This is a genomic window from Leucobacter massiliensis (assembly GCF_002982315.1).
Classification (GTDB): Bacteria; Actinomycetota; Actinomycetes; order Actinomycetales; family Microbacteriaceae; genus Leucobacter; species Leucobacter massiliensis.
Map to the genome: position 1 here is coordinate 1 of NZ_MWZD01000020.1, position 49,369 is coordinate 49,369.

Below are 49,369 nucleotides of genomic sequence, written 5' to 3' on the forward strand. Positions count from 1 at the left end.
AAAAAAAAAAAAAAAAAAAAAAAAAAAAAAAAAAAAAAAAGAAAAAAAAAAAAAAAAGAAAAAAAAAAAAAAAAAAAAAGAAGTGAGGCACAGCAAGCCATAGAAGGTAAAATGGCGGCAGAGCCGCAGGGTCGCCGTCGAGGACGCCGCCGCCGACGAGGAGTTCGCCGCCAACCCCTTCGTCGCCGGCGACCCGCACCTGCGCTTCTACGCCGCGATCCTGATCCCCGCGATCTCCGCCCGCGCGACCTCGGGCAGCCGCGCCCGCAGCCCCGCACCGTCGTTGTTGCCGTACACCCCGATGAGGCGGCGGGATCGGGCCTCCAGCGCGTCGAGCGTCGCCTCGTCCACCCAGTCCCCGGCGTGGATCACGACGTCGGCGGCGTCCACCGCGCGCCACAGGGGCTCGGGCAGCTGCTTCGCCCGCTTCGGCAGGTGGGTGTCGGCGATGAGGACGAGGGAGATCGGCATGCCTCCATTGAAGCCGATCGGGGGCCGGAGCGACACGGCGCTGGAGGCCGGAGCGACACGGGCCGGGGCTGCAGCGCGAAGCGGCCGGGACCGGCCGGCCGCGGATCCGGGCGGTCGAGGCGCGGCAGGCCCCGGATCGGGGCGGCAGGATCCCGCACCCGCCGCCTATATCGCGCTTCCGGCGGGCGCGCAAGGGATTGCGGCCGGAGCGGCGGGCTTGGGATGGTGGAGGCCCACAGTCGCTGGAACAGAGGAGGACCATATGGGACTGTCTGACAAGATCTCAGCCGAGGCCGACAAGGCCAAGGGCAAGCTGAAGGAAGCGGCGGGCAAGGTCACGGGCGACGACTCCAAGGTCGCCGAGGGCAAGGCCGAGCAGGCGAAGGGCGAGCTGAAGGGCTCGGTCGAGAACGTCAAGGACAAGGCCAAGGACGCCATCGACTGACTCCGGCTCGCGACGCCGGGCATCCGACCCGCGCCGCGACCGAACGACGGACCACCGCAGGGGCCCCGCAGCAGCGGGGCCTCTGCGTCTGTCCGGGAACACCCGCGCCCCGGGCCGCAGACGCAGGGGGCAGCGCGGGTGGCTCGGGGCTGGGGGCCGGGAGTGCGCAGACTGAGTCCGCGCACTTAGGATGAGGGAAACTGCGCGGGGGCGCAGCCGGGGGAGGGACGCATGGTCGACGAGGAGCAGCGGCTCGCCGCGCTGACCCAGCTCGGGGTGCTCGACACCCCGCCCGACGAGCGCGTGGACCGGGTCACGCGGCTCGCGAAGGAGATGTTCGGCGTCCCTATGGTGAGCGTCACCCTCGTGGACCGCGACCGGCAGTGGCGCAAGTCGCAGATCGGGCTCGGCGGCATCGAGGCTCCCCGCGAGGACGCCTTCTGCGACTACACCGTGCGGCAGAGCCGCATGGTCGTCGTCGAGGACGCCGCCGCCGACGAGGAGTTCGCCGCCAACCCCTTCGTCGCCGGCGACCCGCACCTGCGCTTCTACGCCGGCCACCCGCTCTACGCCCCCGGCGGCGAGCCCGTCGGCACGCTCTGCGTCATCGACACCGTGCCCCGCCGCTTCACGCCCAGCCAGGGCGAACTGCTGCGCGACCTCGCCTCCTGGGTGCAGGCCGAGCTGAGCCGCGACGAGGAGCTGGACCACGCCGAGATCATCCAGCGCGCCCTGCAACCCCACCGGCTGCCCCGCATCCCGGGCTACGAGATCGCGGCGGGCGCGGCCGCCCGCGGGCGGCTCTCCGGCGACTTCTACGACCTGGTGCCGCGCGACGGCGCGCTGCGCGTCACCCTCGCCGATGCGATGGGCAAGGGCGCCGGGCCCGCGATCGTCGCCGCCGGGGTGCGGGCCTCGCTGCGCACCGCCCCCGGACGCACGCTCGCCGAGGCGGTTGCGGGCGCCGACCGGCTCGTCGAGGAGGACCTCGGCGACACCGGCATGTTCGTGACCGCCGTGCACGCCGACATCGACACCCGCAGCGGCGGGATCGAGCTCGTCGACGCCGGGCACGGCCTCGCGATCATCGTCCGCGCCGACGGCGGCTGGGAGCACCTGCGCTCCGCCGGCCTGCCGCTCGGCATGGGGACGGGCGAGGCCGCCGAGCGGGAGCCGGTGAGCGCCGCCCTCAGGCCCGGCGACTGCTTCGCCTGCAGCAGCGACGGCCTCCTCGACGTCCTCGACCCCGCCGACCCCTTCGCGGACTTCGCCCGGCTGGTGCGCGAGCACGGCCCCGACGGCGCCGTGCGCTCCGCGATCGCGCTCATGCGCGACACGCGGGCGGCCGACGACATCACCGTCGTCGTGGTGAGGAGGGAGGCATGACCGCGCGCTTCGCGGCGATCCGCGTCCTCGCCGTGCTCTCCGTGCTGCTCGGCACCAACTACGTCGTGTGGCGGTGGCTCGACTCCATCAACTGGGAGGCGTGGTGGATCGCGGTGCCGCTCGTCCTCGCCGAGAGCTACAGCCTCATCGACACCTGGTTCTTCTGCCTGACGATGTGGCGCGCCCGCGAGCGCCCCGCCCCCGTCTCACCGCCGCAGGGCACCGTCGACGTGCTCATCACCACCTACAACGAGCCCATCGAGCTCGTCATGGAGACCGCCGTAGCGGCCCGCAGGATCGCCTACCCGCACGAGACCTGGATCCTCGACGACGGCTCGCGGCCGGAACTCGCACAGGCCGCGCGCGAGGCGGGGATCGGCTACCTCACCCGCTCCGAGGACTGGACGGGCAAGCCCCGCCACGCGAAGGCCGGCAACCTCAACAGCGCGCTCTTCCAAACCGAAGGCGAGTTCCTGCTGATCCTCGACGCGGACCAGATCCCGGACCCGCTGATCCTGCACCGCACCCTCGGCTACTTCGCCGACGACCCCGAGCTCGCGCTCGTGCAGACCCCGCAGTGGTTCTCCAACGTCGACGAGGCGGACCCCCTCGGCAGCCAGGCGCCGCTGTTCTACGGGCCGATCCAGCAGGGCAAAGACGGCTGGAACGCCGCCTTCTTCTGCGGCTCGAACGCCCTGCTGCGCCGCGAGGCGCTCATGCAGCTCGGGATCGTGGGCTACGTCAAGGACGTCACCAGCTCCACGAAGAAGGCGCTGCGCGTCGCGGAAACCCTGATCGCGCGCGAGGCGCGCCAGGCGGCCGACCCCGAGCTCACCGCGAGCCTCACCCAGCTGCAGGAGACGATCCGTGCCGCGCGCGCCGAGATCACCGCCGGAGCGCCCCTCGCCGACGCCACCTTCGCGGTGCGCAGCGCCATCGACCGGGCCGCGCAGGAGCTCACCTCCCGGGACCTGGACACGATGCGCGAAGACCTGGAGGTGATCGCCCGGTTGCCGCTGGAGCGGGACGCCGAACTCGGCGAGGTGGTCGTCGACGAGGTGCGCCTCGAGCGGCTCGCGACCACGGAGATGTCGCCGCTCGGCGCCGTCGAGGCCGTCGCCGCGCTGCTCGACGCGCTGCGCATCGACCGGGGCGGGGAGGCGCAGCCGCTGCAGCCGCTCGCCACGATCTCCGTCACCGAGGACATGGCGACGGCCATGCAGCTGCACGCCCTCGGCTGGCGCAGCGCCTACCACCACGAGGTGCTCGCCCGCGGCCTCGCCCCCGAGGACCTGCGCACCATGCTCACCCAGCGGCTCCGCTGGGCGCAGGGCACCCTGCAGGTGATGCTGCGCGACAACCCCCTCGTGAAGCGCGGCCTCTCGGCGGGGCAGCGCATCATGTACTTCGCGACCATGTGGAGCTACCTCTCCGGCTTCACCGCCGTCGTCTACCTGGCGGCGCCCGTCATCTACCTCGTGTTCGGGGTTATGCCGGTGACGGCGTGGAGCGTCGACTTCTTCGCGCGCTTCCTGCCGTATTTCCTCGTCAACCAGCTGCTCTTCCTGCTCGTGGCGCGCGGCATGCGCACCTGGCGCGGCCAGCAGTACTCGCTCGCGCTGTTCCCCGTGTGGATCCGGGCCTGCTGGACCGCCTTCGCGAACGTGTGCTTCGGCCGCTCCCTGAGCTTCGCCGTGACCCGCAAGGACGGGCGGGATCCGCGCGGCGTGCCGTGGCGGGAGATCTGGCCGCAGCTCACCGCGATGGCGGTGCTCGCCGTCGCCCTCGTCATCGGCCTCGTCCGGCTCGCCCTCGGCACCGCCGACGGGACGGGCACGCTCGTCAACACGGCCTGGGTGCTCTACGACCTCGTGGTGCTCAGCGTCATCATCCAGGCCGCCCGCTACCGCGGACCCGCGGCCCACCCCGCCGAAGCGACCCCCGAAGGAGCGGCATGAACCTCGACAGCACCGACCACGGCGACTTCACCGTCATCTCGATCGACGGGCGCCTCACCGCCTCCGGCGCCCCGCTGCTGCGCAACGCCGTGAGCGACCTCATCGACGCGGGCACGACGCGGATCGTCGTCGACCTCGGGCAGGCCGAGTTCGTCGACTCCTCCGGGCTCGGCGCGCTCATCGGCAGCCTGAAGCGGGCCCGCATCGCGGGCGGGGACCTGCGGATCGCCGCCGTGCCCGAGGCGGTGCACGCCGTGCTGCGGCTCACCAACCTCGACCAGGTGCTCAGTCTCCACCCGACGCCGGAGACGGCGTTCGATGGGCGCTGAGCGCACGGAACCTCGGGTGCTGCGCCTGCGGGGCGCAGCCGAGCTGAGCTTCGTGGACCGCGCCCTCGACGCCCTCGACGGGCTCTGGGCGGCGTCCCCCGAGCTGCCGGCGCGCGAGCGGACGCTGTTCGCGCTCGCCGTCGCGGAGACCCTCACGAACATCGTGGAGCACGGAAGCGGGGGCGGCGCTGCCCGGGCGGGATCCGGCGAGCCGGAGGTCGAGATCCGGCTCAGCGTGGAGCTCGACCTCGGCGCCGTGCCGCGCGAGCTGCGCGCCACGATCCGCGACTCGGCGGCCCCGGCGGCCATCGACTGGGGCTCCGTGGCGATGCCCGGCGGCGAGGCCGAGTCGGGCCGGGGGCTCGCGCTCGCGCGCTCGGTGCTCGACGAGTTCCGGCACGAGCCGGCCGCGGCGAGCGCCCCCGGTGCGGAGGCCCCGCGCGGGAACACCTGGGTGCTGGGGAAGCGCCTCGGCCCGGAGCCTGATAGCGCGGGGGATCCCGGATCCTGAGCGGCTCGCGGCTCCCGCGCCTCAGCTCATCTCGGCGAGCAGCGCGAGCGTCGCCTGCTCGGCGACGTCGAAGTGGCGGCGCGGGCGCATCCGCTCCCGCGACTCGCGCACGCGCCGCAGCACCCGGGGCCGCTCGGCCGCGGCGAGCACCCGCGGATCGACGTAGGAGGCCTTGGTCACCGCCACCGTGTTGCCGAGGCGCTCCGCCGCGGCCTCCAGCGCGCCGCGCACCGCCCGGCTGCGCGCCGTCTTCGTGCGGAGCTGCCCGGGCTCCAGATCGAGCAGCGCGTTCGCCGCGACCACCGTGCCGCCCCAGGTGCGGAAGTCCTTCGCGGTGAACTCCTCGCCCATGTGGCGGCGCACGTAGCCGTTGACGTGGCCGCTGCGCAGCGGGTGGGCGACGCCGTCCTCGTCGATGAAGCGGAAGAGCTCCGGGCCGGGCAGCTCCTCCTGCACGCGCGCCAGGAGGCGGGCCACCCGCTCGTCCGAGACGCGGCGGCGGTGCCGCTTGCCGCTCTTGCCGGTGAAGTCGAAGGTGACGCCGCCCGAGCTCACGGTCACGTGCTCGCGCCGCAGCGTGGTGATCCCGAAGCTGCGGTGCCGCTTCGCGTACTGGACGTTGCCGACCCGGAAGAACTGCAGGTCGATGAGCCGGACCACGCAGGCCGTGACGCGGTCGGGGCCGAGCAGCCGGCGCCGCAGATCGCGGTCCACCCGCGCCCGGATCCGCGGCAGGGCGCGGCCGAAGCGTTCGAGCCGCGCGAACTTGATCCGGTCCTGCCGCTTGCGGAAGGAGGGGTGGTAGATGGCCTGCGTGCGCCCGGCCGCGTCCACGCCCCGCGCCAGCACCTTCGCCGTCGGCGACTTCGCGATCTCGACCTCGGTCCAGGCGGGCGGGATCGCAAGCGCCTCGATGCGCGCGATCTCCGCGCGCCGCGTGATCTTCCGGCCGCGCAGCCGGTAGACGAAGGCCTCGCCCTCGAGCTCCCGGCTGATCGGCAGCCGCCGGCGGCGACGACGGGGCGCCGTGCCGCTCGCGCCGCTCATGCCCGACCCGCCGGCGCCGCAGCGTCCGCCACCGCGCCGCGGCGTTCCCTGGTCTCCGTCACCCGGCCCCCTCTCCGCGAACCACTCTGGCACGGATCGGCCGTGCGCGGCGAGGGCTTGCGCACGGGGCGGGGACGGCTCAGCCGACGAGGGGGCCGCCGTGTTTCCAGTACCCCAGCGAGGCGATGCGCTCCTTCGGCAGCCCCCACTCCGCGCTCATGACCCTGCGGATGCGCATCGTCGCCCCCGCCTCTCCCGCCAGCCAGGCGTACGCCCCGGGATCCGCCGCGAATTCCGCCCCGTGCTCCTCGCCCCACTCCCGCACCGCCAGCTCCAGGGCGTCCGGATCGCGGCCGGCGCGCGGCACCACCCGCAGCGCGTGCGCCGTGCCCGCCACCCCGTTCTCCCCGCCCCGCGGCAGCGGCAGCGACAGCAGCTCGTCCGCGGGATCCCCCAGCTCCAGCAGCACCTCGCTCGCTCCCGACGGAGCGGCGGCGAGCAGGTTCCCGATCGCGGGCAGCGCCGATTCGTCGCCCACGAGCAGCAGCCGGCTCGGCGGGGACGGCGGCATGAAGTGGATGCCGTAGCCGGTGAAGCCGACGCGCGCGTCCGGGCCCGTGAGCACCAGCTCGTCGCCCGGCGCGCAGGCCAGCGCCCACGAGGACGCCGGGCCCGCCGGCTCGTGGATGAAGAGCTCCACGTCGATCTCGCCGAGCGCGGGCCGGATCGCGGCAGGGGTGTAGGTGCGCAGCGGGTTGCGGCGGTCCTCGGGCAGCGCCTTCCACCGGGCGTACCACTCTTTCGGGTGCGGCGTCGGCCGGTCGAGCAGCCCGAAGTCGGGACGGCTGCCGTCCGCCATCGGCAGCACCAGCTTGATGCGCTGGTCGAGCCCCCACGGCGCGAAGTGGCGCAGCTCCTCGCCCGCGAGGGTCACCCGCACGAAGCCGGGTGAAAGGCGCTGCGTGCGGGCCACGGCGACGCGGAACGCGCTGTACTCCCAGGGGTGCGCGGCCGCGGCTGCCGGGGCCGCCGGGGCAGCCGGGGTCGAGGGGCGGCTCACGCGGTCGCCTCCGAGCCCTCACGGGCCTCGGGATCCGGGATCGGCATGCCGAGCGGCACGACGAGCGGACCGCCGGAGACCGGATCCGCGATGACCACATTGGGGAGGCCGTAGATGCGCTCGACGCGCTCGCTCGTCACGACCTGCTCCGGCGTCCCCGAGGCCACGATCTCGCCGTCGCGCATGGCGATGATGTGGTCGGCGTAGCGCGCCGCGTGGTTCAGATCGTGCAGCACGGCGACCACGGTGCGGCCGCGGCGGTTCAGGTGGGCGAAGAGCTCCATCAGCTCGACCTGGTGGGCGATGTCGAGGAAGGTGGTCGGCTCGTCGAGCAGCAGCAGATCGGTCTGCTGCGCGAGCACCATCGCCACCCACACGCGCTGGCGCTGCCCGCCCGACAGCTCGTCGACGCGGCGGGCCGAAAGTTCCCGGGTGCCGGTAGCCGCCAGCGCCTCCTGCACCGCGGCCTCGTCCTCCTCCGACCACTGCCGCAGGAAGCCCTGGTGCGGGTAGCGGCCCCGCGATACCAGATCGGCCACCGTGATCCCGTCCGGCGCGATCGCCGACTGCGGCAGCAGCCCGAGGCGGCGCGCCACCTCCTTCGCGGGGAACTCGGCGATGGCCTTGCCGTCGAGCACGACTCGGCCCGCGCGCGGCGCGAGCAGCCGTGAGAGCCCCCGCAGCAGCGTGGACTTGCCGCAGGCGTTGGGGCCGATGATGACGGTGAAGGAGCCGTCGGGGATCGCGGCGCTGAGCCCGCTGATGATGGGCTCGGCGTCGTAACCGAGGGTGACGGCCTCGGCGCGCAGGCGGGGCGCGGCGAGGCCGTCACCCTCGGTTACGAATGGGGGCGGGGACGTAACCGAGGGGGCCGGCCTCGGCGCGCAGGCGGGGCGCGGCGGCGGGGCCGGCGGCGGGTGCGGTGGCGGGTGCGGTGGCGGGTTCAGGCACGACGGCGGATCTCCTGGATCAGAGTGACAACGAGGTAGACGCCTCCCACGGAGACGGTGACGACCCCGACGGGCAGGGTGACGGGCAGCAGATGCTGGGCGATGACGTCGGAGGCCAGCAGCAGCAGCGCTCCGAGGAGCGCCGACAGGGTCAGCGACAGCGAGGGGGCGCGGGCGATGCGCCGCGCTATCTGCGGCGCGGCGAGCGCGATGAAGGCGACGGGCCCGATCACCGCGGTGGCGATCGAGGCGAGCACCACCGCGAGCAGCAGTGCCAGGCTCCGCGTCGCCGCCGGGCGGGCGCCGCTCGCCGCGGCGACGTCGTCCCCGAGCTCCAGCTGGCGCAGCCGCGGGCCGAGCGCCGCGAGCAGGAGGAGCAGCGGTGCCGCGCAGGCGAGCGCGCCCGCAAGCGGGGCCGCGGTGACCCCGTTCAGCGATCCCGCTCCCCACGCCGAGGCGAACATGGCGGTGTCGAGCTCCACCTCCAGCAGCATCCAGGTGTTCGCGGAGGCGAGGATCGCGGCCACGCCGATCCCGACCACGATGAGGCGGAAGCCCTGCACGCCGCCGCGCGCCGCGAGCGCCCAGATCGCGGCGGCCGTGAGCAGGCCTCCGGCGACGGCGCCGGCGCTGAGCAGCGGCCAGCTCGCCGAGAACAGCACGGTGGTGAGCAGCATGCCCGTGAAGGCGCCGTTCGAGAGGCCGAGGATGTCGGGGCTCGCCAGCGGGTTGCGGGTGACGGTCTGGAAGACCGCGCCCGAGACGGCGAGCAGGCCGCCCAGCAGCACCGCGGCGAGCACCCGCGCCAGCCGCCACTCGACGACGACGGTGCGGTCGAGCGGATCGCCCCCGCCGAGCAGTGCGCGCAGCACCTCGGCGGGGGTGAGCGGGTAGTCGCCGAGGCCGAGGGCGACCACGCCGAGCACCAGGACGGCGAGCAGCAGCGCGAGGCCGCTGACGACGCTGCGCGGGCGGATCCTTCCGATGACGGAGCGGCCTCGGGACGCCACCGGGCGGGATCCCGAGCCGGGTCCCGACCCAGATCGGGATCCCGAGGTCCCCGATCCCGGCACCGATCCAGGATCCGCTGCGGGCCCCGATCCCGCTCCCATGCTCGACGCCCTCATGACAGCGTGCTCGCCTTGCGTCGCCGCGCGAGCGCGATGAGCACCGGTGCGCCCACGAAGGCGGTGACGACGCCCACGGGGATCTCGGCCGGGGCGATGAGCACCCGCCCGAGCACGTCCGAGAGCAGCAGCACCACCGGGGCGAGCAGCGCCGACACCGCGATGATGGCGCGCTGATCCACGCCGATCACCCAGCGGGCCACGTGCGGCACCATCAGCCCGACGAAGGCGATGGGCCCGGCCAGCGCGGTCGCCGCGCCCGCGAGCAGCGTGACGGCGGCGACCACGCCGAGCCGGATCCCCGCGACGCCCGCGCCCTGCGAGCGGGCCACGTCGTCGCCGAGGGCCAGCGCATTGAGGCCCGGGGCCAGCCAGGCGGCGGCCAGCAGTCCGAGCGCGATGAAGGGGAGCACGGGCAGCAGCACCTCGAAGCCGCGGCCGAGCAGCGAGCCGGCGTTCCACGAGCGCATCCGGTCGAAGGCGTCGGGATCGCTGAGGGTCATGCCGGTCGTCAGCCCGGAGAACACGGCGCCCAGTGCGACGCCGGCGAGGGTGAGCCGGATCGGATCGGCGGCGCCGCGGCCCGAGGAGCCGATGAGGTACACCGCGACCGTCACCGCGAGGGCCCCGGCGAAGGCGAGCCAGAGCAGGGCCGAGACCTCGCGCATCCCCAGGAACGCGACGCCCGCCGCGACCGCGAAGGCCGCTCCGGCGTTGACGCCGAGGATGCCCGGATCGGCGAGCGGATTGCGCGTGAACGCCTGGATGAGCGCGCCCGCGACGCCGAGCGCCGCCCCCGCGGCGAGCCCCGCCGCGGTGCGCGGGATCCGCAGCTCGTTCACCACGTAGGCGGCCTCCGGGGACCCTCCGCCGCGCAGCACCTCGAGCACCGCGCCCAGCGGCAGCGAGTTGGAGCCCACCGCGAGCGACAGTGCGAGCGCGAGCGCGAGCAGCACGGCCAGGGCGGCGACGCCGAGGAGGATGCGGGGGCGGCGGGGGAGCGTCACTGCTGGGCTGCGAGGAACCGCTCGAGGTCGTCGAGGACCAGCTCGCCGCCCTTCGGGCCGACGCCCGACACCCAGTAGCTTGTGTCGACGAGCGTGAGCGAGGGGAAGTCTGCTGCGTTCCGGGTGATCGCGGCGGGGACCGTCGAGGGGTCGTCGACGTCGGCGGTGGTGACGAAGACGTAGTCGGCCTTCGCGTCGAGGATGTTCTCGGGGGAGAGATCCGCCTGCAGGCCGTCCTCCCACTGCTGCTCGGGGATGGTGAGGCCGACGCACTCGAGCGCCCCGCCGCCGAAGGAGACCGGGCCGTAGAGGCTCAGCGTGGTCTCGTCGCGGGGGCGGATCAGATTGGCGGTCTTGCCGCTCACCTCGAACTCGCCCGCGATCTTCTCGCAGCGCTCGGCGAAGCCGTCGACGAGGCGCTGCGCCTCCTCGGGCTGGCCGAGGGCCTCGCCGATCAGGAGCACGTTCTCCTGCCAGGGATCCGCCTGCGTCGCCATGAAGACGGTGGGGGCGATGGCGCCGAGCTGCTCGTAGAGCTTGGAGTGCCGCGATTCGGTGCCGAGGATCAGGTCGGGCTTCAGGGCCGCGATCGCCTCGAGGTCGGGCTCGGGCACGGTGCCGACCGGCTCGACGCCCGCGACGCCGAGGTACTCGGGGATCCCCGCCACATTGCTCGCGACCGCCGCGCCGACGGGGGTGACGCCGAGCGACACGGCGGTGTCGAGTTCGACGGGTTCGAGCACGACGACGCGCTGGGGCGCGTCCGGCACCTCGGTGGTGCCGCGGGCGTGCTCGACGGGGTGCGTGCCGGCGCTCGACGGGTCATCCGGGGCCTGCCCGGCGTCGGCGGGGGCGGCGGAGCATCCCGCGAGCAGCAGGCCGGCGACGGCCACGGTCGAGGCGAGGGCGAGACCCCTCCGGCGCAGGGACGAGCGCATGTGCGGGCAACCTTTCGGGTTCGGGATCGGGCACTCGCGGAATCGCACCCGCGCACGTGCGCGCCACCGCGATTCTCGAACCCCCGGCCTGCGCCACAGCAGGCAACCGTCACCTTACTAAAGTCTGATGAATGCGGGCAAGCATCCCGGCCGCGCGCCCGCGGCGCCCCCGGACGCCGCCGGCACCGCACCGCACGGCGCCGTGCGGACGCCTCAGCGCCGCACCGGATCCTCCGCGCCGAGGAAGGCGCGCAGCTCCTCGCGGCCCGGAGCGCCCTCCCAATCGCCGGGGTGCAGGCAGGCGAGCGCGCCGCACGCGTTCCCGCGCTCCAGGGCCGCCTCCGGCCCTGCGCCGTCCAGCCGGGCCGAGAGGTATCCGGCCACGAAGGCGTCGCCCGCCCCGACCGTGTCGACGGGGGTGATCCGCTCCGCCGCTCTCGCGGCCACGCCGCCGGGGTGCCGGGCGAGCGCCCCCTCCGCGCCCCGCTTCTCCACGACCTCGCTCGGTCCGCACGCGGCGAGCGCGCCGAGCAGGGCCGCGCCGTTCCCGGCGCTCCCGCGAGCATCGGCGCCCCCGCGAGCATCGGTGCCGTCCGGTGCGAGCAGGCGCAGCTCCTCGGGCCCGCCGAACAGCACGGTCACGTGGGGCAGCAGCGGCAGCAGAGCGGCCCGCGCCTCGCGCTCCGTCCAGAGCGAGGACCGGTAGTTGACGTCGAGGCTCACCGGCACCCCGGAGGCGTGGGCCCAGGTGGCCGCGGCCACGGTCAGCTCCCGGGCCGAGGCCGACAGCGCCGGGGTGATCCCGCTCAGGTGCAGCTGCCCCACCCCCGCCGTCGCTCCCGCGAGGTCCTCCGGCCCCAGCGCCGTGGCCGCGCTGCCCGCCCGCCGGTAGCTCACGCTGCTCGCCCCCGGCCGCGGCGAGTGCTTGAGCATCAATCCGCTCGGGCGGCGCGGATCGCGCGCCACCGCGCACTCGACGCCCTCGCCGCGCAGGCCCGCGAGGATCGCCTCGCCGATCGCGTCCTCGCCGAGCCGGCTGAGCCACCGCACCGGGTGCCCGAGCCGGGCGAGGCCGATCGCCACATTCGACTCGGCGCCCCCGAAGGAGAGGCGCATCGGCGCGCCGGCGCGGAGCCGCCCGGACTCGGCCGAGGTGATGAGTCCCATCGTCTCGCCGAGGGTGAGCACCCGCGTCGGGGAGCGCTTCACGACCGCTCCTGGAGCGCTGCGCGCAGCTCGGCGAGTCGCTCCCGCAGCGCGGGCAGCGGTCCGCCGTCGAGCGCGTCGCCGATGAGCGGGCCGCCGATGGAGAGGCCGGCGGCTCCGGCGCGCAGCCAGGCGGTGGCGCCAGCGGCGTTGACGCCGCCCGAGGGGACGAAGCGCAGCTGGGGCAGCGGCCCGGCGAGCGCCCGCAGGTATCCGGGTCCCACCGCCGAGGCGGGGAAGATCTTGATCTCGTCGGCCCCGCACGCGGCGGCCCGCATCACCTCGCTCGGGCTGAGCGCCCCCATCATCAGCGGGATGCCCTGGGCGGATGCGATCTCCGCGACCTCGGGGGCGACGCCCGGAGTGACGAGGAACTCGGCGCCGGACTCGACCGCTGCCGCGGCCGTGCCGCGGTCGAGCACGGTGCCCACGCCCACGAGGGCGCGCCCGGCCGCCGCGGCGCGCGCGGTGCGCACGGCGCCGAGCGTGCCCGGCGTGGTGAGGGTGAGCTCGATCCGCCCGATCCCCGCCTCCGCGAGCGCCTCGGACACCGCGGCGACGCGTGCGCTGTCGCGCCCGCGCAGCACCGCGGTGACGATCGACAGGGTCGCGGGGGCGCTCATGCCTCGGCGTCCGCGAAGCCGGGCCGGGTGCCGTAGGCCTCGAGGGCCTCGCGCCGGAGCGAGATCCCGAGCCCGGGACGGCTCGGGATCGGCAGGGTGCCGTCGGCGTCGAGCCGCCACCCGCCCTCGGTGAGCTCGTCGACGTACGCCGAGCCGGTCTTGTACTCGACGAGCTCGGTTCTGGAGAGGGCGGAGGCGAGCTGCAGATCGGCGGCGAGCCCGACCGCGGTGTTCCAGCCGTGCGGGATGAGCGTGATCCCGGCGTCCTCCGCCGCCCAGCCGATGCGGCGCGACTCGCTGAGCCCGCCCCCCTTCGTGGTGTCGGGCTGCACGATGTCGAAGGCGCGGCGTGCGATGTACGGCGCGAAGCTCTGCCGGCGGGTGAGCACTTCGCCCCCGCTGATGGGGATCGGCGAGTCGGCGCGCAGTTCGGCGAAGCCGTCGAGGTCGTCGGGGGCGAGCGCCTCCTCGAACCAGGCCACCTCGAAGTCGGCGAGCATGCGTGCGGTGCGCTTCGCCCAGGCGAGCGAGCCCGGGAAGAAGCCCTCGGAGCCGCCGGCGTCGACGGCGAGGAGCCGGTCGCCGACCGCCTCGCGGGCGGCGGCGACGGTGCGCTCGTCCGTGCGCGCGTCGACGCGGCCGAACTTCCACCAGCCGATCTTGAAGGCGGTGAAGCCCTGCTCGACGAGCGCTTCGAGGTTCTCGGTCATCGGGCCGGGCTCGTCCATGAGCACCGAGGCGTAGGGGCGCACTCGCTCGCGGTGGCGCCCGCCGAGGAGGCGGCCCGCGGGCTGCCCGTGCGCCTGGCCGGCGATGTCCCAGAGGGCGATGTCGATGGCGCTCGTGGCGTGGGTGAGCGCACCGCCGCGGCCCATCCAGAACGCGGTCTGGTGCAGGGTCTCGGTGAGGCGCTCGACCTCGCGCGGGTCGTGCCCGATGAGGTGGGCCGAGAGCAGCTCGATGGCCCCCCGCACGAGGTGCTCGCTGGTGAAGGCGCTGCCGATCCCGACGTGGCCCGTGTCGGTGTGCACGGCGACGAGCGTGTGGACGACGTCCTCGGGCCGGAGTTCGTGCGTCCACCCGCCCTCGGGAGTGGCCCCGCGGAGCCCGCACGTCTCGATTCGGGTGATCTTCATGGCTGCCTTTCGCTGGGCGGTGCGGCGGCCGGGCGACCGCCGATACCGATCGACACTAGTCGATTGTCGACAATAGTCCAAGATGTGATTAGGATGGCTCTGGCGCGGATGCCGATATCCGCTCCGGTGGCGCGATCCGCTCGGGAAGCGATCGCCGCCCCCGCCACCACAGAAGGGCAGCACGATGAAGTTCACCCGTTTCCTGGCAGCCGGCGCCGCCGCGCTCCTCGCCGCGGCCGGCCTGGCCGCCTGCACCTCCGACGGCGCGGCCCCGCAGGCCGCCGCAGGCCAGAGCACGCTCAACAAGGTGCTCTCCGAGAAGAAGCTCGTCGTCGGCGTCTTCGCCGACGCCCCGCCCTACGGCGTGCTCACCAGCTCCGGGGAGTACGAGGGCTTCGACATCGACGCCGCGAACGCACTCGCCGACTCGCTCGGCGCCGAGATCGAGTTCGTGTCGACGACGAACGCCAACCGCATCCCGCTGCTCGAGACCGGCAAGGTGGACGTGGTCATCGCCGCCCTCACCAACCTCGACGAACGCGCCCAGGTCGTCGCGATGACCCGCCCCTACGCCGCGGAGGGACAGGTCGTGCTCGTGCCCCAGGGCAGCGACATCGACTCCTACGAGGACCTCAGCGGACGCACCGTCGCCGCCACCCGGGGCAGCGTGCCCGCCACGATCCTCGAACGCCGCTTCCCCGAGGCGAACGCCAGCCTCTTCGAAGCGGTCGCCGACTCCGTGCAGGCGCTGCGCAGCGGCAAGGTCGACGCCCTCATGGAGAGCAACTCCGTCGCGGCGGGCATCCTGCAGGACTCCGACGACTTCGTCATCGTCGACGCGCCCCAGCTCAGCCCCTCCGTCGTCTCCTTCGGCGTGAAGATGGGCGACCAGCTGTGGCTGAACTACCTCGACAACTTCCTCCTGAACTACAACATCAGCGACGCCGCCAACGACTCGTACAACACCTGGCTCGGCAGCGACGTCCCCGACCTCATCAAGTGACAGCCACCGGGCGGGGCTCCGGCCCCGCCCGGTGCGGAGGAAACATGCAACTCTACTTCGGGGACCTCATCCCCTACGCGGACAAGCTCCTGCTCGGCCTCGGGGTCAGCATCGCGGTGACCGCGGCCGCCGTCGTCGCCGGCGGCCTGCTCGGCGTCCTCGTCTACCTCGGACGGGCCTCGCGCTTCCGGCCCGCGCGCCTCGCCGCCTCGGCCTACATCGAGGCCATCCGCAACACGCCCCTGCTGCTGCAGCTCTACCTCGTCTACTTCGCGCTGCCCTCCCTCGGGGTGAACCTCGACCCGGTCAGCGCGGGCATCATCGCGCTCAGCATCAACCACTCGGCCTACGTGGCCGAGATCTACCGCGCCGGCTTCGAGTCGCTGCCGCGCGGCATCGGCGAGGCGGCTGCGGCGCTCGGCCTCTCGGCGCGCGCCACCTTCCTGCACGTGCGGCTCGTCCCGGCGATGCGCGCCGTGCTGCCCTCGCTCACCAACCAGGTGATCCTGCTGTTCCTCGCCTCCTCGATCGCCTCGATCGTCGCGGTGCCGGAACTCATGCACACCATGATGGGGATCACCACGAGCACCTTCCGCACGATCGAGACCTTCGTGGTCGGCGGGCTGCTCTACTTCGCCGTGGCGTTCGCGATCGCGGCGGCCTCGCGCCTCATCGAACACCGCACGCGCTGGAAGGTGGCCTGACCATGAACTCACCGATCGACGGAGCGGACCTCCTCCTGATCCTGCAGGGGGCCGCGGTGACGCTGCAGATCTGCGCCCTCTCGGTGCTGTGCGGCGGCGCCCTGGGGCTCCTCTTCGGGCTGCTCGCGACGGGTCCCGTCCGGGTGCTCCGCTGGGTCAGCGCCGTGTGGGTGAGCGCCATCCGCGGCGTGCCCGTCCTGCTCATCATCTTCTTCGTCTACTTCGGCGTGCCGCTGCTCTCGCCGGGAAGCAACGTCCCCGAGTACTGGGCCGCGGTGGTGGCGCTGTCCGTCTTCGCCTCCGCATACGTCAGCGAGATCGTGCGCGGCAGCATCCAGGCGATCCCGCGCGGCCAGTTCGAGGCGGCGGAGGCACTGGGCCTCTCCTACGCCTCCCGGCTCCGCTGGGTGATCCTGCCTCAGGCTGCGAAGATCATCGTCCCGCCCGGGATCGGCTTCCTCGTGATCCTCGTCAAGGACAGTTCGCTGGTCGCCGTGATCGGGCTCATCGAGCTGACGCGGGCGGGCAACATCGTCGCCTCGCAGACGGGCAAGCCGATCCTCACCTACCTCATCGTCGGAGCCGTGTACTTCGTGATCTGCTTCACGCTGTCCTCGCTCGGGCGCCGCTACGAACGCCGCCTGGGCGGCGGGGCCCGCGCCCCGAAGCTCGGCGAGACGATCTCCATCTTCAAGGGAGCAACATCATGATCACCATCTCCGGGCTGCGACTGAGCTTCGGCGACACGGAGGTGCTGCACGGGATCAGCACCCGCGTCGCCGAGCGCGAGGTCGTCTGCATCATCGGCGCCTCCGGCTCCGGCAAGAGCACCCTGCTGCGCAGCATGAACGGCCTCGAACGCCCGAGTCACGGCAGCATCGAGATCAACGGGCACCGCCTCGGGCCGGGCGAGGCCCGCGCCGACCTGGAGGCCGTGCGCCGCGACGTCGGCATGGTCTTCCAATCCTTCAACCTGTTCCCGCACCTCACCGTCGGCGAGAACATCGCGCTCGCGCCGCGCAAGGTGCTCGGCATCGACCGGGCCGAGGCGCGCGAGCGCGCCGAGGGGCTGCTCGCCAAGGTCGGGCTCTCCGAGAAGATCGACGCCTTCCCCGGGGAGCTCTCGGGCGGGCAGGCGCAGCGCGTCGCGATCGCCCGCGCGCTCGCCATGCGCCCGCGCGTGATGCTCTTCGACGAGCCGACCTCCGCGCTCGACCCCGAGATCGTGGGCGAGGTGCTCTCGGTCATGCAGGGCCTCGCCGCGGAGGGCATGACCATGGTCGTCGTCACGCACGAGATGGGCTTCGCCCGGGAGGTGGCGGACCGGGTCGTGTACATGGATCGGGGTCGCATCGTCGAGGAGGGCGCCCCGGAGGAGCTCTTCGGCGCCCCCCGTGAGGAGCGCACGCGCGCCTTCCTCGGCAAGGTGCTCTGATGCTCGACACCCTCATCGTCGGCGCGGAGGTGATCGACGGGACCGGCGCACCACGGGCGCCCCGCAGCGTGGGGATCGAGGCGGGCCGGATCGTCACCTTCCCGCCGCGCGAGCGGCCGGCGGCGCGGCGCGTCGTCCGTGCGGAGGGCGCGCTGCTCACGCCCGGTCTCATCGACCCGCACAGTCACAGCGACTGGTCGGTGCTCGGCAACCGGGACGCGCTCAGCACCATCCATCAGGGGGTCACCACCGAGGTGGTGGGCAACTGCGGGGTGACCCACGCCCCGATCTCCGGCCGCGACGCAGAGACGAGCGCGGCGGCCCTCGCCGCCTTCGGCTACACCGGCGAGATCGCCTGGCGCACCTTCGCCGAGTACCTCGACGCGGTGCACGACGGCGGGACCGCGCAGAACCTCGTGTGGTTCGTGGGGCACACGGCGCTGCGCCGCGCCGCCCAGCTCGACGCCGAGGAGAGGGGCGCGGACCTGGGCGGCGCCCTCGAACGCCGGCTGCGCGAGGCGCTCGAGGCGGGCGCGATCGGCTTCACCACCGGGCTGGAGTACGGGGACGGGCGCTTCGCCGCGCCGGAGGAGCTGCGCCGTCTCGCCGAGGTGGTGGCGGAGGTCGACGGCATGTACGCCAGCCACATCCGCAACCGCGACAGCTCGCTCGCGGAGGCCGTCGACGAGTTCTTCTCGATCGTGCGTGCCGGGGGGTTGCGCGCCCAGCTCTCGCACCTCAACGTCCGCTCCGGCACGGGAGCCGCACCCGGTGCCTGGGAGCGCGCGGTCGAGCGACTGGAGGCCGAGCGCGCGCGGGGGACGGAGGTGCTGGCAGACATGACGCCCTACCCCGACGGCATCGGGCTCGCGACGGGCCTCCTGCCCGAGTGGCTGCTGCGCGACGGCCTCGCCGAGGCGGCACGCGGGCTGCGGGATCCCGAGGTGCGCGAGCGGGTGCGAGCCGATTCGGATCGCTACTGGCGTTTCCTGCACCGCGGCGAGTGGCATCGCGCACGGCTGACCGTCAGCCCCGCCACGCCGGCGCTCGAGGGGCTCAGCTTCCCCGAGATCACGGAGATCACGGGCAAGGACGAGTGGGATTCGCTCTTCGACATGCTCGCCGCTGCCGGGGCCGAGATGGGGTCGGTGCAGTTGATCGGGGAGCTGTTCACCGAGCGGCACGTGGCGGAGGCGGTGGCGCACGAGCGCTTCCTGCTCGGCGTCGACGGCTTCACCTCGCGCCGGGACGGCCCCCTCGGCCGGCGCACCCGCCACCCCCTCTTCTTCCAGGGGCACACCCACTTCCTCGCGCACCACGCGCTCGCGACGGGCACCCTGAGCCTCGAACAGGCCGTGCACAAGATGACGGGAGCGGTCGCCGAGCACTTCCGGATCGCGGGCCGCGGCCGGGTGCGGGACGGCGCGCAGGCGGATCTGGTGCTCTTCGACCCGGAGCGGCTGGCGGGCGCCGACACCCTCCGGCTGCCGGAGGGGGACGCCGATGCGGCGCGGCACGTCTGGGGGAACGGGATCCCGGTCGTCGAGGAGGGGCGCAGCACCGGGAGCCGCCCCGGCCGCCGGCTCGGACGGAGCCGCGCGTGAGTGTCGACAAAGTGCAACCGTGTTATCCTGCAGCGGTGTCCGACCTGTCCGGCCTGCCGCCGATCCCCGTCGCCTCCCGACGCGACGTCGTCGCGGACCGGCTGCGCGAGGCGATCACCTCCGGGCAGCTGCTGCCGGGTCAGAAGCTCACCGAGGTCGCGCTCGCGGAACAGCTCGGCACGAGCCGCGCCCCCGTGCGCGAAGCGCTGCGGCAGCTCGAGCAGGAGGGGCTCGTGGTCTCGTACCCCTACCGCGGCACCGAGGTGCTGGGAGTGTCGCAGGAGGAGATCGAGCACGTGCTGGTCCCCATCCGGATCTCCCTCGAGCAGTACGCGTTCCGGAAGGCCGCCGAGCGCCTCGACGCCGACTCCGTGGCCGAGCTCGAATCGTTCATCGCCATGATGGCCGCCGCCGCGGCAGCCGGAGACGACTCCGCCCTCGCGGACGCCGACGTGCGCTTCCACGACGCCGTCGTCAGCCTCTCGGGGCAGCCCCACTGCCTGCAGATCTGGCGGTCGATCCAGCCGCGGGTGCGCGCCTACTTCCGCCGCGACGCCGGCCACTACGCCGACGCGTCCGTCGTGGCGGAGCAGCACCGGCGCCTGCTCGCCGCGCTGCGCGCCGGGGACGAGCCGGAGCTCGAAGCCGAAGTGGAGCGGCACATCCGCACCCACTTCGCGGAGCCGCGCGGCGGCGGGGGCTGAGCCGCGGCGGCCGGGGCTCGTGCGGCTCGTGCCGCGGCCCGTCAGAGCTCAGCGGCCCGTGAATACGACCAGGCCGAGCACCACCGCCCCCGCGACGGCGAGGAAGCCCGCCACCGCCCAGCGGTAATCCCAGCGCTGCAGGCGGTCGAAGCCCGCGGCGATCCGGGACGCCAGCGCCGGCAGATGCGTCCAGGCCAGCCCGAGCGCGAAGTAGGGTGCGACGAGGACGCACACGAAGAGCAGGTAGGCGACGAGCTGCGGCAGCCACGCGGGGCCGAGGCTCGACACGACCCGGCCCGTCAGGTACATCACGGGCAGCGGCGTGAAGCCCGTGAACGAGCTCGTCAGGCCCAGCGCGAAGTAGACCCCCGCCGGTTCGTGGCCGCGCACCGGCCGCCGTCGGCGCGGCGGCAGCCCGGGCCGCAGCAGCCGCCAGGCCGCCACCGCCGTGGCCGCAGCGAGCAGGGCCGCGCCGGCGACCGCGTCGAGCGCCCGGTCGCGCACCACGCGGGTCACGCGCCCCTCCACGTCCTCCACGAAGGTCGTCGGGTTCACGAACAGGAACAGCACGAACAGCAGCGTCGCCCCGAGCGCCAGCCCGCCCGTCATCCAGCACACCCGCGGCAGCCACCGGGTGCGCCGCACGAGCACGTCGACGGTCGCCGCGGAGGTGCTGGGGTTGATGCCCACGGTCAGCGCGAAGCCGAGGAGCACGGGGACCGCGCCGAGCCACTTCAGCAGTTCCGGCATCGCCCTCCCTCGTGTCGCGCGGTCGCGGCCCGGTTTCCGCTCGCTCAGCGGCGTCCCGGCCGGGTCTCCATCGTATCGACGGGGTAGGATCGCCGGCATGAGGGCGGCGGGGGAGTGGCAGCGGATGCTGGAGTCCGCGCCCGCCGAGCAGTGGCCCGGGCTGCTCGAGGAGCACTCCGGGCTGCCGGGCCCCCGCGCCAACCTCGAACTGCTCGCGGCGGCGGCCCGGCTCGGAGATGTGGAGATCGCGGATCGCCTGCTCGCTGCGGGCACCGAATACGCCGCCGCGTGCGCCGCCGCGATCCTCGCCCGGAGGGCCGCCTCGCCGGAGTGCGAGCGGCGCGCCCGCGCGCTCGCCGCCGAGGAGCGCTGGCGGGTGCGCATGGGCGTCGAGATCGGCCTGCAGCTGCTCGGGGACGAGGATCCCGATGCCGTGCGCGCCGTCGTGGCACGCTGGTCGGCGGACGCGGATCCCCTCGTGCTCCGCGCCGCCGTGGCCGCGCTCTGCGAGCCCCGGCTGCTGCGCGACGCCGAGGCGGCGGCCGCGGCCGTGGACCTCTGCGGGCGCGCCACGCGCGCGCTGCGGGCGCTCCCCGCCGAGGTGCGCGCCGAGCCGGGACCGCGTGCGCTGCGGCAGGCGCTCGGCTACTGCTGGAGCGTGGCGGTCGCCGCCGATCCGGCGCCGGGGCTCGCGGCGTTCCGCGCGCTCGACACCGCTGATCGGGACGTCGCCTGGATCGTCCGCGAGAACGGGCGCAAGCAGCGCCTGCGGCGGCTCCTCGAGACCGAGGGCTAGGGGCGGACGGCCGGGGCGCTCCGGCCGGCCCGGGCGCGTGACTCCCAGGTGCGGGCGGTCTGGGCGAGCAGCGGCTCCCAAGGACTCGCCACGACCCCGAACGCGGCGCTCGTCTCCGCTCCGTCCGCCACGAAGGGCCGGTCGAACTGGTACAGCACACCGCCGAGCTCGCGCAGCATCGGGATCGCGAGCCCGCCGACGCGCAACTGCCAGCGGGGCGCCGTGCGCAGCCGCGGCTCGGGGGCGCCGACCGCATCGCCGAGGCCGCGCAGCAGCTCGCGCACGGTCGCGGGCGGGTTCGACGGCACGATCCACGCGCCGCCCCACGCCCGCTCCTCGCGTCCCAGGGCGGCGAGGGTGGCGGCGACGTCGTCGATCGCCGTCCAGCTGTGGGGCTGATCGGGATCCGCGAAGACGGTGGCCGGCCGGCCCAGCAGGGTGCGCTCCGCGTAGCGCGCGATCATCCCGCCCGCGAGCGGCAGCGTCGGCCCGAGGTAGTCAGAGGACCGCGCCTCGGCGACGCGCACCCGCCCGGCCTCGTGCGCCGCGAGCGCCTCGCGCCACATCCGCGCCCGCAGCGCTCCCTTGTGGTCGGAGGGCCGCAGCGGGGTGCTGCGGCTCATCGGCCCGTCCACCGGGCCGTAGCCGTAGAGGTTGCTCGCGGTCACGAGCACGGCCCCCGCGCGCTCTGCCGCGAGCAGCATCGCGCTCGCCAGCGGGGGCCAGTCCCGCTCCCAGACCGGATAGGGGCCGGGATTCGCGCAGTTGTAGAGCACCGCGGCCCCCTGCATCGCCGCGGTCAGCGCCGCCGCGTCCGATGCGTCGACCGCGACGGGCTGCACCCCGGCGATCCGCGGCTCGCGGCCGGATCGGGTGAGCAGCCGCACCGGATGGCCCCGTGCGGCCAGCAGCCCGGCGAGTGCGGTGCCCACCGGTCCCGCTCCGACGATGGCGTGGATCTCCGACTCCCGTGTCATGCCCCTAGTGTCCCATCTCACAGGCCGCCCACGGCGGGCGGACAGGCGGTGCGCGGACGCGGGGGAGTAGGCTCGGCGCCGTGAGCGTGGACGGGGATGCCGAGCGGAGGCTGCTGCTGACCTCCTTCTTCGCGCGCGTGGCGCGGCTCCTCCCCGCCTTCGCGGAGGCGAAGCTCGCGGGCCGGCGCGTCTGCTTCATCCCCACGGCCACGATCCCCGAGCGCTTCACCCTGCACCTGCGCGCCGAACGGCGGGCCCTGCGCCGACTCGGCCTGGAGCTCGACGAGCTCGAGCTCTCGGCGGCCACCCCGGCGGAGACCGCCGAGGCGATGGGCGCCGCCGACATCCTGTTCGTCTCGGGCGGCAACACCTTCTTCCTCGCGCAGGAGCTGCGGCGCACCGGAGCCGACCGCCTCATCGCCGCGCACATCGCCGCCGGCCGGATCTACATCGGCGCCTCGGCCGGGTCGATGGTGCTCGCACCGCGCCTCGACTACGTCGCGCACATGGACTCGCCGTCCGCCGCTCCCGCGCTCCGCGGCGACTTCGCGGGGCTCGGCATCACCGAGTTCGGCGTCGTGCCGCACGCCGGCAATGTGCCCTTCCGGCGGGCCACCCGGCGGATCGTCGAGACGTACGGGGAGCGGATGGTACTGCTCCCCATCAGCAACCGGGAGGCCGTCGCCGTGACGGGCGCCCGGGTGCGCATGCTCAGGGCCTGAGCCGGCCGCGGCGGCCGCGCCCAGCGATGCCGGGGCCGCTCACGCGGGGAGCAGCGGGGCGAGGCGGCGGACCCCCTCCGTGATCTGCGCGCCGGTGACGGCGCCGAAGGAGAGGCGGACGAACTGGCCCGGCGCCTCGTCGACGAAGAAGTGACGACCGTCGCCCACGAGCACGCCCGCCGCATAGGCGGCGGCGCTGAACTCGCCCGCGTGGACGCCCTCCGGCATCCTGGCCCACAGGTGCAGGCCGCCGCGCGGCACGTGCGGCACCCGCACGCCGGGGAGGGTGGTGCGGATCGCCGCGAGCAGAGCGTCGCGGCGCTCACCGAGCGCATCGCGCAGGCGCCCGAGGTGGCGCGGCCACGCGTTCGAGGTGAGGAGGCCGAGCGCGATCTCCTGGACGATGGGGGAGACGCAGAGATCGTCGGCGGTGCGGGAGGCGCGCAGGCGCTCCCCGGCGGGCCCGCGCGCGATGACCGCGCCGAGGCGCAGGCCGGGGGAGGCCGACTTGGAGAGGCTCACGACCGAGACGACGTGCCCGTGCGGGTCCTCGCCGAAGAGCGGCGGGGGCGGGGGAGACTCGATGCCCAGGTGACGCGCCCAGTCGTTCTCCACGACGAAGGCTCCGGCGCTGGCGGCGAGCTCCAGCACGCGTGCCCGCCGCTCGGCGCTGAGCACGGCCCCCGTCGGGTTCGCGTAGCCGGGCTGCAGGTAGACGACGCGGGCGCGCGTCCGCTCCAGCTCCTCGGCGAGCCGGTCGACGCGGATGCCCTCCGCGTCGGCCGGCACCGAGGCGAGCGCGAGCCCGGCGCTCTGGGCGGCGAGGATCGCCCCCGGGTAGCTCGGGCTCTCGACGATGACCGTGGAACCCGGCTCCGCGAGGGTGCGCAGGGCGAACACGAGCCCCTGCTGCCCGCCGGACACGATCAGCACGTCGCCGGGGTCGGCGCGATAGTCGGCGGCGATCCCCCGGCGCAGCTCCGGCGAACCCGCCGGGGGCGTCATCGCCCGGGCGCGGGGGCTCTTCGCCGCGCGCGAGCCGATGCGGCGCAGCTCCTCGTGCGGCAGCAGCTCGGCCGAGAGATACCCCCACGAGAGCTGGATGTGCTCCGCGGTCCCGTGGAAGCCGAGCCGTGCCGCGCGCGCGGCGTCCACCCGGGCTCGGCCGAGGGCCTGCGATTGCCAGGAGTAGTCGGGCTCGGATGGCAGCGCTCGGTCGGTGACGAAGGTGCCGCGGCCGGGCTCGGCGGCCACGAGGCCGAGGGCCGCGAGCTCGGCGAGGGCGGCGGAGACGGTTGCGGCGCTCGCACGGAACTCCGCGGAGAGCTCACGCACGCCGGGCAGGCGCTCCCCGGCCTGCATCGCGGCGATCCGCTCCTGCAGGATCTCGGCGATCTCCCCCGCTCTGTTACCATTGTTCATGAGGACAGTTAATAACGTTACTGCGAAAAGCGCCACTCCGTTACCGGACGTGACCGGCACCGGCACCGGCACCCTGCCCCGGCGGCGCTCGCTGCTCCGCGACCTCTCGCTCTCCGCGGTCGTCGCGGGCGTGCTCTCGGCGCTCATCAACTTCGCCGGGCCCTTCCTCGTCGTGCTGGAGGCGACCCGCGCCGCGGGGCTGGACGCGGCCCAGACCGCATCGTGGGTGTGGGCGCTGTCGATCGGCAACGGCCTCTGCAGCGTCGTGCTCAGCCTGTGCACGCGCGTTCCCGTCGTCGTGGCCTGGTCGACGCCCGGCGCGGCGCTGCTCATCGCCTCGCTCGGCGGCTTCTCCTTCGCCGAGGCGGTGGGCGCGTTCATCGCCGCCTCGCTCGCCGCCGCCGTGTTCGGCCTCACCGGCTGGTTCGGCTGGATCCTGGCCCGGGTGCCCGCTCCCGTGCTCCAGGCCCTGCTCGCCGGGATCCTGCTCCCCTTCGTCATCACCGCGGCCGGGGCGTTCGCGACCGCGCCGCTGATCGCCGGGGGCATCGTCCTCACCTTCTTCCTGGGCAAGCGCTTCTTCGACCGCTACGCGGTGCTCGCCGCGCTCGCCGCGGGGCTGCTGCTCAGCTGGGCGACCGGATCCTTCCACGCACTCGCCCCCGTGATGACCCTCGGCGGGCCGGTGTTCACCGCTCCCGTCTTCACGCCCGCCGCCCTGGTGAGCATCGCGCTGCCGCTCTTCATCGTGACCATGGCCTCGCAGAACGCGCCCGGCATCGCCCTGCTGCAGTCGCAGGGCTACCGGCCGAACGACCGGCTGCTCGTCGGCTCCATCTCCGCCGTCTCCGCGGCCCTGGCGCCCTTCGGCGCCCACGGGATCAACCTGGGGGCGATCACGGCGGCCATCGCGATCGGGCCCGAGTCGCACCCGGATCGTGCGCGACGCTACGTCGCGGGCGTGGCCGGCGGGCTCAGCTACCTGCTCATCGGCTGGTTCGGCGGCGTGATCGTCGCGTGGTTCCAGGCGATCCCGAGCGAGACCGTCGCGGTGGTCGCGGCCGTCGCACTGCTCGGCTCGGCCCTGACCGCGCTCACGGGCGCGATGAGCGGTGACGCCCGCACCGGCCTCGCCGCGCTCACCACGCTCGCGGTGACCATGTCCGGGACGGTCTTCCTCGGCCTCGGCGCCGCGTTCTGGGGGCTGCTCGCGGGCTCCGCCGTGCACCTCGTCCTGGCGCGCCGCCCGGCCCGGCAGGACGGCTCGCGCTGAGGCCGGGCGCTGCGGCCGGCGGGCCGGGGCGTACCGGCCGGCGGGCCGGGGCGTACCGGCCGAGGTCCGCGCGCCGGGGCCGCAACGCCCGGTCCTATGCGAGCGAGGGCTCGCGCGCCGCATCCGGGTGCTCCGCCCGGACGAACTCGGCGAGTGCGCGGGCGCGCGGGGGCAGGCGCATGCCGCGCGCGAAGGCGAGGACCACGCGCACCGCGGGGATGTCGTCGGCGATCTCCAGCTCCCGGATCGGCCGTCCCTCGACCGTGACGCTCACGGGCGAGCGCTGACCGAGGACGGCGTAGCCCAGGCCGCGGCCCACGAGCGTGCGCATCAGCTCGACGCTCGACACCGTGTACGCCGCCTGCGGCGCCGCGTCCATCGAGCGCGTCCACGAGGCCGGGTCGGCGAGCGGAGGGATGCTCAGCCGGATCAGCGGATCCTGGGCGAGTTCGCGCAGTTCGACGGAGCTGCGCCGTGCCAGAGGATGGTCGGCGGCCACGATGACGTAGGGGCGCATCTCGATGACCCGGATCCAGTCGAGCGACTCGGGCAGCTCGCGCTCGTAGAGGAACGCGACCTCCAGCTCGCCGTCTTCGAGCGCCGCGTGCAGGGAGGCCTGATCGCCCTCGCGGAAGTCGATGGAGAGCGAGGGGTGCTGCTTCGCGAAGGTGTCGCACACATCCGGCATCAGCATTGAGGCGATCCCGGTGAGGCACCCCAGGTGGAGCGTGCCGGTCACGGCCTCGGAACGGGCGTCGAGCTTGAGCTGCAGCTCGGTCGCCTGGACCGTGATGGCGCGGGCGATGGGCAGGACCACGCGTCCCTCGGGGGTGAGTGCGACGCCCTTCGCGCGGCGGCGATGCAGCAGCTGCGCGCCGAGCGCGCGTTCGAGTTCGGTGAGGGCCACGCCGAGGCCCACCGGCGAGACGTGGCAGCGCTCGGCCGCGGCGCGGATCGTGCCGCTCTCGGCGGCGGCGACGAAGTACTCGAGCTGCTTGAGGGTGCACTGGGCCTGCATGCGGGTCTCCATCGACGGACGCGGCCGGACCGCCGGCGCGGTCCGGGCAAAATGAAAGTTCAGCTTTGCTTTATTAAAGACTATTCGCAGTTTTCATTTACTTGCTGGTGTGAGGATAATTGACCAGCTTCCGAAACGCCAGGGGACGCCCGCACCGTCGCGGAGCAGCGCCGCCCGGCGCCGGCGGAAGCGGATCGAGACCGTCGACACCGAGTGGTCCCGGGATCCAGCAGGTCGTGAGGGAGCGGCCTGAGCCGCACCGCGCACCGAAGCGCGGCGGCCCCGCGGGGCACGCGGGCGCACAGAAAGGCAACGATGTCATCACGAACCACCCACCGGCGCCGCTGGCTGCCACAGCTCGCCGGCCTCGTCGCAGCAGGCGCGCTGCTGCTCAGCGGCTGCGCCGCCGACGCCTCCACCGAGGCGGCTGCGCAATCCGACCCCACGCGCGAGGCCGCCGCGGGAGGCGAGCTCACGATGCTCATGTACGTGCCCACGCGCAGCTTCGACCCCGCTGACGACAACACCATGGCGAGCACCGGAGACGCGACGCGCATGTCGGCCGTCTACGACCTGCTGCTCGTGCTCGACCCGGTCACGGGCGAGGTGCGTCCCCAGCTCGCGGAGAGCATGACCCCGAACGAGGACGGGAGCGTCTGGACCCTGAAGCTGCGCGAGGGGGTCAGCTTCTCCGACGGCACCCCGCTCGACGCGGAGGCGGTGCGCTTCACCTACCAGCACATCGCCGACAAGGGCATCGCCTCGCAGGCGCGCGCCATCGCGAGCTGGAAGATGGAGGTGGTGGATCCGCTCACGCTGCAGATCACGATCCCGAGCCCCAATATGCATCTCGACCGCACGATCGCCGACGCCCTGCCGTTCATCGTCTCGCCGACGGCGGTGCAGGCCGACCCCGAGGGCTACTCGAGCAAGCCCGTCGGCGCCGGGCCCTTCGTGCTCAGCGAGTACGTGCCCGACGACTACGAGGTCTACACCGCGAACGCGGACTACTGGCAGGAGGGGCTCCCCAAGCTCGACGGCCTGCGCCTCGAACTCGTGCCCGACGCCGCGCAGCGCATCAACACCATCGCCTCGGGCGCCGCCAATGTGCAGGCGCCCAGCTCCGACGCGGACGCCGCGCTGCTCAGCAACGCGGAGGGCCAGGGCCTCGTCCACTTCGGCGTGGAGCAGAGCGGGGGCGGCTGGATCTACATGAACAACGAGCGGCCCCCCTTCGACGACGAGCGGGCACGGCGCGCCGTCTACCTCGCGCTCGACCGCACCGAGCTCGCGCAGGTCGCGCTCGGCTCGGCCGACGCCACGGCCATCGACACGCTGTTCGTGGCCGACTCGCCCTACCACGAGTCCGAGGTGCGCTTCCCCGAGCCCGACGCCGAGGAAGCGCAGCGGCTCTTCGACGAGCTCGCGGCCGAGGGCCGCCCGGTCGAGCTGAGCTACATCAACATCGCGGGCGAGGTGAACTCGCGCACCGCCCAGTACATCCAGGCGAAGCTCTCCGAGTTCGAGAACGTGAGCGTCGACATCGAGACGCTCGACGTCACCGCCGCCCGCGAGCGGGTCTTCGTGAACCGCGACTACGACATGAGCCCCTACCCCGGCGCCTACAAGTTCCCGGACCCCGAGCCGGGTCTCTTCAACCTGCTGTCCACGGGCGCCATGTGGAACACCACCGGCTACTCGGACCCCGAGGTCGACGCCGCGCTCGCCGCCGCCCGCGCCACCGCGGATCCCGAGGAGCGTCGCGCGCAGTACCGCACGGTGCAGGAGCGCTTCATGGAGGACCTCCCGGGGCTCTTCACCTTCACTCCCACCATCACCGTGATCGCCGAGCCGAAGGTGACCGGGCTGAGCTACAACGCCCGTGGCGTCGTGTCCTGGCCAGAGGTGGGCTTCGCCGCCGACTGACCGGCCCCGCGGGAGGGCGCGCCGCTCCGGGCGCCCTCCCGCGCCCCGTTGCGACCCCCGATTCGACGAGAGGACAATCGTGCTGCACCAAGTGGGGGTGAGACTGCTCCGGCTCGTCCCGGTGATGGTCCTCATCACTCTCCTCGCCACCGCCGCGGTGGACTTCATGCCCGGCTCTCCGGCCGTCGCGATCCTCGGCAACGAGGCGACGCCGGAGCAGATCGCGGCGCTGACCACGCAGATGGGGCTCGACCAGCCGCTGTTCGCGCGCTACGCCGAGTGGCTCGCGGGCGCGGCGCAGGGCGACCTCGGCAGGTCGATCCGGCTCGACCTGCCGGTGGCCGAGGTGATCGCCCAGCGTCTGCCCGTGACGATCGAGCTGACCATCCTCGCCCTGTGCATCGCCCTGCTGCTCTCGGTGCCGGCCGCGCTCGTGGCGGGGGCGAACGTGGGCGGATGGGTGGATCGCGTCGCCTCGACCATCTCGAGCGCGCTGATCTCGCTGCCCTCCTTCGCCGCCGCCGTCATCCTGATCTACCTCTTCGCGATCCGCACGAAGGTCTTCCCCGTCAGCGGCTGGGTGCCGTTCGCGCAGGACCCGCTCGCGAATCTGCAGCACGCCTTCCTGCCCGCCCTCGTACTCGGCCTCATGGAGGCGGCCATGTTCTACCGCGTGCTCCGCAGCGACGTGATCGCGACCGTGCGCGAGACCTTCGTGCTCGCGGCACGTGCGCGGGGCATGAGCAAGGGCTACGTGCTGATGCGGCACGTGCTGCGGCCGTCGCTCTTCTCGCTGCTGACCCTCACCGGCCTGGCCCTCGGCCGCCTGCTCGGCGGGGCGATGATCGTCGAGGTGCTCTTCGCGCTGCCCGGGCTCGGCTCGCTGCTGCTGCAGTCCGTGCCGTCGCGTGACATCCCCGTGATCCAGGGCGTCGTGCTCGTGATCGCCGCCGTGTACGTGCTCGTCAACATCGCCGTCGACCTCGTGTACTCGGCCGTCGATCCGCGCGTCCGGGTGAGGAGCGCCGCATGACCCGCCAGGCCGTCCCCCGCAGCGCCCCCGTCCCGGTCGCGGGCGGGGAGGATCGCGAAGCGCGCGGCCCTCGTGCTCGCGGTCGTCTGGCTCGCCGCCCTGACGCTGCTCGCGGCGACCGTGGAACTGCTGCCCGTCCCCGCCTACGACTCGATCGTCGGCGCCCCCTTCCAGCCGATGCTCTCTCCGGACGCGCCGCTGGGCACCGACGCCATCGGCCGCAGCATCTTCTCCCGTGCGATCTACGGCGCCCGCGCCTCGCTCACCTTCGGCTTCATCGCGGCCGTGATCGCCCTCGTGCTCGGCGGCCTCCTCGGACTCGTCGCCGGCTACTTCCGGGGCGTCATGGAGACGCTCGTCGATCTGTGCTCCGAGGTGGTCCAGGCATTCCCGGCGATGCTGTTCCTCGTCGCCCTCGCCGCCGCGATCCGGCCCAGCCTCGCGACGCTCACCATCAGCATGGCGGTGCTGATGGTGCCGGCCTTCGCGCGGATGATGAAGGGCGCCGTGCTCGCGCAGACCGGGCGCGAGTTCGTCTCCGCCGCGCGTGCCCAGGGCGCCGGACCGCTGCGCATCATGTTCCGCGAGATCCTCCCCAACACGCTGATGAGCATCGCCTCGTTCGGGATCATGGTGATGGCGACCCTCATCGTCATCGAGGGCTCGGTGAGCTTCCTCGGCTACGGGATCCCCGCTCCGCAGCCGAGCTGGGGCGGCATGGTCGCCGAGTCGCAGAGCCAGCTCGCCACGCAGCCGGCGGCGGTCATGATCCCCATCGTCTTCCTCTTCCTGACCGTGTTCGCGCTCAACACCCTGAGCGACTGGATGCGGTCGCGATTCGACGTCGGGCAGAACCAGATATGAGCCGCGAAGGAGCAGCGATGACCCAGACCGCCGTGGCAGCGGCGACGCCGCAGGCCCCCGCCACCGAGGAGCTCCTGGCCGTCGACGATCTCAGCTGCACGCTGACCACCCCGCGCGGCGAGCTGCGGATCGTCGACGGCGTCTCCTTCGTCCTGCGCCGCGGGGAGACGCTCGGGATCGCCGGAGAGTCGGGATCGGGCAAGAGCATGCTCTCCCGCTCACTGATGCGCATCGCGCCGCGATCGGCCGAACTCACCGGCAGCGTGCGCTTCGACGGCACCGAGCTCCTCGGACTGCCCGTGGAGCGGATGAGCCGGTACCTCGGGCCGCAGATGGCGCTGGTGTTCCAGGACCCCATGACCGCGCTGAACCCGGTCGTGCCGATCGAGCGCCAGATCACGGAGGGACCGCGCCGGCACCTCGGCCTCTCGCGCGGGCAGGCGAAGGCGCGGGCGCTGGAACTGCTGGAGCTGGTCGGGATCCCGGAGCCGCGCAAGCGCCTGCGGCAATACCCGCACGAGCTCTCGGGCGGGATGCGGCAGCGCGTCATGATCGCCATCGCGCTCGCCTGCGATCCGCAGCTGCTCATCGCCGACGAGGCGACGACCGCCCTCGACGTCACCGTGCAGAAGCAGATCCTGGATCTGCTGCAGGAGATCCAGGCGGAGCGCCGCATGGCGGTGATCATGGTGAGCCACGACCTCGGCGTGCTCGCCGGGCGCACCGATCGCACGATGGTCATGTACGGGGGCCGGGTGATGGAGTCGGCGCCCACCCGCGAGCTGTTCGCCCACACCCGGCACCAGTACACGCGGGCGCTGCTCGACGCGATCCCGCGTATGGACCAGCCCCGGCACACGCTGCTGCGCGCGATCCCCGGGGTGCCGCCCGATCCGGCTGCCGAGCTCGCGGGCTGCCGCTTCGCCCCCAGGTGCGCGGCGGCGATCGAGCGCTGCCGCACCGCGGTCCCGCCGCTCGAAGCGGCCACCACGGGATCGGACCACCTCTACGCCTGCAACGTGCCCGTGAACCGGGACGGAAGGAGACCGGCATGACCTCCCTCGATGTCGTCCGCGATCCCGCGCCGACCGCTGAGCCCGGGGCGGCCACGGAGCCCCGCCCGCCGGCCGAGCCCGGATCGCTCTCGGAGCTCGCTGGGCCCGGCGAGGTGGTGCTGGAGGTCGAGGATCTCGTGCAGCGCTTCTCGGTCCCCGGCGGCGTGGTGCACGCCGTCGACGGCGTGAGCTTCGTCCTGCGCCGCGGCGAGACGCTCGCGCTCGTGGGCGAGTCGGGCTGCGGGAAGTCGACGCTCGCGCGGAGCCTGATGCGGTTGCAGCGCCCGCGGAGCGGGTCCGTGCGGCTGCTCGGCGAAGAGCTGACCGCGATGCCGCGCCGCCGGCTCCGCCGCATGCTCGCCCGGATGCAGATGATCTTCCAGGATCCGATCTCCTCCCTCAACCCGCGCCGCCGGACGCGGGACATCATCGCCGAGGGTCTGCGGATCCACGGCGCCGAGCGGGCCGGGATCCCTGCCCGCGTGCGCGAGGTGATGGGGGAGGTGGGCCTCGACCCGGACACCATGTCGGAGCGCCGGCCCGGCGACTTCTCGGGCGGGCAGTGCCAGCGCATCGCGATCGCCCGGGCGATGGCGCTGTCGCCGGAGGTGCTGATCTGCGACGAGCCGGTGTCGGCGCTCGACGTCTCCGTCCAGGCGCAGGTACTCAATCTGCTGGAGCGGATGCGCCGCGAGCACGGGCTCGGCATGCTGTTCATCTCCCACGACCTGTCGGTGGTGCGCAATGTGAGCGACCGGGTCGCGGTGATGTACCTCGGCAAGATCGTGGAGATCGGCGACACGGACGACGTCTACGCTGCCCCGGCGCACCCGTACTCGCGGGCGCTCATCGCCTCCGTCCCGGCCCCCGGCGGTGCGGCCCTGGCCGCCGACGCCGAGCTGCGCGGCGAGCTGCCCTCGCCGATGCGCCCGCCGAGCGGCTGCCGCTTCCGCACGCGGTGCCCGCTGGCGAGCGACCGCTGCGCCTCCGAAGCGCCCGCCTTCCGCGAGATCGTCCCCGGGCGGCGTGTGGCCTGCCACCACCCGCTGATCGAGGCGCTGCCGGCGGCGCAGACGGCGGGAGCCGGCTCGTGACGGGCGCGGGAACGCTGCCGGACGCCGAGATGCTGGTCTCCGTGAGCGCCATCGACGCGCCGGCCGCCGGGGTGCGGCGGCTGCGCCTGGTGCGGGCGGATGGCGGTGCCCTGCCGCGGTGGACGCCGGGTGCGCACTTGGAGTTGCGGTTGCCCAACGGCCTGCTGCGGCAGTATTCGCTCTGCGGCGACCCGGCGGAGACGGGCTTCCTGGAGCTCGCCGTGCTCCTTGAGGAGCGCAGCCGCGGCGGATCCGCCTACGTTCACGGCGAGCTGCGCCCGGGCGACGAATTGCCCGTCACGGGCCTGCGCAGCCACTTCGGCTTCGACCCGGACGCCCCGGAGGCGGTGCTCATCGCGGGCGGCATCGGCATCACGCCGCTGCTGCCGATGATCGCCGTGCTGAGCGAGCGCGGGGTTCCCTGGACGCTCCATTACGCGGGTCGCCGACGCGAGCGGATGGCCTATCTGGGAGAGCTGACACGGCAGCACGGCGACCGCGTGCGCGCCTACGTCTCTGAGGAGGGCGGACGCCTGGACCTCGCCGCGGTGGCTGCGGAGGCCGGGGAGCGGGCGGCGGTCTACGCCTGCGGGCCGGAGCGCCTGCTCGCGGACGTTGAGGCGGTGGTGGGGCCCGTCGCGGGGGAGCGGCTGCGCGTCGAGCGCTTCCGTCCGCGCGAGGCCGAGCCCGGCGGAGTAGATGAGGCCTTCACCGTGGAGCTCGTGGAGAGCGGGATCGAGGTCGAGGTGCCACCGGATCGGTCGATCCTGGAGGTGGTGCGCGAGGCCGGGGTCGACGTCCCGTCGTCGTGCGAGGAGGGCACCTGCGGCACCTGCGAGACCCCGGTGATCGACGGCGAGCCCGACCATCGTGACAGCGTGCTCAGCGAGCTGGAGCGCGAGATGGGCGGCACCATGATGATCTGCGTCTCGCGCTCCTGCGGGCGGCGGCTGGTGATCGAGTTGTAAATTTTCACTTCGGTTTTATGAAGCTAACCACTGTTTTACTTGTCTTACCGCTGCTGGAAGCCTGGAAGGACGAGAACGACCGCTCGACGACGAGCAGAGGAGACAAGCCACATGGGCCGAGGCACCCCGCAGTTCGACCACCCGATCATCGACGTCGACGTGCACCAGCGCTGGCGCCGCAGCGACGAGGTGCTCGACGCACTGCCGGAGAAGTGGCGCGACTACGCCGCTGGCCGCACCGGCGGCCGCATGACGGCGCTGATGCCCGCCGGACTCACCTATCCCTTCCACCGCGGCGTGAACAAGCGACTGGAAGCGCTGCCCGAGGACGGCAGGGGAACGTCCTTCGCGCTGATGCAGGAGCAGTACCTCGACCGCTACCCCTCCGTCGAGGCCGTCAACCTCACCTTCGACATCGGCCAGGAGATCGCACAGCGCAACCCCGAGTTCAGCGCTGCGCTCGCCACCGCGATGAACGACTGGGTCGCGCGCACCTGGCTCAGCTACGACGAGCGGATGCGCACCGCCATCGTGGTGCCCACCGAGCTGCCCGAGCGAGCGGTCGCCGAGATCGAGCGCATGGCGCCCCACCCCAAGGTCACGGGCGTGCTCATCGCCTGGAACCCCTTCGGCAAGCCCCTCGGGCATCCCGTGTACGATCCGATCTGGGGTGCCGCCGAAGCCGCGGGGCTGCCGATCATCATCCACGGCGCCGCTGGCGAGACCGAGGGCGGGCTCGCGCACACGGCAGCGGGCGGGATCCCCGGCTCCCGCCTCGAGTGGCACACGCTGCTGCAGCAGCCCACCCTCGCGCATCTGGCGAGCTTCGTCGCCCAGGGGACCTTCGAGAAGTTCCCCCGGCTGAAGGTCCTCGTCGTCGAGACCGGGCTCGCGTGGATCCCGAACTTCTTCTGGCGCCTCGACGCCGTGCGCACGGAGATGCGGGCCGAGAGCGACTGGGTGCGCCGGCTGCCGAGCGAGTACCTGCGGGAGCACGTCAAGTTCAGCACCCAGCCCTTCGAGCTCACCCCGCGCAAGGAGCAGCTCGTCGAGCTCTTCGAGGCGTTCGGGGGCATGCAGGACCTGCTCTGCTTCTCCAGCGACTACCCCCACTGGGACGCCGACGACCCCTTCTACGTGGCGAGCCGACTGCCGGCGGAGTGGCTGCCGAAACTGTTCTCCGAGAACGCGCGCGAGATGCTGCGCCTGCTCCCGCTCGCCGACGCGGATCGGAGCGCCGCGTGAGCGCGGGAATCGACATCGGAGCGTGGGAGGACTTCCCCGACCGGAAGCTCGTGAGCGTCGAGGTCGGCGGCATGGAGCTCGGGGTGTGCCGCTGGGGCGAGCGCATCTTCGCGTTCCGCAACTCCTGCCCCCACGAGGGTGCGCCGCTGTGCGCCGGCTTCCTGCAGAAGCGGCTCACCGCCTCCGCCTCCGCCGCGGCGGGAGAGCCCGACGTCGCGCTGAGCGTCGACGAGGAGAGCCCCGTCGTGCTGTGCCCCTGGCACCGCTGGGAGTTCCAGCTGGAAGACGGCGCCGCAGCGGCGCCGGGATTCCGCATGCGCACCTACCGCGTTCGCCGCGAACACGGACGCGTGCTACTCACCCTCGGAAGGAAGTGAACCGGATGGACTCACCCCAGAGCGCCGCGCCGCGGTCCGTGATCGACACCGCCGTGCACCATCACTGGGCATCCCAGCTCGACGTGACGGACTACATGGACGCCGGCTGGCGCGAGCACCTCGGCGTGCCCGGCAGCCTTCCCGGCGGCGCGGGGGCGATGCACATCCTGCCGGCCACCGCCTACCGCAGGCCCGGCGGGGACTACATCGAGGGATCGGTCTCCGATCCGTCCGCACCCGCCGCCTCCGATCCCGAGCGCACCGTGGCGCAGGTCTTCGGCAGCGGCCAGGTGTCACGCGCCATCCTCGCCCACGACCGGGGCATGTTCATCCCGAGCGTCCCGAACGCCTACCGGGCAGCCGCCCTCGCCCGCGCCATGAACGAGTGGACCGCCGAGCGCTGGTTCTCCGCCGACGATCGCTTCTTCGGGCTGATCGTCGCCGCCAACCAGACGCCGTTGCAGGCGGCGGAGGAGATCCGGCGTGCCGGCGCGCACGATCGCATGGTGGGGGTGCTCATGGCGGCCAACGGGCTCAACAAGCCCTTCGGGCACCCCGCCTACCACCCGATCTACGAGGCGGCGGCCGAACTCGATCTCCCGATCGTGCTGCACGCCGGTGGCGACCAGGGCGCGGACACGCTCACGCACCCCACCGCCGGCGGCCTCCCCGCCACCTTCGCCGAGGTCGCGGCGCTGTCGTACAGCCCCATGATGACGCACGTGCAGAGCATGATCGTGCAGGGGGTGTTCGAGAAGTACCCGAGCCTGCGGGTCTTCGTCGCGGGCGTCGGCGTCGCCTGGATCCCCGGGCTGTTCTTCCGTCTCGACGTGAACTGGCGCGGCCTGCGGCGGGAGGTGCCGTGGGTGCGGCGGCTGCCCAGCGAGTACTTCCGCGAGCACTTCCGCATCGGCAGCTGGCCCTTCGACCGGGCCCCCGGTGACGACGGGCCGCAGCGCGTCATCCGGGCACTCGAGGCCTTCGGCGGCCTGGAGGACCTGATCTGCTACGCCTCCGGTTTCCCGGCATGGGACTGCGACACCGTCGACGACGTCGCGGCCCGCATGCCGGAGACCTGGCGGCAGAAGGTCTTCACGGACAACGCGCGCGACTGGTTCCGCTGGCCCGAGCGCGCTCGGCGCGCCGCCGCCGCCCCCGAGGTCGCCGTCGGCCAGATGCCGGTGACGGGAGAGCTCGGCGACCCCAGCCGGCGCAGTTACGCCGCCGAGGACGGGAGGGAGATCGAATGGGTGCCGGCGGGGGACTGAACGCGGCCCCTCCCGGCGACTGGGAGGAGCTCGCGGCCGCCGTGCAGGCCATCGGCCCGGCCGTCGGGGCCGAGACGATCCGGCGCTCCGCGGAGCTGCTGGCACCACTGCACGAGACCGCAGACGACGACTCCGGGATCGTCGTCGAGCTCGACCAGCCCTACGGGGAGCACCCGGAGCAGGCCCTCGACCTCTTCCTGCCCGCGGGCCCCGCCCCGCGTGGAGTGGTCCTCTTCGTGCACGGCGGCGCCTTCGTGGGCGGCGCCCGGCGCCGCACCGGCACGCCCTACCACAGCAACATCGGCCGCTGGGCGGCACGGCGTGGCTGGGCCGGCGTGCTCGCGGGGCACCGGCTCGCCCCGGCCGCCCAGTGGCCATCCGCCGCCCACGACGTGGCGCTGGCCGTCGAGTGGTGCCGCAGCCGGCTCCGCGCCGCCGACGGCGGACCGCTGCCGTTGCACCTGCTCGGCAACTCCTCGGGGGCCGTGCACGCTGCAGCGTACGCGGTCGGCGGCCCCGGGCACGCGGCGGCCGAGCCCGCCCCCGCATCGCTCGCGCTGATCTCCGGCATCTACGATCTGCCCGCCTTCGGGGAGGAGCGCCTGCGCCCGTACTTCGGCTCGCGCCCGGAGCTCATCGAGGAGTGGCGGCTGCTGGAGCTGCTCGCCGGCAGTGAGATCCCGCTCCTCTTCGCCGCGGGCGAGTACGACACCCCCGACTCCCACGAGCAGTTCCTCGCGGCTCTCGGCGCCTGCACCCGCACCCGAGGCACCCTGCCGGCCTGCGCCCGTGCGCGCGCCGCCAACCACTTCACCATCGTCCACGCCATCGGCACGCGCTTCGACGACCTCGGTCCCGCGCTGGAACGCTTCTTCTCCGCCGCGGAGGCAACCAGACGCGCACACGCCTGTTCTGCCCGCAGCCCCGTGTCGTAGCGTGGGAGGCAGCGGCGCAGCGCCGCGAGCCACGGGGGAGAGGAGCGGACGATGATGATGCAGTCAGGCGGAGCCGCGTCGGGCGGGCTGCGATGAGCCCGCGCAGCAACGAGTTCGGCCAGCCCATCGGCGAGCCGGTCCCGGGCTGGACGCCCCGGCCGCTGCCGTCCGCGACGGTCCTCACCGGCCGGACGTGCCGACTCGAACGGTTCGACCCGGAGCGGCTTCGCATCGCGGACATCAGCGCCGGCGCGAGCCGCGATCGCTTTCCGGATAGCGGCCCGCCCCCGCGAGCCCGGTCTGCGAGGGGAGCTCGCCGAACTCGCGCTGGTACATCGCGGAGAACCTGCCGGCGTGGCCGAAGCCGTGCCGCTGGGCGACCGCGCTGACGGGCTCGGCGCCGGGCGCCGCGAGCAGTTCCCGGCGCACCCGGCGCAGGCGCTCGGAGCGCTGCGCCTGCATGGGGCTCTCGCCGCGGAGCTGCTGGAAGGCGGCCTGCACGGAGCGGCCGCTCACGCCCGCGTACTCCGCGATCGACCCCAGCGAGAGCGGGGCGCCCGTGGAGTAGGTGATGGCCTCCAGCGCGCGCTCGACGATCAGGCGGCTCGTGGAGCGGGGCTGCGCGGCGGGCGCCTCGCGGCGCAGCGCGCTCGCCACGAAACCGTCGACACAGCGTTCGGCGAGGAACGCGGCGAGGCCCGCGTCGATCTCCGGCATGCGCTGGGCGCGGGCGATGAGCTCACGCACCGAGGCGACCCAGGCGCTCCCCGCCCCGGATCCGACGTCGAGCTCGGGGTCGAAGCGTCCGCCGTCATCGGCGAGCTCCTGCGCGAGCCGGCGTTCGACGAGCTCCCGGTCCAGTTTCACGGCGAGCATGACGCAGGGCTGCTCCCAGCCGCTGATCGCTGTGTCGACGTCGGGCGTGTAGACGGCGGCGCGCGAGCGGGTGGCCTGGACGCGGCGCTCGCCGACGGAGGTGCGAAGCGAGCCGCGCAGCGGCACATTGCACTGGAAGGCGGTCTCGTAGGGGGCGGTGTCGATGCGGATCGCGGTCGAGTAGCTGAGCAGCCCCGCCGTGACCTTGCCGAGCACCGCCGCCGTGGCATGGAAGGTGAAGCCGCGGGGCTCGGCCTCGCCGCACAGTGGCGTGAGGCGGTGCGGGTAGTAGAGCCTGGCGCCCAGTTCGTGCGCGGCCTCGAGCGAGCGGAGCTGCGCGGACAGCCCCACCCGCTCGCTCGCTGCCGTGACGGCCATGGTCAGGCCGCGGCTCCGACGGCGTGGAAGGCGCGGCTGTCGTAGACGAGCGCCGCGGCGTCGCTGCGCAGCCGGATCTCGTCGACCTCCACGAAGAACACGCTGTGCGTGCCGCGCTCCAGCGTGCTCGCGATGCGTCCCACGAGCGCCACGCGGGCATCGCGGAGCGTGGGGATGCCGCCCAGCTCCTCCCACACGTCCCAGGAGAAGCGTTCCGCCATCGGCACCCGGGTCTGCCCCGAGAAGTGCCGTGCGAGTTCCTCCTGGTCGCCCGCGAGCACGTTCAGCGCGAGCCGGCCGTTGCCCGCGAAGACGTCGTGCGAGGCGCTGCCGCGGTTGATGCAGACGAGCACGGTCGGCGGGGAGTCGGTCACCGAGCAGGCGGCGCTGACGGTGAGGCCGAGCCGGCCGTGCGGTCCGTCGGTGGTGACGACGTGGACGGCGGCGGCGAGGTTGGACATCGCCTGCCGGAACTCCAGCTGGCGGGGTTCGAGATCGGTCATGATGGGCTCCCTCCGGTGATCGGGAAGTCGATGAGCACGGCGCCGCCGCTCGCGTAGTTGGGCACGTCGGCCGCGACCGCCTGGCCCACGGGGGAGGCCATCGCCTCGCGCAGCGCCTCGGCGCTGTCGAAGACGGCCTCGAAGATCGCGAAGTAGGGGGCCGGGGCGCCGTCCGGTCCGGGCTGGATGTCCGTCGAGGCGTGCCAGGAGCGCAGGCCCGGCAGCTGCGCGGCGAGCGGCAGGTGCGTGGACTCGTAGTAGGCGACGAAGGCCGCCGGATCGTCGGGTGCGGGGTAGAGCACGGTGAGCTGGTGCATGATGCCTCCGGTGGCTAGCGGTTCGAGGTGTCGGCGATCGCGGCGGCCGCCCGCTCGGGCGTGGCGAGCAGGTCGATCTGCCGGATCGGGTAGTTGAAGTTCTCGGTGTAGCGGTCGGCGAGCGCCTGGTTGCGGACCATCTCGGTCAGCAGCTGCGGCATCTGCGGCGCGGGCGGGGTCTGGATGATCGTGTTGACCCAGTCGCTCGCCGCTTCCAGGCGTTCCGCGCGGCGGCGGGCGACCTTGCGCATGAAGCGCTCGTCGAAGACGTGGTCCTCGCTGATCGCGTCGGCGACGACCTTCGCCGAGTAGGCCGCGGAGTTCGCTCCCTGCGCCTGCACGGGGTCGACGGTCATGTGCACATCGCCGAGCGCGAGCAGGTATTTGCCGTTGGGCAGGAGCACGAAGTCCTCGCGCAGCACCGGGGTGACCGCCCCCTGCAGGATGTCGAGGGCGCCGTTCTGGAGTTCGAAGGCGGCCTCGTCCACGCGCTCGAAGACGGTGGGGTGGAACTCCCGGAGGATCTGCAGCACCAGTTCGCGGTAGGCGGCGGGGTCCTCCTCGTAGCGACGGTCCGTGAGCACCTCCTGGGGGCCGCCGGGGAGGCTCTCGAAGAGCAGCGCGTGGACGGGCCCCGAGAACGACCACATGGGCAGCACGAGCAGTTCGCCGGCGGGGGGAACGATGCTGATCTCCACGCCGCGGGGCTCTCGCGGGGCGACGCCCTTCCAGAAGCCGACGGCGAGCTTGCGCTGCGGGCTCGTGTAGGGGGACTTGTCCTCGCGGCGCGGGAAGAGCGCCCCGATCTCGCCCTTGCCGGTCGAGACGACGACGAGGTCGTGGACGTCGGTGAGCTGCTCGATCTCGGCCACGGTGAGGTCCTGGATCGTGAGCCTTCCGCCGCGGCGCTCGAACTCGCCCATGAGGTGCGGGAGGTAGATGCGGTAGTCGAGGATGCGGGCGGGCTTCTCGAAGGAGCCCTCGAAGCGGCGCTCCTCGCCCCAGCCGTTGTAGTGGTAGTGCTTGGAGTACTCGGCGTCGATGTCTGGCCAGTCGGCGATCCCGAGTTCGCGCTCGATGTCGATGGTCGCGCTCATGTGGGCGACGCTGTTCATGATCTTGCCGTCGCGCACCTGTTCGGCGGTGCGATTCGTGTAGATGGTGACGTCGAGATCCTGCTGGCGCAGGTGGAGGCCGAGGTGGAGACCCGCGACCCCCGCTCCGATGATGCCGATGCTGGTCATACGCGTTCACTTTCCGATCAGGACGCGAGTCGTCCGCGTCATTGCGTGCGTTCTTGCTCGATATGCGAACTGACTTCCCAATTCAGTTCGATATGTGAGCTCAATGTTACGCGCGTGCGTCACGCCGGTTCCACGGCTTCGCAAAACGGATAGGACCCCGGGCTCGCCGGAGCGCGGGCGCGCGACGCGGCTCGCCCGCGGGCGCTCGGGGAGGAACGCTCAGACGGCCCAGACGTCGCCGGGGTGCTCGATCCGCTGCGCGGCGCGGCGGAGCGCCGGCTGCACCTCCGAGAGGGTGTGCGCACCGCGGGCGAAGACCACGGCGAGACTCGCGGACTGCCCGTCCGCCAGGCGCACGGGGCTGGCGACCGCCTCGAAACCGGGGAAGGGCCGGTCCTTCGTGTGCACGACCCCGGTGGTGCGCGCCAGGGTCACCTCGTCGGCCTCGTACTCCAGACGCGGGCCGCGGGCGAGGATCGCGAGGCCCGGTGCGCCGTCCGTGAGCGGAAAGCGCGTGCTGCGCCGGATCGCCACCGCGGCAGAGCGCTGGGAGGGGCGCACCGAGGCGAGCACCACGGCGTGGTCCTTCTGCGGCACGCAGAACACGGACGTCGCCGAACTCGCGTTCGCGAGCTCATCGAGCACGTCCTCGATCCGCAGCTCCGCGTTGCTCACGCTGGCCTCCGCGAGCGCCGCGATCCCCGTCCCGAGGGTGTAGCGGCCGTCCGAGGCTCGGGTCACGAAGGTGTAGTCCTCGAGGGTCCGCAGGATCCGGTAGACCACCGAGCGGTGCAGGCCGAGCGCGTCGGCGAGCTCCTGGCTGGTGCGCTTCTTCCCGTCGGCGAGCGTCTGCAGCGCGTCGAGCCCGCGCTCCAGCGTCTGCGACCGCACCCCGCGGTTCTTCGCTTCGGTCATGGTGCCCTCATGCTACCGGAGCGGCAGTCGGCGGCGGACCGGCGGATCCCCGGAGGCTCGGCCCTGCCTCTCGATCAGGCACCGCTCAGCGTTGCGACGATCTCGCCGAGGGCGCGGCTCAGCTGCAGATCGCTCGGGGCGGCGTAGCCGAAGACGAGGCCGTTCGGGAGCCGCTCCGCGCTCCCGGGGTGCGAGTACTCCCGAAGCGAGGTGAGCGCGACGCCGCGTTCGGCGAGCCGTGCCACCGAGTGTTCCGGGTCGGGAGCGCCCTCCCAGGTGATCGCGGCGTGCAGCCCGCCCTCGATGGCGCCCAGCCGGAACCGCGGGCCCAGTCGGGCGGCCGCCTCGATCACGAGCCGGCGCCGGTGCGCGTAGACGCGCCCCATGCGAGCGAGATGCCGCCGCATGCCGCCGCTGCGCAGGAACTCCGCGAGCGCCGCCTGCACGTACCCCGAGACCGGCTGGCCCAGCGCCTCGCGCGCCCGGACCACCCGCTCGCGCAGGGCGGCGTCGGCGATCACCAGGTACCCGCAGCGCAGCCAGGGCGTGAGCGTCTTGGAGGTGCTGCCGATCAGCACCACGCGCTCTTCGCGGTCGAGGGAGGCGATCGCGGGCAGCGGCGGCGCGCCGTGACGGAACTCGCTGTCGTAGTCGTCCTCGAAGATGAGCGCGTCGGCGTCCCGCGCCCAGGCGAGCAGATCGAGCCGCGCGGAGACGGGCAGCCGGCCGCCCAGCGGGTACTGGTGACTGGGGGTGAGCAGCGCCGCCGCGAGCGGGCCGCGCGTGCGGCGCAGCGCACCCGGGTCCATGCCGCCGTCGCGCACGGCGACCGGCACCGCCTCGCCTCCGCAGGCCACGATCACCTCCCGCGCACTGGGGTAACCGGGATCCTCGGTGGCGATGCGGATCGCCGGCTCGCCGTTCGCGTCCCGGGCGCCCCGGTCCGGGTCGCGCGTCCGCCCGCCGACACCGCGCAGACCGTGCAGCAGCAAGCCGATCCCGTCGCTCGTGCCCGCCGTGACCACGATGTCGGCGGCCTCGCACCGCACGCCACGGCTGCTGCGCACGTGCTGGGCGAGCAGTTCCCGCAACTCCGCCTCGCCCGCCGCGGGAGGTGCGTCTCCGGGCGGTGCCTGGCGCAGCGCCCGCCGCCACGCCGCGGCCCAGTCCCGGTTCTCGCGGAGGCCGGCCGCGGGGGCTCCGGGGACGAGGTCGATGGTCTCGGCGCCGGCGTTCGGCGCCCCGATCCTCCCGCTCGCACCACCTCCGGCCGCATCGGACGCGGGCCGGGCCGGATCGCGGGCGCTCGCCCGGCGACCGTCACCGGCCTCTGTCTCGCCGGGGGAGGCGAGGCCCTCGCTCACGTAGGTGCCGGAGCCGGGCACCGCGACCGCATAGCCCTCGCCGATGAGGTCCTCGTAGACGGCGACCACCGTGCCGCGCGAGACGCCGGCGGCGGCCGCGAGCACCCGGGTGGCGGGGAGGGGGTCGCCGGCGGAGAGCTGTCCGGCGAGCAGGGCGTCGCGCAGCTGCTCCCTGAGGTGCTCCCGGGCGCTGCGCCCCGGAGGGCGGGAAGCCGTGATCGAGAGATCCATCGGGAAGGGGTGCCGCACGCTCACAGCTTAGCGGTCCTGTGCCATCGAGCATTTCTGGTCTAGGGGCGGGGCCGGTATGACTCGTAGCGTGAGTGGTGAACGCCGACGGCACCCGCCGGCGGCGGTGATCCGATCCCCGAGCGAAAGCAGCCCCCCGTCATGAGCCACAGCACCGATGTCACCGTCCGCCCCATCACCGCAGCCGACGAAGCGCGCTGGCGCGAGCTCTACCGCGGCTACCGCGAGTTCTACAAGCTCGCCGCCGACGAAGCGGTCGTCTCGACCGTGTGGGGCTGGCTGATGGATCCCGCGCACGTCTGCGAGGCGCTCGTCGCGGAGCATGCGGGCCGGGTCGTCGGTCTCGCCAACCACCGCTGGATGCCGCGCCCCTCCACCGGCGACGAGGGCCTGTGGCTCGACGACCTCTTCACCGACCCCGAAGTGCGCGGTCGCGGGGTGGGCCGCGCCCTCATCGCGGGGCTCGTCGAGATCGCCGCCGCGCGGCCCGGCGCCTCCGTGAGCTGGATCACCGCCGCCGACAACCACCAGGCCCAGGCGCTCTACAACAAGGTCGCCTACCGCACCCACTGGGTCACCTACGACACCGATCCCGCCGACGCCGCCTGAGCGGCGCCGCGGCGGCGAGGGCGCGGTCATTTGCATAGCAGAACGATGCAAATGCTGCTACAGTAGACCACCGTGAGCCAAGAACGTACGGAGATGACATCGCAGGTCGATGCGCTCGCGTTGAATCTCACGCGCGTGAGCGGAGCGTTCTCGCGGCTCGCCGGGCGGGCGCCAGGCAACGGCTACTCGCTCATCGCGTGGCGGGTGATCGCCGAGCTCGACGGGGGCGGTCCGGCGCGGGTGAGCGAGCTCGCCCAGCAGCATCGCATCGCCCAGCCGTCGATGACGGGGCTCGTGCAGCGCCTCGAAGGGGAGGGGTGGCTCACGCGGTCCCCCGACCCCGCGGACGGGAGGGCCACGCTCGTCAGCGTCACCGATGCCGGACGAGCCGCGCTCGGACGCTTCCGTGCCGCCGCCGCCGCCCGCATCAGCCCGCAGCTGGCGCGGCTCTCCGATTTCGACCGGGCGACGCTGGCCCGCGCGGTCGAACTCATGCAGCAGCTCGTCGACGGCGTCGACGACCCCTCCGGCTGAGCGGCGACGACCCGCGCCCCCGCGGCGCGGATCCGATCCCCCCGACCGCCGCCCCAGCCGCCCAGGAGTCATCATTCCCGCTTCAGCCCCTTCCCCGAACGCCCCGGCGCCGGCCGCCGGCGACCGCGCCGCAGCCTCCGCGCCCCGCAGGGCGTCGATCCTGCGCCAGCCCACCGCCGTGTGGGCGATCGCCTTCGCCTGCGCCATCTCCTTCATGGGGATCGGCCTCGTCGACCCGATCCTCCCGGCCATCAGCGAGGAGCTCGGCGCGAGCCCCAGCGAGACCATGCTGCTGTTCACCAGCTACCTCTTCATCACCGGCGTCGCCATGTTCTTCACGAGCTGGGTGTCGGGGCTGATCGGCGTGAAGTGGACCCTTGTCGGCGGCCTCGTGGTGATCGTCGCCTTCGCGGCGCTCGCCGGAGCATCGGGCACCGTCGACGAGATCATCGGCTTCCGTGCCGGATGGGGGCTCGGCAACGCGCTCTTCATCTCGACGGCGCTCGCCGCGATCGTCGGCGCCGCCTCCGGGGGCGCGCGGCAGGCGATCGTGCTCTATGAGGCGGCGCTCGGCGTCGGCATGGCGGTGGGGCCGCTCGTGGGCGGCGCCCTCGGCTCGCTGTCGTGGCGCGGCCCCTTCTTCGGCACGGCGGCGCTCATGGCGATCACGCTCGTGGCGATCCTGGCCCTGCTGCGCGCGCCCCGGCGGACGGCCGCCGAGCGCGCCGCCGCCCGCGCCGCGCGGCCGTCGTTCCTCGCGAGCTTCCGTGCGCTGCGCAATCCGGCGCTGCTGGCGCTCGCCACGGTCGCCGTGTTCTACAACTTCGGCTTTTTCGTGCTGCTCGCCTACAGCCCGTACCCGATGGCGGCGGCGGCGCAGGCGGCGGGCATCGCCGAGTTCGGCGCGCACGAGCTCGGGCTGGTGTTCTTCGGCTGGGGCCTCGCGCTCGCGATCACCTCGGTGCTCGTGGCGCCGGTGCTCACCCGCCGCTTCGGGCTGCGCCCGGTGCTGTTCACGATGCTCGGCGCGCTGACGGCGTGCCTCGCGCTGCTCGCCCTCTTCGTCGGCTCGCTGCCGGTGCTCGTGGCGGTCGTGGTGGTCAGCGGCCTGCTGCTCGGGATCATGAACACGGCCCTCACCGAGGCGGTGATGGAGGCGACGGATCTGCCGCGCAACGTCGCCTCCTCGACCTACTCTGGCGTGCGCTTCGTCGGCGGCGCGATCGCACCCGCCGTGGCCGGCCCGATCGCCGCGGCGATCGGCCCCGCCGCGCCCTACTGGCTGGGCGCCGCGTCCCTGCTCGTCTCCATCGCGGTGCTCGCCTGCGTCGGCGGGGTGCTGCGCCGTGTCGGCACGCCGCACGAGACCGCCGTCGCCGAGGCGGCCGTCATCGGCACCGGCGACGCCGCGTAGCGCCGTCCGTCCGGGCCCGCCCGGGGATCCGCCCGCCGAGCGCGCCCATTTCCGCCGAGCCCGCGCACTTCTGCGCCGCCATTTCATGCGGACTCAGCGGGAATGTGCGGATTCGCGCGCGGGCGGCGCGCCCCCTGCACGGCTCAGCGGCCGCCGGTGGCGAGGCGCATGAGGTCGGAGTCGAGGTCGATGCCGAGCTCCGTGCCGCCCGCGCTGCCGAAGGAGTGCTGGTAGCTGTCCCAGGAGCCGCCGCGCACCGCGGAGCGGAACCCGCCCGTGACGAGCGCCACGAGCTCCGTGGCGGCGCGGTCGATGCGGCGGCCGAAGTCGCCGCTGTTCCAGTCCTCGGGGGCGGCGAAAAGCGCGGTCGGGACCGTGATCGTGCGCAGGTAGGCGAAGAGCCCGCGCAGCTGCTCGTCGACGACGAGCGCGTGACGGGCGCTGCCCGCGGTCGCTGCCAGCGCGACGGGCGTGCCGATCAGCAGATCGTTGTCGAGGACCTGGAAGAAGGCGGTGAACAGGCCGCTCGGCCCGGCCTTGTAGACGGGGGTCGAGACGACGAGCGCATCGGCGTCGCGCACGATGTCGCTCGCGCGCTGCAGCTCGGGGGAGACGTGCTGCGAGACGAGCGCGGTCATCACGTCGGCGGCGAGCGCTCGCAGATCGATGATGCGCAGCTGCAGCGCGAGCCCCTGCTCTGCGGCGAGGGCCGCGGCGCGGTCGGCGAGGCGGGTGGCGAGCATGGTGGTCGTGGAGGGGTCGCTGGTGCCGGCGCTGATGACGGCGAGCGTGCGGGGCGCCGGATCGGGGTTCTGGTGCATGCTGCGTGCTTTCTGCGGTGAGTGCGGACGGAGTGGGCGGAGGGGCGGGCTCAGCGGGTGAGCTTCTGGCAGAGGCGCATGAGCTCGCGCATCTCCTCCGGGGTGAGGGCCGCGCCGAGTTCGCGCTCGACGCTGCGGGCGTGCGCCCGGCCCACCTCGCGCTGCACGCGCGCGCCCTCCGGGCTCAGGGAGACGCGGACGGCGCGGCCGTCCTCGGGGTCGGCCTCGCGCTGCACGAGCCCGCGCGCGGTGAGCCGGTCGAGCATGCGCGAGAGCGCCGGCTGGCTGAGCAGCACGCCCTCCTGCACGGTGCAGATCCGCACCGGCTCGTCGTGCTTGGAGAGCGTGTAGAGCACGTCGTACTCGCGCATGCTCACCTCGTCCCACATCTCCTCGGCGGCAAAGATCCCCATCAGCGCCGAGTGCGCGGTCATCACCGACTCCCAGGCCTCGTTGGCGAGCTTGATGTCGCTGCGGCGGGTGCTCATGGTGCGTCCCTCCGGGTTCGGGATCAGCTCAGGCCGAAGGCCGCTCCGGCCTTCGGTGCGGTGTCGAGATAGGGCGAGCCGCCCGTCACGTTATCACCGCGGTTGGCGCGGGGGCGCGGCTGCCTGGGTGCCTCCTCGCCGTACTTGGCACGGACGAGCGAGGCGTGCGAGGGGCTTTCCGGGACCTCCGGGTCGCGGTTCTTCGCGAGCTCGCGGCGCAGCACCGGCACGACCTCCTCGCCGAGCAGATCGAGCTGCTCGAGCACGGTCTTCAGCGGCAGCCCCGCATGGTCGATGAGGAACATCTGACGCTGGTAGTCGCCGAACACCTCGCGGAAGCCGAGCGTCTTGTCGATGACCTCCTGCGGGCTGCCCACGGTGAGCGGGGTCTGCGCGGTGAAGTCCTCGAGGCGGGGCCCGTGCCCGTAGACGGGCGCTTCGTCGAAGTAGGGGCGGAACTGCGAGACGGCGTCCTGCGACTTCTTCGCGATGAACGCCTGCCCGCCGAGGCCGACGATCGCCTGCTGGGCGCTGCCGTGACCGTAGTGCTCGAAGCGCTCGCGGTAGAAGCGCACGAGCCGCAGGAAGTGCTCGGAGGGGGCGAAGAGGTGGTTCGCGAAGAAGCCGTCTCCGTAGTAGGCGGCCTGCTCGGCGATCTCGGGTGTGCGGATCGAGCCGTGCCACACGAAGGGCGGCACGTCGTCGAGCGGGCGGGGCGTGCTGGTGAAGCCCTGCAGCGGGGTGCGGAAGTTGCCCTCGAAGTCGACGACGTCCTCTCGCCACAGCCGGTGCAGGAGGTTGTAGTTCTCGAGCGCGAGGGGGAGCGCGCTGCGGATGTCCTTGCCGAACCAGGGGTACACGGGCGCCGTGTTGCCCCGCCCGAGCATGAGGTCCATGCGGCCGCCGGCGAGATGCTGCAGCATCGCGTACTCCTCGGCGATGCGCACCGGGTCGTTCGTGGTGATGAGCGTGGTGCTCGTGGAGAGCTTCAGCGTCTTCGTCTGCGCGGCGATGTAGGCGAGGAAGGTGGTGGGGCTCGACGAGAAGAACGGCGGATTGTGGTGCTCGCCGATGGCGAAGACGTCGAGGCCGACCTCTTCGGCGTGCACGGCGATGCGTGCGAGTCCCTGGATGCGCTCCGCCTCGCTCGGCGTGTCCCCGCTGACCGGGTCGCGGGTGACGTCGCTGACCGAGAAGATCCCGAATTCCATGCTGTGCTCCGTTCCTGGGGCGCCGGATCCCCTGCCCGGCGCCGTGTGCTGCGTCAAGTATATGCGCTTGCATATAAGTTAACGCGCGATGCGCTCCGGTATTCCCGCCCCCCGGTGCCGGGTGGCTTGACGCGCCCGGAATCGCCTTTTAGACTGACTAGTCAGTTCAGGATTGCTTCGAGAATCGCGAGGAACACGTGAGCATCAGCGCACCCGGTCACGCCGCAGCGGCGGAGACCCCGGCACCCCTGCCGATCCGGCACAGCCCGGGCGGCGCAGCGACGATCACGCCGACGGACGCGTCCGAGGTCCTCGCGCTGCGCGACGCAACGATCCGGGGCCCACGCGGCACCGTGTTCGGTCCCCTCACCTCCGTGAGCCGCCGGCCCGTCACCGCCGTGCTCGGCCCGCGCGGCAGCGGCCGCACCTCGCTGCTGCTCGCCGCGACCGGCCGCATGCGCCTGAGCGCAGGACGCGTCACCGTCCTCGGAGAGGACCGCCCGGCCGCGATCCGCCGTCGCAGTGGTATCGCCGGCTTCGCCCAGATCGACGCCCTCGACCCCGACGTCTCCGTGGGCGCGGCACTGCGCGAGCGGCTCGCCTGGGCCCTGCCCTGGTACCGCCGCACCCCGCGCATGAGCGACGCGCTCACCTCCGAACTGCTCGCACAGGCCTTCGGCGAGTACGCACACCCCCAGCGCCGCACGCTCGTGGGCGAACTCTCGCCCGCCGAGGAGCTGCTGCTGCGCGTCGCGCTCGCGCTCGTGGAGGACCCGTCACTGCTGGCGGTCGACGACCTCGACGCGCTGCGCGAACCGGGGGAGCGGGCCATCCTCGCCGAGCGCCTGCGCGCCCTCGCCGACGACGGCATCCGCGTCCTCACCGCCACCAGCGACCCCGGAGACCTCTCGCTGCTGGACGGCGGCGGGGGCCCCGGCCTCATCGAGCTCTGAGCCCGCCCGGCGCACCCGCGCCACCCGCACCACCCGCATCACCCGCGCCGGGCGGCGAGCCGATCCGGCCGCCCGCGGCGCACCGACCCACCTCCCCAGACGACCCCCTGTCTCTTATACCCATCT

General features: G+C 73.3%; 50 protein-coding genes and 1 pseudogene. 28 read left to right on the forward strand and 23 right to left on the reverse strand.

Annotated features, from left to right (window positions below):
* Nucleotides 1-213: 213 nt before the first annotated feature.
* A pseudogene (locus B4915_RS11975) lies at nt 214-471 on the reverse strand (metallophosphoesterase family protein); the annotation flags it as partial.
* A gap of 262 nt (nt 472-733) precedes the next feature.
* On the opposite strand from B4915_RS11975, the gene B4915_RS11980 reads away from it, so the two are divergent.
* The 5 genes from B4915_RS11980 to B4915_RS12000 all read left to right on the forward strand — a co-directional run bounded on the left by B4915_RS11980 (nt 734) and on the right by B4915_RS12000 (nt 5,100).
* Complete coding sequence (locus tag B4915_RS11980) at nt 734-916, forward strand: CsbD family protein (RefSeq protein WP_105806055.1); 183 nt, start codon at nt 734-736, stop codon at nt 914-916.
* A gap of 231 nt (nt 917-1,147) precedes the next feature.
* Nucleotides 1,148-2,302, forward strand: a complete 1,155-nt coding sequence (locus B4915_RS11985; protein ID WP_105806056.1) for a PP2C family protein-serine/threonine phosphatase — start codon at nt 1,148-1,150, stop codon at nt 2,300-2,302.
* Nucleotides 2,299-4,260, forward strand: a complete 1,962-nt coding sequence (locus tag B4915_RS11990; protein WP_105806057.1) for a glycosyltransferase family 2 protein — start codon at nt 2,299-2,301, stop codon at nt 4,258-4,260. The genes B4915_RS11985 and B4915_RS11990 overlap by 4 nt, the downstream gene beginning before the upstream one ends.
* The gene (locus B4915_RS11995) at nt 4,257-4,589 is read left to right on the forward strand and encodes an STAS domain-containing protein (protein WP_105806058.1); all 333 of its coding nucleotides are present in this window, start codon (nt 4,257-4,259) and stop codon (nt 4,587-4,589) included. The genes B4915_RS11990 and B4915_RS11995 overlap by 4 nt, the downstream gene beginning before the upstream one ends.
* Nucleotides 4,579-5,100, forward strand: coding sequence for an ATP-binding protein (locus tag B4915_RS12000; RefSeq protein WP_105806059.1), 522 nt, complete (start codon nt 4,579-4,581; stop codon nt 5,098-5,100). Before B4915_RS11995 ends, B4915_RS12000 begins: the two co-directional genes overlap by 11 nt.
* 21 nt (nt 5,101-5,121) lie before the next feature.
* On the opposite strand, the gene B4915_RS12005 is transcribed toward B4915_RS12000, so the two are convergent.
* From B4915_RS12005 to B4915_RS12045, 9 genes are all read right to left on the reverse strand, one after another.
* Nucleotides 5,122-6,147: a DNA topoisomerase IB gene (locus B4915_RS12005; RefSeq protein ID WP_105806060.1), complete on the reverse strand. Its 1,026-nt coding sequence runs from the start codon at nt 6,145-6,147 to the stop codon at nt 5,122-5,124.
* Nucleotides 6,148-6,286: 139 nt separating this feature from the next.
* Nucleotides 6,287-7,207 carry a siderophore-interacting protein gene (locus B4915_RS12010; protein WP_105806061.1) on the reverse strand — a complete coding sequence of 307 codons (921 nt, stop codon included), beginning with the start codon at nt 7,205-7,207 and terminating at the stop codon, nt 6,287-6,289.
* Nucleotides 7,204-8,016 (reverse strand): ABC transporter ATP-binding protein, encoded by an 813-nt coding sequence (locus tag B4915_RS12015; protein ID WP_105806100.1) that lies wholly within the window; start codon nt 8,014-8,016, stop codon nt 7,204-7,206. The genes B4915_RS12010 and B4915_RS12015 overlap by 4 nt, the downstream gene beginning before the upstream one ends.
* Before the next feature lie 134 nt (nt 8,017-8,150).
* The gene (locus B4915_RS12020) at nt 8,151-9,167 is read right to left on the reverse strand and encodes a FecCD family ABC transporter permease (RefSeq protein WP_245907491.1); all 1,017 of its coding nucleotides are present in this window, start codon (nt 9,165-9,167) and stop codon (nt 8,151-8,153) included.
* Between the two features lie 113 nt (nt 9,168-9,280).
* Nucleotides 9,281-10,291, reverse strand: coding sequence for an iron chelate uptake ABC transporter family permease subunit (locus tag B4915_RS12025; protein WP_105806063.1), 1,011 nt, complete (start codon nt 10,289-10,291; stop codon nt 9,281-9,283).
* Nucleotides 10,288-11,229, reverse strand: coding sequence for an ABC transporter substrate-binding protein (locus tag B4915_RS12030; protein ID WP_105806064.1), 942 nt, complete (start codon nt 11,227-11,229; stop codon nt 10,288-10,290). The genes B4915_RS12025 and B4915_RS12030 overlap by 4 nt, the downstream gene beginning before the upstream one ends.
* A 213-nt stretch (nt 11,230-11,442) precedes the next feature.
* Nucleotides 11,443-12,438: a sugar kinase gene (locus tag B4915_RS12035; RefSeq protein ID WP_245907487.1), complete on the reverse strand. Its 996-nt coding sequence runs from the start codon at nt 12,436-12,438 to the stop codon at nt 11,443-11,445.
* Nucleotides 12,435-13,058: a bifunctional 4-hydroxy-2-oxoglutarate aldolase/2-dehydro-3-deoxy-phosphogluconate aldolase gene (locus B4915_RS12040; protein ID WP_105806065.1), complete on the reverse strand. Its 624-nt coding sequence runs from the start codon at nt 13,056-13,058 to the stop codon at nt 12,435-12,437. Before B4915_RS12040 ends, B4915_RS12035 begins: the two co-directional genes overlap by 4 nt.
* On the reverse strand, nt 13,055-14,194 hold the full coding sequence (locus tag B4915_RS12045) for a mandelate racemase/muconate lactonizing enzyme family protein (RefSeq protein ID WP_105806066.1): 1,140 nt from the start codon (nt 14,192-14,194) through the stop codon (nt 13,055-13,057). The genes B4915_RS12040 and B4915_RS12045 overlap by 4 nt, the downstream gene beginning before the upstream one ends.
* A 184-nt stretch (nt 14,195-14,378) precedes the next feature.
* Between B4915_RS12045 and B4915_RS12050 the strand changes: the two genes are divergently transcribed.
* From B4915_RS12050 to B4915_RS12075, 6 genes are read left to right on the forward strand one after another with little or no spacing between them, the layout of a single operon-like run.
* A complete protein-coding gene (locus B4915_RS12050) occupies nt 14,379-15,197 on the forward strand; it encodes a transporter substrate-binding domain-containing protein (RefSeq protein WP_105806067.1) in 819 nt (272 codons plus the stop codon).
* 44 nt (nt 15,198-15,241) lie between these two features.
* The gene (locus B4915_RS12055) at nt 15,242-15,901 is read left to right on the forward strand and encodes an amino acid ABC transporter permease (RefSeq protein WP_105806068.1); all 660 of its coding nucleotides are present in this window, start codon (nt 15,242-15,244) and stop codon (nt 15,899-15,901) included.
* 2 nt (nt 15,902-15,903) lie between these two features.
* Complete coding sequence (locus tag B4915_RS12060; RefSeq protein WP_105806069.1) at nt 15,904-16,611, forward strand: amino acid ABC transporter permease; 708 nt, start codon at nt 15,904-15,906, stop codon at nt 16,609-16,611.
* Complete coding sequence (locus tag B4915_RS12065) at nt 16,608-17,336, forward strand: amino acid ABC transporter ATP-binding protein (RefSeq protein WP_105806070.1); 729 nt, start codon at nt 16,608-16,610, stop codon at nt 17,334-17,336. Before B4915_RS12060 ends, B4915_RS12065 begins: the two co-directional genes overlap by 4 nt.
* On the forward strand, nt 17,336-18,940 hold the full coding sequence (locus B4915_RS12070; RefSeq protein WP_105806071.1) for an N-acyl-D-amino-acid deacylase family protein: 1,605 nt from the start codon (nt 17,336-17,338) through the stop codon (nt 18,938-18,940). Before B4915_RS12065 ends, B4915_RS12070 begins: the two co-directional genes overlap by 1 nt.
* Before the next feature lie 35 nt (nt 18,941-18,975).
* Entirely contained in the window at nt 18,976-19,644 is a 669-nt protein-coding gene (locus tag B4915_RS12075; RefSeq protein ID WP_219845121.1) for a GntR family transcriptional regulator, read from the forward strand.
* Between the two features lie 48 nt (nt 19,645-19,692).
* On the opposite strand, the gene B4915_RS12080 is transcribed toward B4915_RS12075, so the two are convergent.
* Nucleotides 19,693-20,394 (reverse strand): hypothetical protein, encoded by a 702-nt coding sequence (locus B4915_RS12080; protein WP_105806072.1) that lies wholly within the window; start codon nt 20,392-20,394, stop codon nt 19,693-19,695.
* A gap of 97 nt (nt 20,395-20,491) precedes the next feature.
* On the opposite strand from B4915_RS12080, the gene B4915_RS12085 reads away from it, so the two are divergent.
* A complete protein-coding gene (locus B4915_RS12085) occupies nt 20,492-21,190 on the forward strand; it encodes a PBS lyase heat domain-containing protein repeat-containing protein (protein WP_105806073.1) in 699 nt (232 codons plus the stop codon).
* Here the strand turns inward: B4915_RS12085 and B4915_RS12090 are convergent.
* A complete protein-coding gene (locus tag B4915_RS12090; protein ID WP_105806074.1) occupies nt 21,187-22,167 on the reverse strand; it encodes an NAD-dependent epimerase/dehydratase family protein in 981 nt (326 codons plus the stop codon). The two genes, B4915_RS12085 and B4915_RS12090, sit on opposite strands and share 4 nt — an antisense overlap.
* Before the next feature lie 80 nt (nt 22,168-22,247).
* Here B4915_RS12090 and B4915_RS12095 point away from each other — a divergent pair, with 80 nt between their 5' ends.
* Complete coding sequence (locus tag B4915_RS12095; protein ID WP_181158580.1) at nt 22,248-22,889, forward strand: Type 1 glutamine amidotransferase-like domain-containing protein; 642 nt, start codon at nt 22,248-22,250, stop codon at nt 22,887-22,889.
* A 39-nt stretch (nt 22,890-22,928) separates the two neighbouring features.
* Here the strand turns inward: B4915_RS12095 and B4915_RS12100 are convergent, their stop codons facing one another.
* Entirely contained in the window at nt 22,929-24,311 is a 1,383-nt protein-coding gene (locus tag B4915_RS12100; protein ID WP_105806076.1) for an aminotransferase-like domain-containing protein, read from the reverse strand.
* A gap of 49 nt (nt 24,312-24,360) precedes the next feature.
* Between B4915_RS12100 and B4915_RS12105 the strand changes: the two genes are divergently transcribed.
* Nucleotides 24,361-25,584, forward strand: coding sequence for a benzoate/H(+) symporter BenE family transporter (locus tag B4915_RS12105; RefSeq protein WP_245907488.1), 1,224 nt, complete (start codon nt 24,361-24,363; stop codon nt 25,582-25,584).
* Between the two features lie 94 nt (nt 25,585-25,678).
* On the opposite strand, the gene B4915_RS12110 is transcribed toward B4915_RS12105, so the two are convergent.
* A complete protein-coding gene (locus B4915_RS12110) occupies nt 25,679-26,602 on the reverse strand; it encodes a LysR substrate-binding domain-containing protein (RefSeq protein WP_181158581.1) in 924 nt (307 codons plus the stop codon).
* Between the two features lie 315 nt (nt 26,603-26,917).
* Here B4915_RS12110 and B4915_RS12115 point away from each other — a divergent pair, with 315 nt between their 5' ends.
* From B4915_RS12115 to B4915_RS12160, 10 genes are all read left to right on the forward strand, one after another.
* Nucleotides 26,918-28,528, forward strand: a complete 1,611-nt coding sequence (locus B4915_RS12115) for an ABC transporter substrate-binding protein (RefSeq protein WP_105806078.1) — start codon at nt 26,918-26,920, stop codon at nt 28,526-28,528.
* 79 nt (nt 28,529-28,607) lie between these two features.
* Nucleotides 28,608-29,561 carry an ABC transporter permease gene (locus B4915_RS12120; RefSeq protein ID WP_146120102.1) on the forward strand — a complete coding sequence of 318 codons (954 nt, stop codon included), beginning with the start codon at nt 28,608-28,610 and terminating at the stop codon, nt 29,559-29,561.
* A gap of 72 nt (nt 29,562-29,633) precedes the next feature.
* The gene (locus tag B4915_RS12125; RefSeq protein ID WP_105806080.1) at nt 29,634-30,425 is read left to right on the forward strand and encodes an ABC transporter permease; all 792 of its coding nucleotides are present in this window, start codon (nt 29,634-29,636) and stop codon (nt 30,423-30,425) included.
* Nucleotides 30,426-30,442: 17 nt separating this feature from the next.
* Nucleotides 30,443-31,480, forward strand: coding sequence for an ABC transporter ATP-binding protein (locus B4915_RS12130; protein WP_105806081.1), 1,038 nt, complete (start codon nt 30,443-30,445; stop codon nt 31,478-31,480).
* Nucleotides 31,477-32,574 (forward strand): ABC transporter ATP-binding protein, encoded by a 1,098-nt coding sequence (locus B4915_RS12135; RefSeq protein ID WP_105806082.1) that lies wholly within the window; start codon nt 31,477-31,479, stop codon nt 32,572-32,574. The genes B4915_RS12130 and B4915_RS12135 overlap by 4 nt, the downstream gene beginning before the upstream one ends.
* Nucleotides 32,571-33,542: a PDR/VanB family oxidoreductase gene (locus B4915_RS12140; RefSeq protein WP_245907489.1), complete on the forward strand. Its 972-nt coding sequence runs from the start codon at nt 32,571-32,573 to the stop codon at nt 33,540-33,542. Before B4915_RS12135 ends, B4915_RS12140 begins: the two co-directional genes overlap by 4 nt.
* A gap of 111 nt (nt 33,543-33,653) precedes the next feature.
* Nucleotides 33,654-34,787, forward strand: coding sequence for an amidohydrolase family protein (locus tag B4915_RS12145; protein ID WP_105806083.1), 1,134 nt, complete (start codon nt 33,654-33,656; stop codon nt 34,785-34,787).
* Entirely contained in the window at nt 34,784-35,164 is a 381-nt protein-coding gene (locus tag B4915_RS12150) for a Rieske (2Fe-2S) protein (RefSeq protein ID WP_181158582.1), read from the forward strand. The genes B4915_RS12145 and B4915_RS12150 overlap by 4 nt, the downstream gene beginning before the upstream one ends.
* Before the next feature lie 5 nt (nt 35,165-35,169).
* Nucleotides 35,170-36,432: an amidohydrolase family protein gene (locus B4915_RS12155; RefSeq protein ID WP_105806084.1), complete on the forward strand. Its 1,263-nt coding sequence runs from the start codon at nt 35,170-35,172 to the stop codon at nt 36,430-36,432.
* Complete coding sequence (locus B4915_RS12160; protein ID WP_146120103.1) at nt 36,411-37,367, forward strand: alpha/beta hydrolase; 957 nt, start codon at nt 36,411-36,413, stop codon at nt 37,365-37,367. Before B4915_RS12155 ends, B4915_RS12160 begins: the two co-directional genes overlap by 22 nt.
* Nucleotides 37,368-37,607: 240 nt before the next feature.
* Here B4915_RS12160 and B4915_RS12170 read toward each other — a convergent pair whose 3' ends face one another.
* The 6 genes from B4915_RS12170 to pdxR form a co-directional block, all read right to left on the reverse strand.
* Nucleotides 37,608-38,621: an AraC family transcriptional regulator gene (locus B4915_RS12170; RefSeq protein WP_105806086.1), complete on the reverse strand. Its 1,014-nt coding sequence runs from the start codon at nt 38,619-38,621 to the stop codon at nt 37,608-37,610.
* A gap of 2 nt (nt 38,622-38,623) precedes the next feature.
* Entirely contained in the window at nt 38,624-39,124 is a 501-nt protein-coding gene (locus B4915_RS12175) for a flavin reductase (RefSeq protein WP_105806087.1), read from the reverse strand.
* Nucleotides 39,121-39,441, reverse strand: a complete 321-nt coding sequence (locus tag B4915_RS12180; protein WP_105806088.1) for an EthD family reductase — start codon at nt 39,439-39,441, stop codon at nt 39,121-39,123. Before B4915_RS12180 ends, B4915_RS12175 begins: the two co-directional genes overlap by 4 nt.
* A gap of 14 nt (nt 39,442-39,455) precedes the next feature.
* Nucleotides 39,456-40,685, reverse strand: a complete 1,230-nt coding sequence (locus B4915_RS12185) for a styrene monooxygenase/indole monooxygenase family protein (RefSeq protein WP_105806089.1) — start codon at nt 40,683-40,685, stop codon at nt 39,456-39,458.
* A 219-nt stretch (nt 40,686-40,904) separates the two neighbouring features.
* Nucleotides 40,905-41,600: an IclR family transcriptional regulator gene (locus tag B4915_RS12190; protein ID WP_105806090.1), complete on the reverse strand. Its 696-nt coding sequence runs from the start codon at nt 41,598-41,600 to the stop codon at nt 40,905-40,907.
* A gap of 74 nt (nt 41,601-41,674) precedes the next feature.
* A complete protein-coding gene (gene pdxR / locus B4915_RS12195; protein WP_146120104.1) occupies nt 41,675-43,213 on the reverse strand; it encodes a MocR-like pyridoxine biosynthesis transcription factor PdxR in 1,539 nt (512 codons plus the stop codon).
* Nucleotides 43,214-43,354: 141 nt separating this feature from the next.
* Here pdxR and B4915_RS12200 point away from each other — a divergent pair, with 141 nt between their 5' ends.
* The 3 genes from B4915_RS12200 (at nt 43,355) to B4915_RS12210 (ending at nt 45,770) form a co-directional block, all read left to right on the forward strand.
* Nucleotides 43,355-43,822, forward strand: a complete 468-nt coding sequence (locus tag B4915_RS12200; protein WP_105806092.1) for a GNAT family N-acetyltransferase — start codon at nt 43,355-43,357, stop codon at nt 43,820-43,822.
* Nucleotides 43,823-43,894: 72 nt separating this feature from the next.
* Complete coding sequence (locus B4915_RS12205; protein ID WP_245907490.1) at nt 43,895-44,356, forward strand: MarR family winged helix-turn-helix transcriptional regulator; 462 nt, start codon at nt 43,895-43,897, stop codon at nt 44,354-44,356.
* A 178-nt stretch (nt 44,357-44,534) separates the two neighbouring features.
* Nucleotides 44,535-45,770 carry an MFS transporter gene (locus tag B4915_RS12210; RefSeq protein ID WP_105806094.1) on the forward strand — a complete coding sequence of 412 codons (1,236 nt, stop codon included), beginning with the start codon at nt 44,535-44,537 and terminating at the stop codon, nt 45,768-45,770.
* A 143-nt stretch (nt 45,771-45,913) separates the two neighbouring features.
* Here B4915_RS12210 and B4915_RS12215 read toward each other — a convergent pair whose 3' ends face one another.
* Genes B4915_RS12215 through B4915_RS12225 form a run of 3 tightly spaced genes read right to left on the reverse strand, consistent with a single transcriptional unit; the run spans nt 45,914 to nt 48,290 of the window.
* A complete protein-coding gene (locus B4915_RS12215) occupies nt 45,914-46,591 on the reverse strand; it encodes a CE1759 family FMN reductase (protein WP_105806095.1) in 678 nt (225 codons plus the stop codon).
* Between the two features lie 50 nt (nt 46,592-46,641).
* Nucleotides 46,642-47,079: a MarR family winged helix-turn-helix transcriptional regulator gene (locus B4915_RS12220; RefSeq protein WP_105806096.1), complete on the reverse strand. Its 438-nt coding sequence runs from the start codon at nt 47,077-47,079 to the stop codon at nt 46,642-46,644.
* A gap of 23 nt (nt 47,080-47,102) precedes the next feature.
* Nucleotides 47,103-48,290, reverse strand: coding sequence for an LLM class flavin-dependent oxidoreductase (locus B4915_RS12225; protein WP_105806097.1), 1,188 nt, complete (start codon nt 48,288-48,290; stop codon nt 47,103-47,105).
* A gap of 197 nt (nt 48,291-48,487) precedes the next feature.
* Here B4915_RS12225 and B4915_RS12230 point away from each other — a divergent pair, with 197 nt between their 5' ends.
* The gene (locus tag B4915_RS12230; protein WP_105806098.1) at nt 48,488-49,243 is read left to right on the forward strand and encodes an ATP-binding cassette domain-containing protein; all 756 of its coding nucleotides are present in this window, start codon (nt 48,488-48,490) and stop codon (nt 49,241-49,243) included.
* Nucleotides 49,244-49,369 lie beyond the last annotated feature (126 nt).

What these genes read in the sequence shown, in the direction of transcription:
- B4915_RS11980 (WP_105806055.1), top strand. Translation starts at nt 734, where the DNA reads ATGGGACTGTCTGACAAGATCTCAGCCGAGGCCGACAAGGCCAAGGGC.
- B4915_RS11985 (WP_105806056.1), top strand. Translation starts at nt 1,148, where the DNA reads ATGGTCGACGAGGAGCAGCGGCTCGCCGCGCTGACCCAGCTCGGGGTG.
- B4915_RS11990 (WP_105806057.1), top strand. Translation starts at nt 2,299, where the DNA reads ATGACCGCGCGCTTCGCGGCGATCCGCGTCCTCGCCGTGCTCTCCGTG.
- B4915_RS11995 (WP_105806058.1), top strand. Translation starts at nt 4,257, where the DNA reads ATGAACCTCGACAGCACCGACCACGGCGACTTCACCGTCATCTCGATC.
- B4915_RS12000 (WP_105806059.1), top strand. Translation starts at nt 4,579, where the DNA reads ATGGGCGCTGAGCGCACGGAACCTCGGGTGCTGCGCCTGCGGGGCGCA.
- B4915_RS12005 (WP_105806060.1), bottom strand. Translation starts at nt 6,147, where the DNA reads ATGAGCGGCGCGAGCGGCACGGCGCCCCGTCGTCGCCGCCGGCGGCTG.
- B4915_RS12030 (WP_105806064.1), bottom strand. Translation starts at nt 11,229, where the DNA reads ATGCGCTCGTCCCTGCGCCGGAGGGGTCTCGCCCTCGCCTCGACCGTG.
- B4915_RS12040 (WP_105806065.1), bottom strand. Translation starts at nt 13,058, where the DNA reads ATGAGCGCCCCCGCGACCCTGTCGATCGTCACCGCGGTGCTGCGCGGG.
- B4915_RS12045 (WP_105806066.1), bottom strand. Translation starts at nt 14,194, where the DNA reads ATGAAGATCACCCGAATCGAGACGTGCGGGCTCCGCGGGGCCACTCCC.
- B4915_RS12050 (WP_105806067.1), top strand. Translation starts at nt 14,379, where the DNA reads ATGAAGTTCACCCGTTTCCTGGCAGCCGGCGCCGCCGCGCTCCTCGCC.
- B4915_RS12055 (WP_105806068.1), top strand. Translation starts at nt 15,242, where the DNA reads ATGCAACTCTACTTCGGGGACCTCATCCCCTACGCGGACAAGCTCCTG.
- B4915_RS12060 (WP_105806069.1), top strand. Translation starts at nt 15,904, where the DNA reads ATGAACTCACCGATCGACGGAGCGGACCTCCTCCTGATCCTGCAGGGG.
- B4915_RS12065 (WP_105806070.1), top strand. Translation starts at nt 16,608, where the DNA reads ATGATCACCATCTCCGGGCTGCGACTGAGCTTCGGCGACACGGAGGTG.
- B4915_RS12070 (WP_105806071.1), top strand. Translation starts at nt 17,336, where the DNA reads ATGCTCGACACCCTCATCGTCGGCGCGGAGGTGATCGACGGGACCGGC.
- B4915_RS12080 (WP_105806072.1), bottom strand. Translation starts at nt 20,394, where the DNA reads ATGCCGGAACTGCTGAAGTGGCTCGGCGCGGTCCCCGTGCTCCTCGGC.
- B4915_RS12085 (WP_105806073.1), top strand. Translation starts at nt 20,492, where the DNA reads ATGAGGGCGGCGGGGGAGTGGCAGCGGATGCTGGAGTCCGCGCCCGCC.
- B4915_RS12090 (WP_105806074.1), bottom strand. Translation starts at nt 22,167, where the DNA reads ATGACACGGGAGTCGGAGATCCACGCCATCGTCGGAGCGGGACCGGTG.
- B4915_RS12100 (WP_105806076.1), bottom strand. Translation starts at nt 24,311, where the DNA reads ATGAACAATGGTAACAGAGCGGGGGAGATCGCCGAGATCCTGCAGGAG.
- B4915_RS12110 (WP_181158581.1), bottom strand. Translation starts at nt 26,602, where the DNA reads ATGCAGGCCCAGTGCACCCTCAAGCAGCTCGAGTACTTCGTCGCCGCC.
- B4915_RS12115 (WP_105806078.1), top strand. Translation starts at nt 26,918, where the DNA reads ATGTCATCACGAACCACCCACCGGCGCCGCTGGCTGCCACAGCTCGCC.
- B4915_RS12130 (WP_105806081.1), top strand. Translation starts at nt 30,443, where the DNA reads ATGACCCAGACCGCCGTGGCAGCGGCGACGCCGCAGGCCCCCGCCACC.
- B4915_RS12135 (WP_105806082.1), top strand. Translation starts at nt 31,477, where the DNA reads ATGACCTCCCTCGATGTCGTCCGCGATCCCGCGCCGACCGCTGAGCCC.
- B4915_RS12145 (WP_105806083.1), top strand. Translation starts at nt 33,654, where the DNA reads ATGGGCCGAGGCACCCCGCAGTTCGACCACCCGATCATCGACGTCGAC.
- B4915_RS12155 (WP_105806084.1), top strand. Translation starts at nt 35,170, where the DNA reads ATGGACTCACCCCAGAGCGCCGCGCCGCGGTCCGTGATCGACACCGCC.
- B4915_RS12160 (WP_146120103.1), top strand. Translation starts at nt 36,411, where the DNA reads ATGGGTGCCGGCGGGGGACTGAACGCGGCCCCTCCCGGCGACTGGGAG.
- B4915_RS12170 (WP_105806086.1), bottom strand. Translation starts at nt 38,621, where the DNA reads ATGGCCGTCACGGCAGCGAGCGAGCGGGTGGGGCTGTCCGCGCAGCTC.
- B4915_RS12175 (WP_105806087.1), bottom strand. Translation starts at nt 39,124, where the DNA reads ATGACCGATCTCGAACCCCGCCAGCTGGAGTTCCGGCAGGCGATGTCC.
- B4915_RS12180 (WP_105806088.1), bottom strand. Translation starts at nt 39,441, where the DNA reads ATGCACCAGCTCACCGTGCTCTACCCCGCACCCGACGATCCGGCGGCC.
- B4915_RS12185 (WP_105806089.1), bottom strand. Translation starts at nt 40,685, where the DNA reads ATGACCAGCATCGGCATCATCGGAGCGGGGGTCGCGGGTCTCCACCTC.
- B4915_RS12190 (WP_105806090.1), bottom strand. Translation starts at nt 41,600, where the DNA reads ATGACCGAAGCGAAGAACCGCGGGGTGCGGTCGCAGACGCTGGAGCGC.
- B4915_RS12200 (WP_105806092.1), top strand. Translation starts at nt 43,355, where the DNA reads ATGAGCCACAGCACCGATGTCACCGTCCGCCCCATCACCGCAGCCGAC.
- B4915_RS12215 (WP_105806095.1), bottom strand. Translation starts at nt 46,591, where the DNA reads ATGCACCAGAACCCCGATCCGGCGCCCCGCACGCTCGCCGTCATCAGC.
- B4915_RS12220 (WP_105806096.1), bottom strand. Translation starts at nt 47,079, where the DNA reads ATGAGCACCCGCCGCAGCGACATCAAGCTCGCCAACGAGGCCTGGGAG.
- B4915_RS12225 (WP_105806097.1), bottom strand. Translation starts at nt 48,290, where the DNA reads ATGGAATTCGGGATCTTCTCGGTCAGCGACGTCACCCGCGACCCGGTC.